We start from the raw sequence: 46,411 nt of genomic DNA, 5'->3' as shown, positions 1-46,411 counted from the left end.
GCGGGCCGACCCCCCCACCGGGACCTGCCGACGGTCCGCTGCTGCCGCTGCCCCGGCTGCCGCTGCCACTGCCGTCGATCTCCGTGTCCGGGCTGCCGCTGCCCGGGCTGCCGCTGCCCACCGGGGGCGGGCTGCTCGACTGAGCGCCGCGACGCGCCCGCGCCACGACCGTGGGCACTCCGTTACTGTGCTGCCGTGAGCAGCACAGCAGCGGCGCACGGGACCGTCACCGAGGGGCGCCGGACGCGGATGACCACGAGCCGGCGGCTGAGCGTCATGATGCTCGCCATGACCGTGCTGGTGCTCGGCGGCGGCGGGGTCGGCGCGGTGGCGCTGTCCCACACCGCCGCGGTCTCCAACCGGCTGGCCGACCAGATCTCCCCGGCCCGCACCGCGGTGAGCCGGCTGGAGAGCGGGCTGCTGGAGCAGGTGGCGGCGGTCCGCGGGTACGTCGTCACCGGCGACCCGGAGCTGCTGCGCCCGTACGAGGAGGGGGTGGCCGTCGAGCGCGCCACCGCGCAGCGGGCCCGCGACCTGCTCGCCGACGAGCCGGAGGCGCGCCGGGAGCTGGACGCGGCGCTGGCCCTGGCGGAGCGCTGGCGGGCCGAGTACCCCGCCCGGCTGATCGCCGAACGACGCGCCGGCGCGAGCGCGGCGGAGCTGGCGCCGGTGGTGCAGCGGAGCCGGGTGGCGTTCGACGACGCGCAGGCCGCGCTGACGAGCCTGGAGGCCCGGCTGGACCGGGTGCAGGCGGCCGGCCGGGCCGACCTGGACCGGGCCCGCGCGCTGCGGGACCTCCTCTTCGTGGCGATCCTGGCCACCCTGCTGCTGTCCAGCATCGTCATCTCGGTGCTGGTCCGCACCACGGTGCTGCGACCGCTGGAGCGGCTGGGCGCCTCGGTGCGGCAGGTCGCCGGCGGCGACTTCGAGCACCGCCTCGCCCCGGAGGGGCCGGCCGACATCGCCCGGCTCACCGCGGACGTGGAGACCATGCGGCAGCGGGTGGTCGACGCGCTGAACAGCAGCCACCGGGACCGGGACGCCCTCGAACAGCAGGCCGCCGAGCTGCGCCGGTCCAACGAGGACCTGGAGCAGTTCGCCTACGTGGCCTCGCACGACCTCCAGGAGCCGCTGCGCAAGGTGGCGTCGTTCTGCCAGATGCTGCAACGCCGCTACGCCGACCAGCTCGACGACCGGGCCCGGCAGTACATCGGGTACGCGGTGGACGGGGCGACCCGGATGCAGAACCTGATCAACGACCTGCTGGCGTTCTCCCGGATCGGCCGGGTCTACCGCGAAGACCGGGAGGTGGACCTGGCCGAGACGCTCGCCCAGGCCGAGTCGAACCTCTCCGACCCGATCGCCGACGCGGGCGCCGAGATCGTGGCGGACCCGCTGCCGGTGGTGCACGGGGACCCGACCCTGCTCACCATGCTCTGGCAGAACCTGCTCGGCAACGCGGTGAAGTTCCGCAGCCCCGACCGGGCGCCCCGGATCCGGGTGGCGGTCAGCGAGGACGCGGACGGCTGGGAGTTCACCGTGGCCGACAACGGCATCGGTATCGACCCCCGGTACGCCGACAAGATCTTCCTGATCTTCCAGCGGCTGCACCCCCGGGGCACCTACGACGGCACCGGGATCGGGCTGGCCATCTGCAAGAAGATCGTCGAGTACCACGGCGGCACGCTCCGGCTGGACGACGGGTACGCCGACGGCGCCCGGTTCGTCTTCACCCTCCCCAAGCCGGCCGTGCCGGCGACCGTGCCCGAGCAGGCGGGCGAGCGGGCGCCGGTGGCCCCGGCCTGAGCAGGGGCCACCGGCGGCGGCTCAGCCGGCGGGCCGTTCCCGGTCGGCGGCCCGGCCCAGCGCCACCATCCGCAGCGTCTCCTCGCGCCGGCGCACCAGCAGCACCCCGGCCAGGAAGGTGACCGGCGGCACGAGCACCAGCATCGCCCACTGGGCCGGCACCAGCGGGATGGTGCGTCCCATGTGCACGGTCGACACCGCCCAGCCGGCCAGCGCGCTGTCGATGACCAGGGCCAGCGCGGCGACCGGCGCCAGCAGGGCGGCGATCCGCCGGCGCACCGGCGCGGCGAGCGTGGCCACCGCGACCACGACGGCCAGGGCCGCGGCGGCCAGCCCGGCCACGTAGAGCCAGAGCACCAGGTCGGTGCGGGCTTCCAGCCCGTAGAAGCTCAGGTAGCTCGTCGGGCCCTCCGTCGTGTCGAACAGCGGGCTGGTCACCCGGTTCAGCTCCAGCAGGGCGAGCGCCACGAGCGGACCGGCCACCAGGGCGGCCAGCCGCCGCGGCCCGAGCCTCCTGGGCGCCCGGCGGGGCGGCGCGGGCACGGTGAGCGCGGCCGCGGCCACCACGGCGAGAGCGAACTGGGGCAGGGTGTCGACGACGTACGTCGGCTGGTCGTCGACGCCGGGCCCGACGAGCACCGCCCAGCCGGCCACCCCGGCCCAGGCCAGGCCGGCGGCCACCCGGGGCAACCCGGCCAGCGCGGTCACCGCCACCGCCGCCCAGCCCGCCACTCGCAGCCAGTCGACCAGATCGGGGGCGACGGCCCGCATCGGCGGCGGCAAGGACGGGTCCACCAGCAGGTGGTCGAGGACGCTCCTGCCGGCGGCGGCGCAGAGCACCAGCGCCACCAGGACGCCGGTGACGGCGGCGGCGTCGGCCCAGGCCGGCTCGGTGAACCCCCGTGCGCCCACCCGCAGCCGGGCCCGCAGGCCGGCGCCGACCAGGTCGACCGTGTCCCGGAACCCGGGTCGGGTCTGCCCAGGTCGCGCGTCGGCCAGGAGAACGGCGACCATCTCCTCCTCGTACCTCCGGCGGTGTTCCCAGGGGTGGACGGCGAGCAGTCGGCGGTAGCGGCGCTCCAGCCCGGCGGCGCTCACGCCACCCCTCCCTCGGGCAGCAGGCCGGCGGCGCGCAGCCGGCGGCCGGCGGTGTCGGCGTTGCGACGCAGCCGGGTCACCTCGTCGGCGAGCCGGGTGGCGCCCACCGCCGTGAGCCGGTAGTAGCGGCGCAGCCGGGACTGCACCACCTCCTCGCGGTCGACCTCGATGAGGCCGTCGGCGCGCAGCCGGTCGAGGACGGCGTAGAGGGTGCCGGCGCGCAGCCGGACCCGGCCGTCGGAGATGCGCAGCACGTCCTCGATGACCGCGTAGCCGTGCCGGGGGGTCTCGGCCAGCGCGGTGAGGACCAGGAACGTGGGTTCCCGCAGGGGGGTGTCGGTCATGCCCCGAGCATATACCGGCTATCGGTATATAGCAGTCCCGTCACATCGGCCGCTGCCCGTCCCCCTCGGCGGCGGCCGCGGCGACGTTCTCCGTGACCGGCCCGAGCACCGGGGTGGGCGGTTCCGTGGCGCCCTGCCCGCCCTGTCCCGTCGGGCCGGCCGGCTCGGCAGCGCCCGGCCCGCCGGCGGCCGCCGCCTGCTCGCCGCCCCCGGCGAGGCGGTCGAAGAAGCGCAGCAGCTCGACCGGGAACGGCATGACGAGGGTGCTGTTCTTCTCCGCCGCCACGTCCACCACGGTCTGGAGCAGCCGCAGCTGGTACGCCCCCGGCGTGTTCGCCATCGCCCGCGACGCGTCGGCGAGCCGGCGGGACGCCTGGTACTCCCCGTCCGCGGCGATCACCCGGGCCCGACGTTCCCGCTCGGCCTCGGCCTGCCGGGACATCGACCGCTTCATCCCCTCCGGCAGCGACACGTCCTTGACCTCCACCCGCTCGATGAGCAGGCCCCACGGCTTCTCGGTGGGCGCGTCGATGACCGCCTTCAGCTCGGCGTTGATCCGGTCCCGGTCGCGCAGCAGCGTGTCCAGGTCGGCCTTGCCGATCACCGACCGCAGCGCGGTCTGCGCGACCTGGAGCACGGCCGACGGGTAGTCGCGGACGTTGACCAGCACCTTCACCGGGTCGACCACCCGGTAGTAGACGACCGCGTCGACGGTGAGCGTGACGTTGTCCCGGGTGATCACGCCCTGCGCGGGCACCCCGATCACCGTGGTCTGCATGCTCACCCGCACCATCCGGTCGGCGATCGGGACGATCAGCTGGAAGCCGGGCTGCCGGATCCGCTCCAGCACCCGGCCGAAGCGGAACACCACGCCGCGCTGGTACTGCTGCACCAGCCGGATGCTCAGCGAGGCCACGAGCACCACGAGCGCGACGACGATGACCAGCGCGACGATCGCGGCGGCTGCCATTGGTCCCCTCGATCCCGGAGGCGCCCGCCTCCCGGCCGCGCGCGTACCCACTCCCCCGCGCTTCACGCCTGCCGCCTCGGCGGGTGCCGCACGTTCCGGATCTTGGCGAGTTGCGGTCAGCACCGAACGGGAACTCGCCAAGATCCGAAGAAGCGGGCGGTCAGAAGCGGCGGGCCGTCGGGATGCCGCGCGGTGGGGGCTGGCGCAGCAGCCAGACCGGGTTGCCGGCGCCGATGATCACGCCGTCCCGCCCCCGGACCTGGGTCCGCAGGTACGTGCCCGTACCGGGAGAGACCGGCAGGTCGTGCCAGCCCTGGCGGAGCTGCCGCCACGGCACCTGTCCGATGCTGATGGCCGGCGTCGGATCGGCGACGCCGGCCAGGTCGACCGTGCCGGTGACCACCTCCAGGGTCGCGCCGGCCGGCAGGTCGGTGGCGCGCAGCCGCACGGTCAGCTCGCCGGCGTCGGTGGTGAGCACGGCGCCCATCGCGCTGCGGCCGCCGATCTCCAGGTCGAGGGCACCCCGGTAGCGGGCCAGGTCGGTGAACCAGGCCTGCCCGGCCCGCAGCGCCGCCACCAGGTCGTCGCGGCCCGTGGAGGCCGCCCAGACGTACGTGACGTGCCGGTCCCGCCCGGCCCGCCAGTCCGTGCCGTCGTGGTCGTCGGTCACCCCGACCGCGGTGACCGGGATCGCGTTGCGGGCCGCCACGTCGTACGCCCAGAGGTGGTCGTCGACCGGGTTGCGACCGATCTCGATCAGGTCGACGCCGAGCGCGTTCCGCTCGACCAGCAACCGGGCCAGGGACTCGCGCCGTTCCACGTCGAGCGGGTGGTTCCAGCAGACCACCCCGCCGTGGCCGTGCAGGAACTCGACCATCCGCTCGGTCGCCCCGACGTCGTTGTCCCGGTACGGCGGGGACGGGAAGCGCGGCAGCGTCTGGTCGCCGCCGAACCAGTTGAGGTGCCGGACCATCGACACCTCGTAGGCGCGGTGGTGGGTGACGCCGGGATACCTGCCGGCGTAGCCGTCCAGCACCTCGGCGCGCAGCTCCTCGCCGGCCTGCCCGGCGCGCCGGGCCCGGTCGAAGACCAGCCGGTCGACCACGAAGGCGCCCCGGGCGCCGGCCGCGACCTGCACCCCGAGGCGTAGCCCGCGCAAAGAGTTGTCCCCGGCGACCAGGTCCGGCCAGAGCCGCCGCACGTCGGCGAGGAGGTCGAGGGTGTGCCGCCGCCAGGCGCCGGGCGGGGCGGGCAGGTCGACGGTGCCGTGCCGGCCGTCGGCGCGGTGCCGGGCGCCGGCCGAGGCGCCGAGGCGGTAGCGGAGCACGAGCTGCCCGGCGGGACGGCCGGCGTCGGCGGGGTGGTGGGACAGCGCGATCTCGACGATCAGCGCGGCGTCCGGGCCGGCGGACTCGGGCAGCACGTCGAGGTGCAGCGTGGTGTCGGAGATGTTCCCGGTGTGCGTCCAGTTCCACGCCTTCCCGGCGTACCAGAGGGTGCCGGCGCCGGCAGCGGTGAGCCGCAGCGCGCGGCCCGCGCCGTCGGCGGCGTGCGGGGCGGGCACGAAGTCGGCGGCGGAGGCGGTGAGCCGGCCCTCGGTGGACGCCTGCCAGGTCCAGGCGAGCCCGCCCTCGGGCTCCTCCGGACCGTCGAAGTGGACCACCCGGCGGTGGTCGTGGGCGGCGACGCGGAAGTCGTGGTCGGTCCACCAGAGCACGTCGACGGCGTTGCGGCGGGCCTGGTCGAGGTGGGCGGCGTAGCTGGCGACGCCTTCGCTGAACGAGGCGTGCAGGTGCATGGCCATGCTGATCGGCCGCCGTCCGCGAGCGGGCGGCGGGGCGTCGCCGGTGGCGGCCAGGCCGACCGGCACGCCGATCCCGGCGACCGCGAGACCACCGGCGGCGGCGAGCAGGCTCCGCCGGTCCAGCCGTGCCCGATCGCCCATGCCGCTCCCCCGCTCCCCGCCGGCCCGGGCCAGCGTACGGGCGGCGGCGCCGGGCCGGCATCCGGCGATCGTGCCGGTCGGCCCGGTCAGCCGGCCTGGCCCACTACCTGCGGGTCCTACGTGCGGGAGATGGCCTTCGGCGACGAGGACCCGGGCCTGGTGCTGGATCGCTACCACACCCCCGACCTCGCCTGGCACAGCGACGGGCTGCACCTCGACCGGGCGCGCCTCATGGCGCACGCCCGCCCGGTCCGCCGGAACGTGACCCGGTGCGACCTCGACGTCCACGACACCCTGGTCTGCGGCGACCGGGGCGCCGCCCGTTACACGCTGACGGCGCTGACCCGCGGCCGCACCGTCGCGACCGAGATCCACATGTTCGGCCGGCTGGCATCCGACGGCCGGCTACGCCGGATCGACCAGCTCACCCGCACCCCGCCCGCCACGGCCCAGCGGTGAGACGGTCCGGCCGGGCAGGGCGTCAGGCGGCGTAGCGGGCGGCGAGGTCGACCACCCGGCGGGCGGCGGCCACCATGGCCCGGTCGGCGAACCGCCCGTCCGGCAGCACCACCGTGCCGGAGTCCCGGGTCTGCGCCTCGGCGACCGCGGCGAGCAGCTCCCGGGCCCGGTCCACCTCCCGGTCGCCGGGGCGGAACGCGGCGGCGATCACCGGCAACTGGCGCGGGTGGATGGCGGCCCGGCCGAGGAAGCCGAGCCGCCGGCCGGCCGCGCAGGAGGCGGCCAGGCCGTCGAGGTCGGCGACGTCGGCGTACACGGACATGGCCGGCGGCGGCAGGCCGGCCGCACGGGCCGCGACCACCACCCGGCCGCGCGCCCAGAGCAGGCCCTCGTCGTCGGCGACGCCCAGGTCGGAGCGGAGGTCGGCCTCGCCGAGCCCGAGCGAGGCCACCGCCGGGTGGGCGGCCGCGATGGCGTACGCGGACTCCAGCCCGACGGCCGACTCGACCAGCGGGTGCAGCGGGCTGTCGACCCGGGCGGCCACCGCGGCCACGGTCGCCGGAGACTCCACCTTGGGCAGGCGCAACCCGGCCAGCCCGGGCCGGCCCGCGACGGCGGCCAGGTCGGCGTCGAGGTCCGGGCCGGTCAGCTCGTTGACGCGGACCTGCACGGGCAGCGGCTGCGGGTCGGCGAGGAAGTCCGCGACGGCGTCCCGGGCGTACGCCTTGCGGCCGGCCACGACGGCGTCCTCCAGGTCGAGGATGACCGCGTCGGCGCCGGCCGCGACCGCCTTGGCGAACCGGTCGGGCCGGTCGCCGGGCACGTAGAGCCAGGTGAGCAGCATCAGATCACCCCGCGCTCGCGCAGCGCGCCGAGCTCGTCGGCGGTCAGGCCGAGCGCGCCGAACACCGCGTCGGTGTCCTGGCCGTGGCGGCGGCCGGCGTGCCGGATCTCCCCCGGGCTGTCCGACATGCGGAACGGCACGTTCTGCATCCGCACCTCGCCCAGTTCCTCGTCGGGCACGGTGACCACGGTGCCGAGCGCCGCGTACTGCGGGTCGGCGAGGATGTCCCGCACGTCGTAGACGGGGGCCACGGCGGCCTGGGCCGCCTCGAACGCGGCCACCACCTCGTCGCGGTCCCGCTTCGCCACCCACGCGCCGACCGCCTCGTCGAGTTCATCGGCGTGCGCGGCCCGGCCGCTGCCCGTCGCGAACCACGGCTCGTCGACCAGCTCGGGGCGGCCGACGAGCCGGACCACCCGCTCGGCGATGCTCTGCGCGCTGGTGGACACGGCCACCCACCGACCGTCGGCGCACCGGTAGGTGTTGCGGGGCGCGTTGTTGTTGGACCGGTTGCCCAGCCGCGGCTGCACGTAGCCGAGCTGGTCGTACCAGGTGATCTGCGGGCCGAGCATCGCCATGATCGGCTCGATGATGGCCAGGTCGACCACCTGGCCCCGGCCGGTCAGGTCCCGGCCGCGCAGGGCCAGCATGACCGCGTACGCGGCGGCGAGCGCGGTGACCGAGTCGGCCAGCCCGAACGGGGGCAGGGTCGGCGGCCCGTCGGGTTCCCCGGTGGCCGCGGCGAACCCGCTCATCGCCTCGGCGAGGGTGCCGAAGCCGGGCCGGGGCGCGTACGGGCCGACCTGCCCGAAGCCGCTGATCCGGGCGATCACCAGCCGCGGGTTGACCGCGTGCAGCTCGTCCGGGCCGAGACCCCACCGTTCCAGGGTGCCGGGGCGGAAGTTCTCCACCAGCACGTCGGCGTCGGCGAGCAGCCGACGCAGCAGGTCCGCGCCCTGCGGGTCGGAGAGGTTCAGGGTGACGGTCCGCTTGTTGCGGCCGAGCACCTTCCACCACAGGCCGACGCCGTCCTTCGCGGGGCCGTGCCCCCGGGACGGGTCGGGCTTGGCCGGGTGCTCCACCTTGACCACGTCGGCGCCGAAGTCGCCGAGGAACGCGGCGGCCAGCGGGCCGGCGAAGAGGGTGGCCAGGTCGACGACCTTGACGCCGTGCAGCGGGGCGGTCGTGGTCACGGGGTCCCCTTCGCCGGGTCGACGGCGGCGAGGAACACGTCCCCGTTGCCGAGCGCGGGGCCGCCCTCGGGCGTGCCGGCGGTGCGGCCGCTGACCAGCAGCCAGCCGTCGGGTCCGACGGTGGCGTAGACGTTCTCCTCGCCGAACGGGTCGGCCGCGTCGTCGCGGGCGGTGCCGTACTGGGCGACGGCGACCTGCCGGCCCTTCGCGTCGAGGCGCAGGGTGAGCGCGTCCGCGCCGCCGGCCGGCACGCCGAGGGTGCTGCCGGTGAAGCCGACCACCGCGAGGGTGCCGTCGGCGAGGGCCAGCACGTCGGTGCCGGCGTCCGCGCCGGACCCGCCGGTGACGGTCCGCCAGCGCTGCGCGCCCGTCGCGGTGTACGCCACGGTGAGCACGTCACCGGCGGTGGCGCCGGTGGCCACCACCTGGCCGGCGCCGGTGACGGTGACGCCGCCGAGCAGGTCGTCACCCGTGCCGCCGGCCACGGTGAGCCAGTCCTGGACGCCGTCCGGGGTGAACCGGGCGAGCCAGCCGTCGGCGCCGCCGAGCGGCGTGGTCCCGGGCAGCTCGCCGGAGGTACCGCCGGCCACGTAGACGCCGTTCGCGTCGGCCGCCACGGCGTACGCCTTGTCCTCGCCGGGGCCGCCGAACTGCCGGGTCCAGGCCAGCGTGCCGTCCGGGGCGATCCGGGCGAGCACCGCGTCCTTGTCGCCGGCGCTGGTTCCGCCGAACGCCCCGCTGGTGTAGCCGGCGACGTACGCGCCGCCGTCCGGGGTGCCGGTGATCGCGTAGAACCGGTCGGCCTTGGCGGGGTCGCCGGCCTGGGTGAGCCAGGCCCGCTGCCCGGTGGCCGTCAGCTTCGCCACGAACGCGTCGTCGGCGGGGCTGGCCGGGTGCCGGCCGTCGAGGTCGCCGCGGGTGTACCCGGCGGTGAGCACGCCGCCGTCTGGCAGCGGCACGGTCCCGTAGAGCCGGTCGTTGGCGCTGGTGCCGAACTGGCTGGTCCAGCGGACCGTGCGGTGGTCGGCGGCGAGCCGGGTGACCACGGCGTCGAGGCCGCCGGCGTACGGCTGGCCGGCGACGGCGGCGGAGGCCGCGTAGCCGAGGGTGACGTCGCCGTCGGGGTGGGCGGCGACCCCGCCGGCCCAGTCGGCGCCGGCGGTGCCGTGCAGCGGGGCGGGCAGCCCCGCCGGCGGGGTGACGCTGAGCGTGGCGGCCAGGTGCTTCAGGCCGTCGACGAACGCGGGCCGCCAGACGTCCCAGTCGTGCCCGCCGTCGAGGACGCGGAACTCGGCGGCGACACCGTCGGTCCGGCGCACCGTGTTGTAGAGGGTGGCCGCCTCGTAGTCGAGGTCGTGCGCGGCGTCGGCCGGGTCCGGGTTGGCCCACTCGTCGTCGCCCACGGCGATGAACATCCGCACCGGCGACTCCGGGTCGAGGCCGGGCAGCAGGGCCGGATAGTTCAGCCGCTGGTACACCTCGTCGGAGAAGAGCTGGTCACCGTCGCCGAACGCGCCGAACTCGCGGGCCGAGGAGTCGGCCGGCGGCAGCGGCCGGTAGACGGCGGGGCTGAGCACCAGCGCGTTGGCGAAGAGGTCCTGGTGGGCGAGGGTGTAGCGCAGCGCGCCGGCCCCGCCCATCGAGTAGCCGCCGACCAGCCGGGCGTTCCGGTGCGCGGCGGTCCGGTACGTGGTGTCGACGTGCGCCACGAGGTCGCGGGTGAGGGCGGTCTCCACCGGCCGGCCCGGGCGGTCCGCGCCGGTGTACGAGGAGTCGACGTACCAGTTGCCGCGCTCGCTCCACGGCGCGTCGGGCAGCACGGCGATCACCGGCGGCACCTCGCCGTCGGCGATGAGCCGGTCCAGCTCGCTCGTCACCCGGGTCCACGCCTGCATGGTGTCGCCGCGCCCGTGCAGCAGGTAGAGCACCGGGTAGCGGGTGCCGGCGTTCGCCGCGTCGGCGTAGCCGTGCGGGAGGTAGACGGTGTAGTCGATGTCGGCGCCGAGGGCCGGCGAGGGGGCGGTGGCGGTGGTGAGGGTGCCGGACCGCTCCTTGCCGGCGACCGCGGTCTCCGGCGCGAGGCCGGCCAGCCCGACGGCGGTCAGCAGGGCGACGAGGGCGGCGCCGGGGCGCCGGGCTCTTCTCATCCGAGGGCTCCTTCGGGCAGGTCGGCGGCGCAGCGGAAGCCGATCGAGGTGGAGCGGGCGAGGCCGGCGCCGGTGAGCAGCAGCTTCACCGACACGTCCGGCGGCTGGGGGCCGCCGTCGAAATACCAGTCGGAGCCCTCCGCGCGGTAGGCGCAGCCGCCCTTGAGGATGACGAAGCGGGTCCGCCCGTCGGAGTGCTCGCTCTCGGTCAGGTTCCACACCAGCGGCTCGCGCCGGACCAGCAGGCCCGCCTCGGCGGCCACCTGCCACTCGTCCTCGGTGGGCAGCCGCAGCCCCGCCCAGTCGGCGTACGCCCGGGCGTCGGCGAGGTCGACCCCGGTGACCGGGGCGTCGGCGGGGCCCTGCCCGGCGGTGAACCGTTCCGGCCGGACCGGCCGGTAGCCGGTGGCGGCGAGGAACCGCGCGTACTGGCCGTGGGTGACCTCGTGGGTGTCGATGGCGAAGCGGCCGAGCCGGACCTGGCGGCGCAGCGTGCCGGTGTGGTGCAGGCGCGGCGGCAGCGGCTTCCACTCGTCGACGTACGGTGCCTCGCCGTAGAGGCCGGTCTCCCGGACCCGGTGGTGCACGGTCAGCTCGCGCCGGCCGCCGTCGACGGTGACCATGCCGTCGGGCAGGGCCGCGAGGGGCGACCACGGGGTGCGGGTCCGCACGGCGGCGCGGGCCGGGAAGGACGGGTCCCCGGTCGGCGGCTCGTGCCGGGGCGCCGGGCTGTCGGTGGCGACCACGGCGGCGATCGCCCCGGCCGGCAGCGGCCCGCCGACTGCCACGCGGCCGTCCTCCAGTTCGGTGACGGTCAGCTCGGCGCCGGTGACCAGGTCGACGAAGCGCCCGGGCCGGCGGTCGGTGAGCAGCCAGGGGCCGTCGTGGTCGGCCCCGCGGTTGACCACCGTCCACAGCGGCTCGTCGTCGTGGGTCCAGCGGGACGCGTACACCTGCCCGGAGCCCGGGTGGTCCGCGAGCGGGACCCAGTCCTCGGCGCGCAACCACGCGGCGTGGCTGGCCTGCACCCGGCGCATGGCCCGCAGCACGGCCCGGTCCCGCTCGTTCCAGCCGACCCAGACCCCGAAGACGCTCTCCCAGACCAGCACGCCGCAGCCGTTGAGCCAGGCGGAGTGCAGCTCGTCCAGGTGGTCCCGGTGCCAGCGGCGGGTGTGGTGCAGGACGTGCCGGCGCTCGAACCACTTGGCGCGCAGCACGCCGGGGGTGTCCGAGTCGGCGAACCACTGGGCCCACGACATGGCGTGGTCTTCGATCCGGGCCAGCGGCACCCGGCTCTCCCCCTCCAGGACCAGGCCGGGGCGCACCGCGTCGAGCGCCTTGCGCAGCTCGCCGGCGCCCTCCTTGAGGGTGTCCAGGAAGACCCCGTCGACGCCGAGCCGGGCGGCCAGCGCGGCCACCTCCTCGGCGTCGGCACCGGGCTCCCGCCGCGTGCCGGTGTCCCACGGGTTGTAGTCGACGAACACCCGGACCCCGGCGTCCTGGAACGCACGGACCACCTCGGGCAGCTCGGGCACGTCGCGGTACCAGTCGAACTGGTTGCGCTCGTCCAGCCCGATCACCGGGTACGCGTGCCAGAGCACCACCCCGTCGAAGCCGCCGAAGTCCCGCCGCGCGGCGTCGAGGAACGCCTCGACGGTGAACTCGCCCCGGTCGTGGTCGTACAGCGTCTCGTCCCACAGCCAGGCGAGGCAGACCGTGAAGCAGTCCCCGGCGATCTCGTCGTAGTGCGCCCCGGTGTAGCCGAGCCGGGTGCGGGCGTCGGCCCGCCACCGGGTGAGCTGCTCCCGCCAGGCCGGCCAGTCGGCGGGGGCGGCGGGGGCGGCGAAGATCTTCGCCTCGTCCAGGGTGGACAAGTCGGCGTGCCCGCCGAGCGGCACCTCGGTGGGCCGGTCGATCGGCCGGGGCACGTACGGGTTGAAGCTCACTCGACCTCTCCGTAGGTGGCGGCGGACAGCGCGTCGATGGCGGCCCGCTCGGGCAGGGCGGTGGACGCGCCGGGGCGCTCGGCGCAGGCCGCGCCGGCGGCGCACGCCCAGCGCAGCACGGCGGTGGCGGTGTCCCCGGTGAGGCCACCGCGCTCGGCCAGGGCGACCGCGAGCGCGCCGGTGAAGGCGTCGCCGGCGGCCGTGGTGTCCACCGCGTCGATCTTCGGGGCCGGCACCTCGATCCGGGCGCCGTCCCGGTCGGCGTAGGCGGCGCCGCGCGCGCCGAGGGTGAGCACCACCCGGGGCACCAGGCCGACCAGGGCGTCGAGCAGCGCGGCGGGCTCGTCGGTGAACACCCCCGCGACGACCGCGGCCTCGTGCTCGTTGACCACCAGCACGTCGACCAGGTCGAGCAGTTCGGTGGGGAGCGGCCGGGCCGGCGCGGCGTTGAGCACCACGGCGGCGCCGCCCGCGCGCGCCCAGCCGGCGGCCCGGGTGACCTCCGCCAGCGGCACCTCCAGCTGCAGCAGCAGCACGTCGGCGGCGGCCACCGCGCCGCGGTCGGCGACGTCGAGGGTCAGCGCGGCGTTCGCGCCGGGGGCGACCACGATGCAGTTCTCCGCCGCGTGGTCGACGGCGATCAGCGCCACCCCGGACGGCCCGTCGACGGTGCGCAGGCCGCCGAGGTCGACGCCGGCCGCGGCCAGGTTGTCCCGCAGCAGCCCGCCGAACCCGTCGCCGCCGACCGCGCCCACGAAGGCACAGGCCGCGCCGGCCCGGGCCGCGGCGACCGCCTGGTTGGCGCCCTTGCCGCCGGGCACCATCCGGAAGTCGTCGCCGAGCACCGTCTCGCCGGGCCGGGGCAGCTGCGGCGCGGTGACCACGAGGTCCAGGTTGGCGCTGCCGACCACCACCACGCGGGCGCTCATGCTGTGTTGTCGTGTTCGCGACTGCGGGGCTCGCAAACCCGGCTCACTCCTCGCGCTCACGCGGCACCCCGGTGGGCCAGGGCGAGGGTACGGTCGGCCAGCTCGTCGAAGCCGATGCCGTCGAAGCCCGCGATGCTGCTGGCCAGCCGGTTGCGCAGCGGCGCGACCCAGCGGCCGGGCAGCCGGGCGGCGCCGGTGAGCGCCCCGGTGACCGCGCCGACGGTGGCCCCGTTGGAGTCCGTGTCCCAGCCGCCGGCGACCACCGCGCAGATGGACCGTTCCAGGTCGCCGCGCCCGTACGCCAGCGCCGCCGCGACCAGGGCGGCGTTGTTGCGCACGTGCACCCAGTGCAGGTGGCCGTGCCGGGCGTAGATGGTGTCCACGATGCTCTCCCAGTCGTCGGACGCGGCGCCGAGGGCGCGGGCCTCCCGGACGGCGGCGGTGAACCGGCTGCCCGGGGGCAGCACCGACTCGCCCGCGTCGAGCACCGCGTCGACGTCGCCGGCGACCGGCGCCGCCGCGGCCATGGCGGCCACCCAGACGGCCCCGTACGCGCCGGCCCGCACGTGGCTCACGGCGGCGTCGCGCCAGGCGGCTTCGGCGGCCCGGTCGGGGCGGCCCGGGTTGGTCCAGCCGTACACGTCGGTGCGGATCTGCGCGCCGATCCATTCCCGGAACGGGTTGTGCCGGCGGGCGGTGTCCGGCGGGGTGAGCCCGAGCAGCAGGTTGCGGTAGGCGACCCGCTCGGCGGTGAAGACCCGCCCGGCGGGCAGCCAGTCCAGCCAGGCCTGCGCCACGTCGGCGCTGGTGAAGCCGGGTCCGTGGGTCTCCAGGATCCGCAGCGCCAGCAGCGCGAAGTTGAGGTCGTCGTCCTCCGGCATGCCGGCGATGTTCTCGGCCAGGCTGGTCGGGGCGCTGCGCCGGTTCCACGGCCAGCGGGCGGCCACGTCGGCCGGAAGCCCCTGGGCGGTGAACCAGTCGCGCAGCGGCCACCGGCCGGTGGCGGAGAGGATCTCCCGGATCCCGTGGCGGGGAATCTTCTCCACCGGCTTGCCGAGCAGGCAGCCGGCCGCCCGGCCGAGCCAGGCGCCGTGCAGCCGGTCCCGGTCGACGGCGGTCGGCAGGTCCCAGGCGCCCGGCCAGTTCTTGCGGACCGCGTCGAGGTCGTCGGGCTCGTCGGCGGTGTCCGGTCCGGGCAGCGCGTCGGCGGCGTCGAGCAGGTCGACGGCGAGGGCGCGCAGGTCCGGCGACGCCGGCACCGGCGAGGCCCCGCTGACCGGGGCGGCGACGTCGCCGCCGGCCACCGCCCAGCGGTCGGCCAGGGCGGTGACGTCCCGGCCCTCGTCGCGGCTCGCGGCCAGTTCGTGCGGCAGCAGGTCCTCGGGCTGCACCCACGTCAGGCGCAGCCCGCGGGCCGGTGTCCCGGCAGCGCTCATGCCAGCCCGCCGAACCGCTCGGCGCGCCGGGCGAAGCGCTCCCGGTCGCGGTCGAACACCTCGGTGGCGACGCGGGCGAGGACCCGGGCGGGCTCTACCAGGTCGGTGCGGGACGCCGAGGCGACCACCTCCGACCACTCGGCCGGCACCGCCGCCGCGCCGCCGAGCGCCCCGGCGATCGCGCCGGCCATGGTGGCGGTGGAGTCGGCGTCCCGGCCGTAGTTGACCGAGCCGAGCACGGCCGCCCGGTAGTCGCCGCCGGCCACCACCAGCATGCCCAGCGCGACCGGCAGCTCCTCGATGGCGTGCAGCCGGCTCGGGCGGCGGGCGCCCAGGCCGGGGCTGCGGTACTCCTCCCCCACCGTGTCGTAGGGGGCCACCGCGGCGCGCAGCGCCGGGATGGCGGCCTTCCAGTCGTCGTGCGCGCGGCCCTCCTTGACCACCGCGTCGATGGCGGCGCGGGTGCCGTCGCGGGCCAGGTCCAGGGTGGCGGCGACGACGTCGTCGACGCTCGCGCCGGGCGTCGCTGCCGCGGCGACCGCGGCGGCGAAGACCGCCGCGGCCTCGCGGCCGTAGCTGTGCTGGTGCGCCCCGGCGATCTCCACGGCCTCGGCGTACGCGCCGGCCGGGTCGCCGGCGTTGACGATGCCGACCGGCGCCATGTACATGGCGGCGCCGCAGTTGACGATGTTGCCCACGCCCGCCTCGCGCGGGTCGGCGTGGGCGTGGTGCAGGCGGGTGACCAACCACCGCTCGGCCGCGGCCAGGCGGTGGAAGGTCACCCCCTCCCGCTCCAGGTCCGGGATGTACACCACCCGCTCGATCAGGTCGGGGACGAGCAGTTCCACCACGTCGTACGCGTCGAGGTGGTCCCGCTTGGCCGCGTACGCCCGGACCAGGGCGTGGGTCATCAACGTGTCGTCGGTGATGTGCCCGTCGCCCTTGTGGTACGGCGCGAGTGGCCGCGCGGTGGCCCAGTCGGCGTGGTACGGGGGAACGATCCCCTCGACCCAGCCGCCGAAGCGGGCGCGGATCTGCTCCGGAAGGGCCGTCTCGGTGGCACCGCCGAGGGCGTCGCCCACCGCGGCGCCGACGAGGCAGCCGACCGACGTGTCGAGCAAGAGTGACATGGTTACCTCAGAACCTGCTTGCCACCGTCGACCAGCTGCGTGCCGAGCTGGTCCAGGGTGATCTTGTTGGCGAAGTACTGCTGGAGGGCCGGGGTGGCGTACTTGGTCTTCCACTCCGGGTAGCCGTCGGCCTTCTGGAACGGGGCGACGGTCAGGTCGGCGGCGCTGTCCGCGGCGACGTCCCAGCCCTGCTTGCCGTTCGTGAGCTTGACCAGCTCCTGGTTGGCCTGCTTGCCGGTGGGCACCAGCCAGTCACCCTTGGCCAGGGCGGCCATGTTGGTCGGGTTGAGGAACCATTCCAGGAACTGCGCGGCCTGCTTCTTGTGCTTGCTGTCCTCGGCGATGGACAGGGTCTGCGGGTTGGCCGCCTGCTTGGCGGAGAGGCCCTTGACCGGCGGGAGGGTCACCCACTCGAAGCCGGCCGGTGCCTGCTCGACCATCTGCTGGCGCAGCGAGACCGAGCCGGGGAGCATCGCGTACTTGCCGCCGAAGAAGCCGGGCAGGGTGTCCGCGCCGCTCATGCCGAGCGCCTCGGGGGAGGCCGACTTGCTGGTGTAGATCATGTCGTGGATCCGCTTCGGCACCTCCTTCTCCGCGTCGCCGACCTTGACCTCGGTCTTGCCGCCGTCGCTGTAGAAGAACTTGCCGTCGAAGTTCAGCGCCAGGTTCAGCACCCGGTTGGTGGGCGACTTGAGCGCCCAGGCCACGCCGTACTGGCCGGGCTTGGTGAGCTTCTGGGCGTTGGCCTGGAACTCGTCCCAGGTCCAGCCGCCGTCGGCGGGCGGGACGGCCACGCCGGCGGCGTCGAGCAACTTCTTGTTGGCGATGACGACCTGCGACTCCAGCAGGAACGGCACGCCGGTGACCTTGCCGTCGTAGGTGGCGGTGTCCCAGACGCCCTGGTCGATCTGGCCCTTGAAGTCGTCGCTGAGCAGCTTGGAGACGTCGGCCAGGTAGCCCTGCTTGCTGAACTCGCCGATGGCCGAGGCCTCGTAGTGCACGATGTCGGCCACGTCGCCGCCCTCGAACGAGGTGACCAGCTGGTCGTGGATCGAGTTCCAGTCACCCTGGACGTACTCGACCTGGATGTCCGGGTGCTCGGCGTTCCACTTGGCGACCAGGTCCTTGTTGGCCTGGAGCGACTCCTTCTGCCAGGCGAGGCTCAGGAAGCGCAGCTTGACCGGGCCGGACGAGGTCTCGTCCTCGCCACCGCCGTCACCGCACGCGGTGAGGGCGCCGAGCCCGACGACCGCGACCGCGGCGGCCGCGGCGAGTCGGCGGAACCTGCTACGGAGCATGGGGGATTCCTCCTTGTGGTGGTGGTTGGGGGATGTGGTCAGCCCTTGACCGCGCCGGCGAGCGACCCGGACGAGAGGCGGCGTTGCATGACCGCGAAGAAGATCAGGCTCGGCAGGGTGGCCAGCAGCGAACCGGCTGCCAGGGGACCCAGGCGGGCGGTGCCCTCGATGCCGACGAACCGGGCCAGCGCGACCGGCAGGGTCGCCAGCTCCGGCGTCTTGACCAGCACCAGGGCGAAGAAGAACTCGTTCCAGGCGGAGATGAAGGAGAACAGCGCGGTCGCCACGATGCCCGGCGCGAGCAGCGGGAAGACCACCCGGCGCAGCACCTGGAGCCGACTGGCGCCGTCGACGGCGGCGGCCTCCTCCAGGTCCCGTGGGATGTTGCGGACGAAGCCCTGCAGCATCCAGAGGGCGAACGGCAGCGCCCAGACCACGTAGATCAGCACCAGCCCGGCGTGCGTGTTGGCCAGCCCGACCTGCCGCAGGATCAGGAAGATCGGGATGATCAGCAGCACGAACGGGAAGAGCTGCGACAGCAGCACCCAGCCCAGCGCGACGGTGCCGAGCCGGGTCCGGAACCGCGCGAGCGCGTACGAGGCGGGCAACGCGACCAGCACGGTGAGCACCGCCGAGGCGAGCGACACCTGGAGGCTGTTCAGCGCGGCCCGGCCGAGCTGCTGCTCGGTGAACGCCTGCACGAAGTTCTGCACGGTGGGGTTGCTCGGGATGAGCGTGGGGTGCAGCTGCACCAGTTCCCGCGGCGGCTTGAACGCGGTGGAGAGCAGCCAGACCAGCGGGAACCCGAGGAAGATCAGGTAGCCGGTCAGCGCGACGTACTGGAGCGTCCGCCCGGTGCGGCTCGGCTTTCCGAACATGTCAGTTCGCCTCCCTCAACCGGCGGCGCAGGTAGACCGCGAGCAGCGCGACGATGATCACGACCATGACGTTGCCCAGGGCGGCGGCGTAGCCGTAGTTGCCGTAGCGGAACGCCTCCTCGTAGGCGAAGAGCATCGGCAGCATGGTCTTGCCGCCCGGCCCGCCCGCGGTGAGCACGTAGACCAGGCCGAACGAGTTGAAGTTCCAGATGAAGTCCAGCGAGGTGATCGCCACGACGACCGGCGCGATGGCGGGCAGCGTGACGTTGCGGAACCGGTGCCAGGTGGAGGCCCCGTCCACGGCGGCCGCCTCGTGCAGCTCGCGCGGCACGCCCTGCAATCCGGCGAGGAGGACGACGGTGGTCTGCGGCATGCCGGCCCAGACGCCGACGATGATGACCGCGACCAGGGCGGTGCTGAAGTCACCGAGCCAGTTGGTGCGCAGCCCGTCCGCGCCGATCCGGTGGAAGAACTCGTTCAGCAGGCCGGCGTCCGGGTGGTAGACCAGCTTCCAGAGGATGCCGACCACCACCGGGGGCATCGCCCAGGGCACCACGGCGAGCACCCGGGCCAGCCCGCGGAACCGCAGTTGCTGGTTGAGCAGCAGGGCCAGGCCGAGCGCGAGGACGAACTGGAGCACGGTCACGCCGACCGCCCAGAGCAGGCCGATCTTGAACGAGTTCCAGAACAGCTCGTCGCCGAGGAGCTCCCGGTAGTTGGCCAGCCCGGTGAAGCTGATCTCGACGTTGCGGCCGGCCCGGGCGTCGGTGAAGCCCAGGTAGATGCCGCGCACCAGCGGGAATACCGACAGCACCACGATCGGCAGCAGCGACGGGAGCAGCAGCAGGTAGATGCCGAGCCGGTCGGAGCGGGACCGGGCCCTGCGGGGCCCGTCGGCGCGGGCGAGGTCGGGCCGTTCGGCCACCGTGGTCATGCCGTCACCTCCGGGGTACGCGGCGCGGGTGCGGGGAGCGACGTCGCGGGTGCGGGGAGCGACGTCGCGGCGCTGGAGGCGCGTACGGCGAGGCTCGGGGCGACCTGCTCGCGGCGCGGCGGCAGGGCCGGGTCGGCGATCCGCTGGAGCAGCAGCTCGGCGGCGCGGCGACCGCGCTCGGCCGAGCCGAGGGAGACGCTGGAGAGCTGGGGGAACATCATCCGGGCCAGCTCGGTGTCGTCCATGCCGACAAGCGCCACGTCCTCGGGGACGCGCCGGCCGGCGGCCAGCAGGGCGTGCAGCGCGCCGACGGCGATCAGGTCGTTGGCGCAGACCAGGGCGTCGGGTTCGGCCCGGGCGAGGAGGCGCTCGGTGGCGGCCCGGCCGGCGGCGTACCGGAAGTCGCCGACCTCGACCAGGCGCTCGTCGAGCGCGATGCCGTGCCCGGCGAGCGCGGCCCGGAAGCCGGCGTCGCGGGCCGCGCCCGGCACGGTGTCCAGCGGGCCGTTGACGAAGCCGATCCGCCGCCGCCCGGCCGCGACCAGGTGATCGACGGCCAGGCCCACGCCGGTACGCGAGTCGGTGCGCACGTTGTCCACCGGCGCGTCGGCGGGGAGCTGGCCGACCACCACCACCGGCACCGGGCTGTCGACCAGCGCGGCGAGGTGGTCGTCGGTGACCCGGATCGGGGAGACGATCATCCCGTCCACGTAGCGGTGGGCCAGCCGGCGCAGCAGCGCGGTCTCGTTGTCGATCCGTCCGCCGGTGGCGTGCACCAGCAGCTGCCGGCCGGACGCGGCGACCACGGATTCGATGGCCCGCATCATCTCGACGTACACCGGGTTGCCGATGTCCTCGACGGCGAGCGCGACGAGCCCGGTGCGCTGCGACTGGAGCGAGCGGGCGATGGCGTTGGGCACGTACCCGACCTCGGCCGCGGCCTCGCGCACCTTGCGGATGGTCTCCGGGCTGCCGCCGACGCCGTTGAGCACGCGGGAGGCGGACGCGATGGAGACACCGGCGCGGGCGGCGACGGTGTGGACGGTGGGCCGGCCGTCGGCCGACTCCTGTAAACGTTTACGACCCACGCCCCGCACCTCCGCCTGTTGCTGTAAACGTTTCCGGGAGTCTGCGCCCGAGCCGACAGTCAGGTCAAGGGCTCGTTACGAAAACGTTTCCAAGCACGCTGACCTGGGTCCTCGACCCGGGCCGGCGCGGTGGCGGGCCCGGGGGCCGCCATTGCGGGGCCGGTCAGCGTGGGGGCACCGGGACCCGGGCGGTGAGCGGGTGGCCGGTGAGGCGGCGGATCGCCAGGTAGCCCTCACAGCCGAGGCAGAGCCCGAAGGCCGCGTTGAGGAAGGCGGCGGCGAGCGCCGCCGCGGTGGCCACCAGCCCGACCGGCGGCGCGCCGGCCAGCCAGCCCACCGCGCCGACCGTGGCGAAGGCGAGGCCGACGAGCTGGGCGAAGCGGACCGGGGCCACCGGCTCCAGCTCGGCGGGCGGGGCCAGCAGGGGCGCGACCAGGGCGCGGAAGAGCAGGCCGTACGGGCCGAGTCGCGGGTGGACGGCGGTCAGCGCGAAGACGACGGCCTGGGCCAGGACGAGCCAGCCGGAGCCGGTTACCAGGGCGGCGGCGAGGACGACGGTGGTGAGGGCGGCGGCGAACCGCGGCCCGCGAGGGTCGAGCAGCATGGGGGCTTCCGTTCGGCGGCGAAGGGGTCGGTCAGGCGGTGGCGACCGACGCACAGAGGCTCGCCGCGAGCCGCCCGTGGTCCACCACCCGCCGCCGGATCAGCCGTACGCCCGTCACGCCGGCGCCCCGGCGACCAGCGGCGCGAGCGCGGCGAGCAGGTCCGCCCGGTCGGGCACGCCGGCGGCCCGCCGGACGATCCGGCCGTCGCCGTCCACCAGCAGCACCGTGGGGGTACGCCAGATGTCCAGCTCGCGGGCCCGGTCGAGGTGCTCCTCGACGCCCACCTCCAGCAGGGCGACCCCGTCGAGCCGCCCCGCAACGTCCTCGAGCACCCGGCGGGCGGCCCGGCAGGGCGCGCAGACCGGGGCGGAGAACTGGACCAGGGTGACCGCGCCGGGACGGACGCCGAGAGCGGCCAGCGCGGCCCGGTGCGGCGCGTCGCCGGCCGCGGGCACGGCGTGGAGCCGACCGTCGCGACGGCGCCGCCACCAGCCGAAGGCGGTGGCCGCGACCAGCACCGCGACGAGCACCAGGACACCGGTCAGGCGGGGCGGCTGCACGGCTCCAGGCTGCCACGACGAGCCGCGCCGGCGACCCCGCCATCCCACCCACCGGACGTGACATCACCTACTCCCGCACTAGGAGAGGTCGGCCGACGATCGAGACTCGTCGCATTTGTCCTCTGGCGCACCGACCGATCCTGGCAATATTCTCCACTTCGCGCGCAGCAGTTGGAGTTCCTTTACATGCCCGCACACCCGTCGGGCCACTGAGGAGATGCCATGCACTTCGACCACCCCGAGCTGGACCGTCGTACCCTGCTGCGGGCCGGCCTCGGCGCCGCCGCGGTCGCGGTCGTCGGGAGCGAACTCGCCTTCCCGGCCGCCGCGCAGGCCGCGCCGGACGCGGACCTCGACTGGATCATCAGCTGCGACGAGTGGGGCGCCCGTCCGCCGGCGGACCCGCTGTCGATCAGCGCGATCGCGACCAACAAGATCATCGTGCACCACATGGCGTTCCCGAACAGCACGGACTACTCCGAGGAACACGCCAAGCAGCTCGCCCGCGACTGCCAGGACCTGCACATGGACGTCAACCGGTGGTCGGACACCGGGCAGCACTTCACGGTCAGCCGGGGCGGCCACGTCCTGGAGGGCCGGCACGGCAGCCTGGAGCGGTTGCAGGCCGGCGACCGGCAGATGATCTCGGCGCACTGCCCCGGCGAGAACGGCCGGGCCATCGGCATCGAGAACGAGGGCACCTACGTCACCGAGACGCCGCCGCAGGAGCTGCTCGACTCCCTGGTCAGGCTCTGCACCACCGTCTGCCAGCAGTACGGGCTGCACGCCCACGACATCTTCGGCCACTGGGACTTCCGGGCCACGCTCTGTCCGGGCGCGATGTTCTACCGGGAGTTCCCGACCCTGCGCCGCCGGGTGTTCGCCAAGCTCGGCACCGATCTGGCCGACGTGCCGGCCCGCCGCTGGCCGGACATCTGGCGCTTCGTCGGCGGTCCGGTGGTGAAGGTGGCGCAGTACCTGCTGACCTTCCGCGGCTACACCGTCCCGGTCACCGGCGTGTTCGACGCGGCCACCGTCGCGGCCGTGCAGGACTGGCAGGCCCGCAACGGCATCCCGGTCGACATCGACGCCACCCTGACCACGCCGACGTGGGAGACCCTGGCGCCCGAGCTGGAGAAGGACGCCACCGGCATCCCGGTGGAGGCGGTCCAGTTCATGCTCAACTCCAAGGGCTACGCCGACGTGGCGATCACCGGCGCGTACGACTACGCGACCAAGAAGGCCCTCCAGGACCTGCAGGAACTGCACGGGTTGGACACCAACGGCAAGGTCAGCACCACCACCTGGTGCGCCCTGGTGGGGGGTGTGGTGCGCCAGTCGTTCCAGAAGAGCTGACGGCGCACCGGCGGGGAAGGCGGTGGAGGTGGCAACGGCGCCACCTCCACCGCTGCCGTCCACATCGCTCCGCCGCGCCTCGTTGGCCACCGCCCGTCACGGTGCGACGATGCCCAGGTCACAAGACCGAGGAGGCGAGATGGCATCGAGACTGAATCCGTACCTGAGCTTCAAGGACAACGCCCGGCAGGCGATGGAGTTCTACCAGCGGGTGTTCGGCGGCGACCTGCGGGTCAACACCTTCGGCGACTTCGGCAACCCGGACCCGCAGGTGGCCGACCGGATCATGCACGCGCAACTGGAGACCCCCAGCGGTTTCACGCTGATGGCCTCCGACACCCCGCCCGGGATGGAATCCACCCCGGGCACCAACATGGCGATCAGCCTGAGCGGCGACGACGCGGACGACCTGCGCCGCTGGTGGGAGCAGCTCGCCGACGGCGGGACCGTCACCATGCCGCTGGAGAAGCAGATGTGGGGCGACGAGTTCGGCATGTGCGTGGACCGGTTCGGCACCTCCTGGATGGTGGACATCGGCCAGCCCCAGGCCTGACCGCCGGGCGGAGGTGGCCCGAACGGCGGTGTCCACGCTGGTGTGACCGGCGTTAGCGTACGCGGATCCACGGATCCCGCCGGGAAGGACGACAGCCATGGACGGCAGCCCCCGAGCACACCTCCGACGCCTGGCCAGGCTGGCCACCGCGGCCGCCCTCGCGGTGGCCAGCCTGGGGCTCGTCGCCCCGCCGGCACACGCGGAGGCCGGGCCCAAGGTCGACGTGCTGACCCGCAATCTCTACCTGGGCGGGGACCTCACGCCGTCGATCGCCGCGCCGACCCTGCCGGCGTTCCTGGCCGCGAACGCCGCCCTGCTGAGCCACGTGGACCTGGTCGACTTCCCGGCCCGGGCGGCGCTGATCGCCGACGAGATCCGCGAGCGCAAGCCCGACCTGGTCGGCCTGCAGGAGGTGGCACTCTGGCGCACCGGGCCGCTCGGCGACCCGGCCCCGGCCACCGAGGTCCGGTACGACTACCTGGCCCTGCTGATGGCGGAGCTGGCCGGGTCCGGCCACCGGTACGACGTCGTCGTGGTGCAGGACGAGGCGGACCTGGAAGCCCCGGCCGGGGCGCCGCACCTGCGGGACGTCCGGCTCACCATGCGGGACGTGATCCTGGTGCGGCACGGCGGCCGGGTCAAGGTGACCGCCACCTCGTCGGGCAACTTCGTCAACAACCTGGTCTTCCCCCTCGCCGCCACCGGCGGCACGGCCACGAGCACCCGCGGCTGGACGGCGGTGGACGCCGTGCTGGGCGGCCGCACCTTCCGGTTCGTCAACACCCACCTGGAGGCGTTCCACCCCGGCGTACGCCTGTTGCAGGCGCAGGAGCTGCTGCGCGGCCCGCTGGGCGTGCCCGGCCGGCTGATCCTCCTCGGTGACCTGAACAGCGGACCCGAGCTGCCCGACCCGAACAACCGGCTCGCGTACCTCGCCCTGGTCGCCGGCGGGATGGTCGACACCTGGCCGGTCCTGCACCCCGGCGACCCCGGCTACACCGCCGGGCTGGGCGACGACCTGACCCAGCCGGCCGACGACGTCGAGCACCGGATCGACATGGTGCTGGTGCGCGGCCCGGTGGTGCCGGTGTCCAGTGCGGTCTTCGGCGCCGAGCGGCAGACCCCGGCCGGCCGGTGGCCGTCGGACCACCTGGGTCACGAGGCCGTGCTCGCGCTGCCGTGATCGGGCGAAACGTCGGCATTCGCGGGTGGTGAACGGCACCTATCCCAAGGCATGGAACGCCATCGATCATTACCCGGAGGTAGACATGAGTCACTCTCACCTCCGGGTGTGACGCCCGGGCACGGAGGGCGAGACGTCGGCAAGCGGTAGCCGGGCGTACGACCGGCCCGGCTCCGCGTCCCGGAGGAATCGCCATGCCCCGTCCCACCACCCGTGCCCGGCTCGCGGCGCTGGCCGCCGCCGCCCTCACGGCGAGCGCCCTGACGGTCGTCCCACCGTCACCGGCCGTCGCCGCCACCACCTTCACCAACAACGACTACTGCCTCGGCCAGTGCGCCGACATCCTGCCGCCCGGGGAGAACGGCAACGCCACCCTCGCCGCGATCCTCGCGCACCAGGCGCTCGGCACCCGCCCCGCGCACTCCAGCGACCAGCTCGACGAGTACGCGAACCTGGTCTACGGCTACGCCGGGCTCACCGACGAGCAGATCGCGCAGTTCTACAACGACGCCTCGTTCGGCGTGCCCGACGGGCAGGTGGAGAGCACCGTGCGGCCCCGCGCGGACGTCACCATCGTGCGCGACAAGGCGACGGGCGTGCCGCACGTCACCGGCACCACCCGGTCGGGCACCATGTTCGGCGCCGGGTACGCCGGCGCCCAGGACCGGCTCTGGGTGATGGACCTGTTGCGGCACGCCGGCCGCGGCACGCTCACCTCCTTCGCCGGCGGCGCTCCCGGCAACCGGGAGCTGGAGCAGAGCATCTGGGCCAACTCGCCCTACACCGAGGCGGACCTGCAGGCCCAGGTCGACGCGCTGCGCCAGAAGGGCGCCCGCGGCCAGCAGCTCTACACCGACGTCACCGACTACATCGCCGGCGTCAACGCCTACATCGACAAGTCCATCGCCGAGGACAACTACCCCGGCGAGTACGTGCTGGCCGGCGCCGGCAAGCCCCAGCACTTCACCATGACCGACCTGATCGCCACGGCCGGCGTCATCGGCGGGCTGTTCGGCGGGGGCGGCGGCTCGGAGATCCAGTCCGCCCTGGTCCGGGTGGCCGCCCGGGCGAAGTTCGGCGCCACCGAGGGCGACCGGGTCTGGCAGGCGTTCCGGTCCCAGAACGACCCGGAGACGGTGCTCACCCTGCACGACGGGCAGAGCTTCCCCTACGGCGCGACCCCGCCCGGCGCGACCGGGGCGGTCCTCCCCGACGCCGGCACCGTCGTCGCCGAGCCCCTCGCCTACGACCAGAGCGGCGGCGCCACCACCGTGCGGACCAGCAGCGGGGTCACCACGGCGAAGACCGCCGGCAGCGCCAGCACGCAGGGGCTGCTCAGCGGCCTCGCCGGGCTGCGGTCGCACGGCATGTCCAACGCCGTGGTGGTCTCCGGCCGGCACACCACCACCGGCAACCCGATCGCCGTGTTCGGCCCGCAGACCGGCTACTTCGCCCCGCAACTGCTCATGCTGCAGGAACTCCAGGGGCCGGGGGTGAGCGCCCGCGGCGCCGCCTTCGCCGGGTTGAACCTCTACGTGCTGCTCGGCCGGGGCCAGGACTACGCCTGGAGCGCCACCTCCGCCGCCCAGGACCTCACCGACACCTACGCGGTGCCGCTGTGCACCACCGACGGCAGCGCCCCCACCCTCGGCTCGAACCGCTACCTGTGGCACGGGCAGTGCGTGGCCATGGAGGTCCTCGAACACCGGAACTCCTGGTCGCCGACCCTGGCCGACTCCACCCCGGCCGGCTCCTACACCCTGCGCGCGCTGCGCACGAGGTACGGGCTCGTCGCGTACCGGGGGCTGGTGAACGGGCAGCCGACCGCCTTCACCAAGCTGCGCTCGACCTACCGGCACGAGGCCGACTCGGCCATCGGCTTCCAGGCGTACAACGACCCGGCCGCGATGGGCTCGGCGGCCGCGTTCCAGCAGTCCGCCGCGGACGTCGGCTACGCCTTCAACTGGTTCTACGTCAACTCGACGGAGGCGGCGTACTTCAACTCCGGGTCGAACCCGGTCCGGCCGTCCACCGCCGACCCCAACCTGCCCACCCGCGCCGAGGCGGCCAACGAGTGGGTCGGCTGGAACCCGGACACCAACACCGCCACCTACACCCCGGCCGCCGCCCACCCGCAGTCGGTCAACCAGGACTACTACGTCAGCTGGAACAACAAGCAGGCGAGGGACTTCGGCGCGGCCGACGGCAACTTCAGCTTCGGCTCGGTGCACCGGGGTCAACTGCTCGACGGTCCGGTGCGCGCCGCGATCGGCCAGCGCAAGCTGGGCCGGGCCGACGTCGTCCGGATCATGGCCGACGCCGCGGTCACCGACCTGCGCGGCCAGCAGGTGCTGGGCGACCTGCTGCGGGTGCTCGGCACCGCCCCGGTCACCGACCCGGCGCTGGCCGACGCGGTGAACAAGCTGCGGGCCTGGCAGCAGGCCGGCGCCCGCCGGGTGGAGACCGCCGCCGGGTCCAAGGTCTACCAGCACGCCGACGCCATCCGGATCTTCGACGCCTGGTGGCCGCTGCTGGCCGCCGCGGAGTTCCGCCCCGGCCTCGGCCCCGACCTCTACGCCGCCCTGGTGGACGCCATCGAGGTGAACGAGGCGCCGTCCGGCGGCCAGAACGGCGGGCGCGACGGCGGCGCCGTCTGGGCCGCGCAGGGCCAGCCGCACAAGGGCTCCTCCTTCCAGTACGGCTGGTGGGGCTACGTCGACAAGGACATCCGGACCGTGCTCGGCGACCCGGTGGCCGGCGGGCTCGGCCGCGCGTACTGCGGCAGCGGCAACCTCGGCGCCTGCCGGCAGAGCCTGCTCGACACCCTCGGCCAGGCGGCCGCGCTGCCGGCGACCACCGTCTACCCCGGCGACACGTCCTGCGGGGCGGGCGACCAGTGGTGCGCCGACGCCATCGCCCAGTCCGGGCTCGGCGGCATCACCCAGCCGCTGATCGCGTGGCAGAACCGCCCCACCTACCAGCAGGTCGTGTCCTTCCCCGCGCGCCGCGGCGACGACCTCACCAACCTGGCCCAGGGGCGCCCGGCGACCGCCTCCAGCACCCAGTTCCTCACCAGCCACACCCCGGACAAGGCCGTCGACGGCAGCCTCGGCACCCGGTGGGCCAGCAGCTACAACGACAACCAGTGGATCCGGGTGGACCTCGGGGCCGCCCGCACGGTGGGCCGGGTGGTGCTGCGCTGGGAGGCCGCGTACGGCAGCGCGTACCGGATCGAGGTCTCCGCGGACGGCGGCACCTGGCAGCCGGTGTTCAGCACGACCGCCGGCAACGGCGGGACGGACAACGTGACACTCACGCCGGTCACCGCGCGCTACGTGCGGATGTACGGGGTCAAGCGGGCCACCTCGTACGGCTTCTCGCTGCACGAGTTCGAGGTCTACGGCCGGTGACACCGGCGGGCGGCCGGCCGGCGGGACCCCACCCACCGGCCGGCCGCCCCGCGTAAGGTCACCGCGTGAGCGGCGGCACGGTACCGATCGGCCCGGCACTGGTCGTGGCGCTCACCGCGCTCACCCTGGCCGGCGCCGCCGTGCTGCGGCTCAGCGGGCTCGGCCGGGCCCGCACCGTGCTCACCGCGGCGGCCCGGGCCACCGTCCAGCTCGGCGCGGTCTCCCTGGTCATCGTCGCGGTGCTCCGCGCCTGGTGGAGCACCGCCGCGTTCGTGCTGGTCATGTACGTCGTCGCCGCGGTCACCGCGCACCGGCGGATCGGGACGGAGGCGCCGTCCCGGGTCGCCCCGCTGGCCATCGCGGCCGGGGTGGCGCCCAGCCTCGCCGTGCTCCTGGCCAGCCGGGCCCTGCCCGCGACGCCCCTGGTGGTGCTGCCCACCGCCGGCATCCTCATCGGCGGGGCCATGACGGCCACCAGCCTGGCCGGCCGGCGTACTCTCGACGAGCTGCGGACCCGGTACGGCGAGTACGAGGCCGGCCTGGCCCTCGGTCTGCTCCCCCGCGACGCCGCGCTGGAGGTCTGCCGCCCGGTCGCCGGGCAGGCCCTCGTCCCGGCGCTCGACCAGACCCGCACGGTCGGGCTGGTCACCCTGCCCGGCGCGTTCGTCGGGGTGCTGCTCGGCGGGGCCGGGCCGGTCCGCGCCGGGGCCACCCAGCTGCTGATCCTGCTCACCCTGCTGGCCGTGGAGGCGGTGGCCATCGCGGTGGTCGTCGAGCTGCTCGTCCGGGACCGGGCCCGCACCGCGCCCTGAGCCGGGTGTGGCCGGGACGGGAAGGGGTAACGGCGGGCGGTGACCGCCTGGGTCCGCAACCTGCGCGTCCGACCCGACCTGCTCTACGTCGCGAGCGGGTGGAGCACCCTGGTCACCGACGTCCGTGGGCGGATCGCCGGGACCGACCCGCAGGGCTTCTTCGCCCGCAACACGCGGGTGGTCAGCCGGGAGCGGATCACCGTGGACGGCCGCGAGCCGGTGCCGTTCGCCACCGGCAACGTGCGGGGGCACGCCCAGCTCTCCTACGCCGAGCTGGGCGACGGGGAGGCGCTGCCGTCGCGGGCCGCGTACCTGACCGTCGAGCGGTTCGTCGGCCCCGGGCTGCGCACCCGGTTGACCGTGGTCAGCTACGCGGCGCGGCCGCTGCGGTTCCGGCTGGGCGTGACGGTCGAGGCGGACTTCGCCGACACCAGCGAGGCGGAGGCGGGCCGCCGGCTCCAGGTGGGCGAGGTGCACGCCGGCTGGGATCCGGCCGCGGCGGAGCTGCACCTCACCTACCGGCACGAGGGCCTGGACCGGGCGGTGGCGGTCCGGCTGCGCGCCGACGCCCCGGTGGCGTACGCCGACGGCGGGTTCACCGTCGACCTGGCGGTGCCGCCGGGCGGCAGCGCCGACGCGGACCTGCTCGTGGAGCCCGTCTTCGACGGGACCCGGCTGCCGGCGCCCCCGGCCACCTTCGCCGAGCCGGACGACCCGGCCGCCCGGGCCCGGCACCGGCTGGACGCCGAGCTGGCCCGCCTGTCCAGCAGCACCTTCGACGTCACCGCGGCCTGGCGCTGCGCCGTGCGCGACCTGGCCGTGCTGCCGCTCGGCGAGCCGGCCGGCCCGGCGGCGCCGATCGCCGGGCTTCCCATCTACCAGGAGATCTTCGGCCGGGACACGATGACCGCCTCCTGGCAGGCGCTGCTGGCCGGCCCCACCATGCTGGCCGACAGCCTCCGGCTCAACGCCGGGCACCTGGGCCGGCGGCTGGACGACTGGCGGGACGAGGAACCCGGCAAGCCGCTGCACGAGGCCCGGCAGGGGCCGGTCTCCCTGCTCGGGCTGAACCCCTTCACGGCCTACTACGGCGACTGGTCCACGGCGCCGGACTTCCTGGTCTTCCTCGGCCAGTACCTGGCCTGGACCGGCGACCTGGACACGGTGCGGGACCTGCTGCCGACGGCGGGCCGGGCGCTGGAGTGGATCGAGCGGTACGGCGACCCGGACGGGGACGGTTTCCTCGACTACCACTGCCGCTCCCCCGGCGGCCTGAAGAACCAGGGCTGGAAGGACTCGGACACGGCGATCGTCGACGAGCGGGGCGAGGTGGTGCCGAACCCGATCGCCAGCAGCGAGCTGCAGGGCTACTGGTACGCCGCCCTGCGGCACGCCGCCGTGGTGTTCACCGTCACCGGGCACCCGGTCCGGGGCGCCGCCCTGCTGGCCCGGGCCCGGGCGCTGCGCCGGCGGTTCCACCGGGCGTTCTGGCTGCCCGAGCGGGGCTGCTACGCGATGGCGCTCGGGCCGGACCGGCGGCCGGTCCGCTCGACCAACTCCAACGACGGCCACCTGCTCGCCACGGGCATAGTGCCCGCCCGGGTCGCCGGGACGGTGGCCGACCGGCTGCTCGCCCCGGACATGTTCAGCGGTTGGGGGGTGCGGACCCTCTCGGCGGCGCACCCGGCCTACAACCCGTTCAGCTATCACCGCGGCAGCGTGTGGCCGGTGGAGGCGGGCACCATCGGCCTGGGCCTGGCCCGCTACGGCTGCTGGCCGCACCTGCACCGCCTGGCCGAGGGCATGTTCGACGCCGCCGCCCTCTTCGCCGAGCACCGGCTGCCGGAGGTGCTCAGCGGCCTGCCCCGGGACGCGGCCCACCCGCACCCCGGCGTCTACCCGGACTCGTGCTCCCCGCAGGCCTGGTCGGCCAGCGCGGTGGTCGCCCTGGTCCAGGCCCTGCTGGCGCTGCGCCCGGCCGCGCCGCTGCACGCGGTCCTCATCGACCCGCACCTGCCCGAGTGGCTGCCCGACCTGCGGCTGGAGGGGGTACGCGTGGGCGGCGCGACGGTGGACCTGACGGTGCGGCGCCGACGCGGCGGGCGGACCTCGGTGCGGGTGCGCGGCGATCGGCTGGCGGTGGTCCGCCGCCCGCCCCGGCAGGCGATCGTCCTCGCCCGCCGGGAGGTGTAGCCGGCACCTGATGGGGAAACCGGCCGCGCCTGGGGCCGACAAGGAAGGACCGGCATGGAGAGTCGCGCGAAGGCGATGGGGCACGGAATCCACCCCATCCTGATCGTGTTCCCGCTCGGACTGCTCGCCACTTCGGTGATCTTCGACATCCTGTACCTGATCACCGATCGGCCGGGCTTTCAGATCTCCGCCGCGTACACCATCGCCGCCGGCGTGGTCGGCGGCCTGGTCGCGGCGGTGTTCGGCCTGATCGACTGGTCGGCCATCCCGGCCGGCACCCGCGCCAAGCGGGTCGGTGCGGCGCACGGCCTCGGCAACGTCGTCGTACTGGTGCTGTTCGCGGTCAGCTGGCTGCTGCGCCGGGGCGAGGAGAACTGGGACCCGAACGCCGGTGCGCTGGTCTGCAGCTTCGCCGGCCTCGTCCTCGCCGGGTTCACCGGTTGGCTGGGCGGCGAACTGGTCGAGCGGCTGGGGATGAGCGTGAGTGACGACGCGGGCGTGAACGCGCCGAGTTCGCTGTCCCGCCGGCCACGCGCCCGCCGCGCCTGACCGCCGGTCCCGATCCCGGCGGGGTGTAGCCCGTCCCCCGCCGGGAAACCCGCCCCGGCCCGGGCGGCCGACGGGCGCCGCCGGGCGCGGGAGAAGGGACGAGCGGATGCGGGCGATCACTCTCGACCGGGACGGGGCGGAGCCGACCGCCCGCGACGACCTGGCCCGGCCCAGCCCCGGCCCGGACGAGGTGCTCGTCCGGGTGCGGGCGTCCTCGGTCAACGCCTTCGACCGGAAGGCGGCGGCCGGGATGATGCGGGGGGCGATGGACTACCGGTACCCGGTGGTGCTCGGCAAGGACTTCGCCGGCGAGGTCGAGGCGATCGGCAGCACCAGCCCGTTCCGGGTGGGCGATCCGGTGTTCGGGGTGCTCATGCGCCCCTACCTGGGCGACGGCACGTGGGCCGAGTACGTCACCGTCGGCGGCGGGGACGGCATCACCCGCGTCCCGGACGGGATCGAGCTGTCCACCGCGGGCGTGCTCGGGCTGGCCGGCGCCACCGCCCTCGACACGCTCGACGCGCTCGCCGTCCGGCCGGACGACACGGTGCTGGTGGCCGGGGCGACCGGTGGCGTCGGCGCGCTGGCCGTGCAGTACGCCCGGCTGGCCGGCGCCCGGGTCATCGCCACCGCCCGCCCCGGCCCCGCGACCGACTTCGTCCGGGACCTGGGCGCCGCCGAGGTGGTCGACTACACCGCCGACCTGACCGGGCAGGTACGCGCGCTCGCCCCGGACGGCGTCTCGGCGGTGGTGCACCTGGCCGGGGACGGCGCGCCGCTGGCCGGGCTGCTCGCGGCCGACGGGCGGCTGGCCTCCACCATCGGCTTCGGCCCGGACCAGCACCCGGCGGCCGTCTCGATCCTCGGCAAGCCGGAGCGGGGCACGCTGGACCGGCTCGCCGACGACGTGCTGGCCGGCCGCGTCCGGGTGCCGGTCCACCGCCGTTACGAGCTGGCCGAGGTGCCCCAAGCCCTGGCGGAGTTCTCCGGCGCTCTGGGAAAACTCGCGGTCAGCATGCCCTGACCGGCCCGGCGTTCGAACATCTGTGCGAACATGTGCTGGTGTCGAGCGAGGCCACCATCCTGCACGCCGACCTGGACGCGTTCTACGCCTCGGTCGAGCAGCGCGACGACCCCCGGCTGCGCGGCCGGCCGGTGATCGTCGGCGGCGGAGTGGTCCTCGCCGCCAGCTACGAGGCGAAGGCGCGCGGGGTGCGCAGCGCCATGGGCGGCCGGCAGGCCCGGCGGCTCTGCCCGGACGCCGTCGTGGTGCCGCCCCGGATGGCGGCCTACACGGCGGCCAGCCGGGCCGTGTTCGAGATCTTCCGCAGGACCACCCCGCTGGTCGAGGGGCTCAGCATCGACGAGGCGTTCCTCGACGTGGGCGGGCTGCGCCGGCTGGTCGGCCCGCCCGTCGACATCGCGGCGGGGCTGCGCCGGGAGGTCCGCCGGCAGGTGGGCCTGCCGATCACCGTCGGGGTGGCCCGCACCAAGTTCCTCGCCAAGGTCGCCAGCGGGGTGGCCAAGCCGGACGGGCTGCTGGTCGTCGCGCCGGAGGGCGAGCTGGCCTTCCTGCACCCGCTGCCGGTGGAGCGGCTCTGGGGCGTCGGCCCCGTCACCGCCACGAAGCTGCGCGAGCGGGGCATCCGGACCGTCGGGCAGGTGGCCCGGCTCGACGAGCCGACCCTGGTGTCGCTGCTCGGCGCGGGCGCCGGCCGCCACCTGCACGCTCTCGCCCACAACCGGGACCCACGCGCCGTGCAGGTCGGGCGGCGGCGCTCCTCGATGGGCGCCCAGCACGCCCTGGGCCGCGCGCCGCACTCCCCCGCCGAGCTGGACGCCGTGCTGGCCGGGCTGGTCGACCGGGTCACCGGGCGGATGCGGGCGGCCCGGCGCACCGGCCGCACGGTCACCCTGCGGCTGCGCTTCGCCGACTACACCCGGGCCACCCGCGCGCACACCCTGGACAAGCCGACCGCGCAGACCGGGCCGCTGCGGGCCGCCGCCCGCTCGCTGCTGCGCGCCGCGCTGCCGGAGATCGAGACCCGGGGAGTCACGCTCATCGGGGTCGCCGTCGGCAACCTCGACGACGGGCACGTGCAGCTCACCCTGCCGTTCACCCCCGACCCGGGGCCGGCGCTGGACGCCGCCGTGGACGCGGTGCGGGACCGGTTCGGGTCGCGGGCGCTCACCCGCGGGGTGCTGCTCGGCCGGGAGCCCGGATTCGAGATGCCCATGCTGCCCGACTGAGGGTAGGGTCCACCGGTGTCGATGTTCCGCACCCCGCAGGTGATCCTGTTCAGCGAGGACGTGCCCCGGGCCGCCGCCTTCTACGCCGGGCTCGGCTTCACCGAGACCTTCCGGGTGCCCGCCGAGGGCCCGCCGATCCACGTCGACCTGACGCTGGACGGCTACCGGATCGGCATCGCCTCGGTGGCGTCCACCCGCGACGACCACGGGCTCGACCCGGTGCCGAGCGGGCAGCGCGCCGCCGTGGTGCTCTGGACCGACGACACCGCGGCCGCGTACGCGACGCTGACCGCCGCGGGCGCGCCCGCGCTCGCCGCCCCGCACGTCTGGCTGGACCGGCTGCTCATCGCCTGGACGGCCGACCCGGACGGCAACCCGGTCCAGCTCGTCCAGCCCTGGGCGGGCGAGTCGTGAGCGTGCACGATCGGGACTGGCGGGAGAAGACCGGCGGTCGATGACCACCTGGACGAACGGCCCGGACCCCGCGAGGGTCCGGGCCGTTTCAGCACTCGTCCGGGTCAGTGCCTCCTCCCTGGGTAGGAGACGGCGGCTCGGACCTGCGGCCGGCATCGGGGCTCGCGGTCGGACGCTATCGGGCCGCCCGCCCACCAGCATCTACAGGCATGACTACCGTGCTGAACCGGGCGGCGCGCTGGCACCGCCCCCTCATGCTCTTCGTCGCGGCGATGGCGGTGCTCACCGTCGTCGCGGCGGTCGGCGTCGTGGCCGACCCCCGGGTGCTCACCGGCGCGCCGATCTGGCTCAAGCCGCTGAAGTTCGCCATCTCCTTCGTGCTCTACGGCACGACCCTCGCCTGGATGCTCACCCTGCTGCCGCGCCGGAGCCGGGTCGCCGAGTGGGCGGCCACGGTGATCGTCGCCATGTCGGTGGTGGAGATGGCGATCATCGTCACGCAGGTGCTGCGCGGCACCACCAGCCACTACAACGGCACCACCCCGCTGAACGCCGCGCTGTTCTCGGCGATGGGCGCGGCGATCATGGTGCTCTTCGTCGCCCAGCTGGTCATCGGGATCGTGGCGCTGCTGCGGCCGGGCGCGGACCGGGTCGCCGGGTACGCCGTCCGGCTGGGCCTCGGCCTGTCCCTGCTCGGCATGCTGGTCGCCATCCCGATGGTGACCCGCACGCCCGAGTCGGCTTCCGAGGAGATCAGCGGGGCGCACAGCGTCGGCGTGGCGGACGGCGGGCCGGGGCTCCCCCTGGTCGGCTGGAGCACCACCGGCGGCGACCTGCGGATCGGGCACTTCGTCGGGCTGCACGCCCTCCAGGCGCTGCCGCTGCTCGCGATCCTGCTCAACCGCTTCCTCGGCGCCCGGCTGGACGAGCGGACCCGGGCCCGCCTGGTGCTCGTCGCCGGCGCGGCGTACGGCGCGGCCACGCTGCTGCTCACCTGGCAGGCGTTGCGCGGGCAGCCGCTGCTGCGCCCGGACGCGCTCACCCTCGCCGTCGCGGCGGCCCTGGTGGTGGCGACCGCGACCGCCGCCGGAACGGTCCTGGCACACGGGCGGCGTCGCGCGGACCTGGTGCTGGCCGCATGACCGGGACGCTGTTCACCCTGACGTTCGCGCTGGCCGCGCCGTTCTGGGCGCTGATGATCCTGGCGCCCCGCTGGTCGTGGACGGCCCGGATCGTCGGCTCGCCGCTGATCGTCCTCCCGGTCCTGCTGATCTACGCGATCCTGGTGCTCCCGGCGCTCGGCCGGGTGCTGCCGGTGGTCACCGCACCGACCCTGGCCGGCGTCCGCGACCTGCTGGGCAGTGTGGACGGTGCGGCGGCGGCCTGGGCGCACATGATCGGGTTCGACCTGTTCGTGGGCCGGTGGATCTGGCGGGACAGCCGGGAGCGGGGCATGCCGGCCCTGCTCCTGGCACCGGTGCTGGTGCTGACCATCCTGCTCGGGCCGCTCGGGCTGGCCGTTCACCTCGGACTGCGGACCCGGTGGGCGGTCCCCCCGGCTCCCCGTCGCACCGCCTAGGCTGGCGTCGTGGGCTGGGTGGGGCGCCTGTTCGACGCGCGGGACACGCTCGCGCGGATGCTGCTGCTGGATCTCAGCGGCCTCGGCTACCTGGTCTTCGGCGCCCGGGCCCACCACACGCCGACGGCCGCCCAGTGGGCACTCGCCCTGGTCGCGTTCGCCGCCGCGCTGGTGTGGCACCGCCGGCCGCTGGTGAACCTGCTGGCCCAGGCCGCGCTGCTGGCGGCCGCCTTCCCGCTGGTCGACGACACGACGATCAACCAGGTCGGGGCCAGCTGGGCGCTGCTGGAGCTGACCATGTGGGCCGAGCGGCCCCGCACCATCTGGCTGGCCGCCGGCCTGCTGATCGCGGTCGACCTGACCGACTCGATCGGCGACCCGGTCCGGCGGCTGCTCTCCGGGATCTTCGGGCTGACCATCGAGGTCGGCCTGCCGCTCCTGCTCGGCCTGGTCATCCGCACCACCCGCGAGCTGGCCCGGCAGGCCGGGGAGCGCGCCGCCGAGGAACAGCGCCGGCGGGAGTCGGAGAGCCGCGCCGCCCGCGCCGACGAACGCAGCGCCATCGCCCGCGAACTGCACGACGTGGTCGCGCACCACGTCGCGTCGATGGTGCTGCGCGTCGGGGTGGCCCGGCACGTCCTGCCGGACCTGGACCCCCGGGTCAGCGAGGTCTTCGACGACGTGCACGGCACCGGGACGGCCGCCCTGAACGACCTGCGCCGCCTGGTCGCCGTGCTGCGCGACCCCGACGGGGTACGCGGGGACGCCGCGCTGACCGCGATCGAACCGTCGGCGCTCCCGGCGGCGCTGGACACGGCGGTGGACCGGGCCCGCCAGGCCGGCGTCACGGTGGAGGCCGACGTCGACCCGGCGGTCGGGTCGCTGGACGCGGTGCGCGGCCAGGCGGTCCTGCGGCTGACCCAGGAGGCGCTGACCAACGTGGCGAAGCACGCCGGCGCCGCGGCGCGGGCCCGGCTGTCCGTGGCGGTGGTCGACGGATCCGTGCACTGGGAGGTGTCGGACGACGGGCGCGGGTCGGTGCCGGCCGCGGTGCCGGCCGGCGGCGGCCACGGCCTCACCGGGATGCGGGAGCGGGTCGAGGTGCTCGGCGGTCGGCTGGAGGCCGGGCCGACCGGCGCCGGCTGGCGGGTCCGCACGGTCCTGCCGGCCGGGGGCGACGCCACCGCCGGGCCGCCCGGCTCCGCGACCCGCCCGCCGGAGCCGGCGGCGCCCCGCCCGCGCCCGGCCGGCCCGCACGCGCCGGAGCCGGCGTGATCCGCGTCCTGCTGGTCGACGACCAGCACCTCATCCGGGCCGGCCTGCGCATGCTCTGCGACGCCCAGCCCGACCTGGAAGTGGTCGGCGAGGCCGACAACGGTCGCGAGGCGATCGCCCTCGCCGCACGGCTACGGCCCGACGTGGTCGTCATGGACCTGCGGATGCCCGGCGTCGACGGGATCACCGCGACCAGCCGGATCCTCGCCGACCGCCCCGCCACCCGGGTGCTGGTGCTCACCACGTTCGGCGACGACGACCACCTCTACCCGGCGCTGACCGCCGGCGCCTGCGGCTTCCTGCTCAAGGACGCGCCCCCCACCGACCTGCTCGACGGCGTACGCCGGGCGGCCGCCGGGGACAGCCCGTTCAGCCCGGAGGTGCTGCGGCGGCTGGTCCAGCGGGCGGTGCACGCGCGCGCCGAGGCGCCACGGCCGGTGCCCGGCCTCACCACGCGCGAGCGGGACGTGCTGAACCTGGTGGCCGAGGGCCTGTCCAACACCGAGATCGCCGACCGGCTGCACATCGGCGTCACCACGGTCAAGACCCACATCACCAGCCTCATGGCCAAGACCGACAGCCCCAACCGGGTGCGCCTGGCCCTGTGGGCCCGCGGCGCCTGAGCCGGCCGGCCTCACTCCTCGATCGCGCCGCCCACCGCGCGCAGGTGCTCCCGGAAGGTCAGCGCCGGGTTCTCCGCCCGGCCCGCCAGGTACGCCCCGAACCCGACCTGTGCCCGCAGCGGCTCGCCGGCCCGGATCCGGTCGGCCTGCCGTCGCTCGGTGTCCCGGATGGACTCCGCCAGGTCGAACAGGTCGCCGACCCGGCCGGCCGGCACGAAGAGCACCCCGTCCTCGTCGGCAAGGGCCACGTCGCCGGGGTCGACCGTCCACTGCCCCACCCGCGCCGAGGCCAGCGCCTCGGCCGGCCTCGGGTCCAACCGCTGCGGCCCGGTGGGCGTGGCGCCCAGGCTGAACACCGGCAACCCGACCGCCCGGATGTCGCCGGTGTCCCGGTGCAGGCCCCAGACCACCAGGCCGGCCAGCCCGGCCGCCCGCGCCTCCAGCAGCACGAGGTCGCCGACGCACGCCTCGTCGACCCGCCCGTCGTTGTCCACCACCAGCACGTCGCCGGGATCGGCCCGGTCGATCGCCTCCAGGAAGATGTCGACGCTGCCGACGTGCCGGGCCGGCAGCACCCGACCGGCCAGCCGCCCGCCGGCCAGCACCGGCCGTACGCCGGCCGGGGCGCAGCGCACCGGGACGGCGGCCCGCAGGCAGGCGTCGGCGACGTGGGCGGTGGTCAGCGCGGCGAACCGCCCGGTCAGCTCTGCGCGGTCGATGCTCATGGGCCCGACGCTAGCCAGCCGGCGCGGCCGTGGGAGGTGCCAGTTCCCGGCTCGTGGCTCCGGTTCGGCACCCGACCGGCGGCTCAGCTCGGGCCGGACGGGCGCGCCGGCGGGCGGAACGGTTCGGGACGGGCCCGGGTGCGCCCGGCCACCCGGTTCCACCGCCGCGCGCGCGGGGTGTGCCGGGCCGGCCGGGGCAGGTGCGCCCGCAGCGGCGGGCGCCGTTCCGCCTCGCCCGCGCCGGCCGCCGTGCGCACGGTCCGGTTGGCGTCGTCCGGCTCGTACCCGATGGCGCGCAGCACCTCGCTGTCCGCCGTGCGGAGGTCGGTGATCACGCCGTCGCCGTAGGACCGGACGCCCTCCGCCCAGGCCCGGCCGGCCAGCTCGGCGCTCTCCCGCACCAGCCGGCGGGTGTCGGTCAGGTCGTCGCCGTCCCGGCACTCCCGGCTCATCGCCCGGACGGCGTCGCCGAGGCGGGTCACGGCGTCGGCCAGGGTCGGCGGGATCGGCTCGCCGTACTGGAGGGCGGTGGCCGAGCGGCGGGCCACCGAGCGGGCGTACAGGATCACCCGCTCCAGGTGCGCCGCGGCGTTCGCGTACCGGTGGAACTGGGCCCGCCGGCGCCAGCGGACGGGCGCGAGGGTGACCACCTCCTCGGCCCCGCTGAGCGCCTCGTTGAGCCGCCCCACGTCGGCGTCGAGCCCCCGCATCCGCTCCAGGGCACGGACCGCCGCGTCGGCGTCCCGGGTGGTCAGTGCCCGGGCGACGGCGTCGAGCTCGCGGGTGAGTGCGGTGACGATCGGTTCCGTCGCCCGGTCCAGCACGCGCAGCGGGTTGACCGGCAGCAGCAGCGCCACCACGCCGAGGCCGACCAGGCCGCCGACCAGCGCGTCGAAGATCCGGGGCAGCTCCAGGCCGGGCTCGACCGGGGCCAGGGTGGCGATCAGCACGGCCGTACCGCCGGCCTGGCCGACCAGGGCGCCGCCGCGCCCGGCGACCAGCAGCGCGGTCGCGATGGCCAGGGCGACCACCAGGCCGGTCTGCCAGGACCCGGAACCGAGCAGGTCGCGCAGCACGTCACCGACCACGATGCCGAGCCCCACCCCGATCAGCAGTTCGAACGTACGCCGGGCCCGCTGGCCGATGGCGGTGGCGATGGTGCCGACCGCGGCGGCCGGCGCGAAGACGTGCGCGCCGGGCCCGAGCAGGCGCTGGGCCAGCAGCGCGGCGAGCGCGGCGGCCAGCCCCGCCTGCACGGCGATCACGACGGTGATCTCGAGCTGGCGCAGCCGCAACCGGCCGGCCTTACGCCCCTCGGCGCGGGCGTGGGCCAGCGCCCGCCCGGTCCGCTCGGCGGCCCGGTCCAGGGGCGAGCGGACGGTGTCCGGGCGGTCGTCGGCCATGGCGGCGGTTACCCGGCGCGGCGCGGGTGAATCGTCCGGTTGCGGGGCCGGCCCGGCGGCCGGGTCAGCGCCGGAAGGTGCGGTCGAGCAGGTCGAACAGGGCGGCCCAGTGCCGCTCGGTGGCCTGCTCGTCGTACATCGGGGTGTCGGCCTGGGTGTAGCCGTGGCGGGCGCCCGGGTAGACCTCCGAGCGGTAGGTGACGCCGGCCGCGTCCAGCGCCTTCTCCAGGGTGGCGATCTGCTCGGCGGTCATCGACGGGTCCTGGTCGGCGTGGCCGAAGTACAGCTCGCCGCGGACCGCGCCGACGCCCAGGTGCGGGCTGTCCGGGGCGTCGGTGACCACCCGCCCGGCGTGGAAGGCGGCCGCCGCGACGATCCGGTCCGGGTGCGCCTCGATGGCCCGCAGCGCGTTCGTGCCGCCCATGCAGTAGCCGGTGACTGCCGCGCCGCCGGGCGCGACGCCCGGCTGCGCGGCCAGGAAGTCCAGGTAGGCGGCGGTGTCCCGGGCGACCACGTCCGGGGTCAGCGAGCCGATCATCGGGGAGATCTTCTCGAACAGCTGGCCGCGCCGGTGCTCGTCGCCGAGGCCGGAGAGGTCGACCAGCGGGGCGCGGCCGAAGCGGTGGAACAGGTTCGGCACCAGCACGACGTACCCCCGGGCGGCGATCGTGCCGGCCATCTCGGCCAGCCGCGGGCGCAGCCCGAACGCGTCCATGAAGAGCAGGACCGCTGGGAAGGGCCCGTCCCCGTCGGGCCGGACGAGAAGGGCGTCCGCCATCCCGTCGCCGGTCGGCACGTCCACGGTCGTCGTCTGCATCCCCGGACCTCCCTGTGCGGCGCGTTCCGCGGTGCACGCTACCCCGCCGCGGGCGCCCGGCGCGGTGAGGCCTTCCGGTCGGCACGGCGACGGGGCATCCTGGATGGATGGGAGAGGTGCGACCGATGCCCAGCTTCGGGGACCTGTTCACCGACCTGCGCGGCGAGGACCGGACGCTGCGGGTCAGCTACCACCCCGACCGCGGCGCCGTGGTGCTGTCGCTGTGGAGCGGCACGCTGTGCCGAGGCTCGTTCCGGATGCCCGCCGACGACGTGGACCGGCTCCTCGCGCTGCTCACCGCCGTCCGGACCGCCGCCGACGGGGAGGACGGGGCCGGGCCCGGGAGGGTCGCCGCCGAGAGCGCGGCCCCCGTCCCCGAGCCGTCCGTGGAGCGCACCGGCGACGTCTCGGGTACGGCCCGGCGTGTCGCCCTGCCGACCCCCCGGGTCGCCTGAAAGCTGAAACCGGACGAAGGAGCAGCTTTTTCTTCTTCCGCGCACTACCGTTTCGGTAGGAGTTCGGAAGGGAGGGACGATGCGTCCCGTCTCACCACACGTCAGTCGCCACCGCCACCCCGCCGCGCACGCCGCGCTCGGGATGGCCCTCCTCGTCGCCGGCCTGGCCGTCCCGGCCACCCCCGCCGCGGCCGCCGGCCCGACCACCGGCACCACGTTCACGCTCGCCGCCACCAGCCAGCCGACCCTGCGGCAGGGCTCCCGGGGCGCCGCCGTGACCCAGCTCCAGACGCGGCTCACCGCCCTGCGCTACGACGTGGGCGGGGTGGACGGCATCTTCGGGCCGTCGACGCACCACGCGGTCGTCGCCTTCCAGAAGGTCAACGGCCTGGCCCGTGACGGCATCGTCGGGCCGCGCACCTGGGCGGCCCTCGACCGTCCGGTCGTCCCGAAGCCGAAGTACCGGCACCCCGGCTACTCGATCGAGGTGGACCTCACCCGGCAGGTGCTCTACCTCGGCAGGAACGGGGTGGTGTTCCGCATCCTGGACGCCTCCAGCGGCAAGGCGAGCACCCCCACGCCGACCGGCAACTGGACGATGCAACGACGCATCGACGGCTGGCGGCAGAGCGAGCTCGGCCTGCTGTGGCGGCCGTACTACTTCTACCGCGGCTACGCGGTGCACGGCGCGACCTCCGTGCCCACCTACCCGGCCAGCCACGGCTGCGTCCGGGTGCCCATTCCGGCGATGAACCGGCTGTGGGCCACCATCCGCATCGGCACCCCGGTGCACATCTACCGCTGACCGTCGTCACGGTGCGGCGGGCCACCGGGTCGTTTGCGGCGGCGGAGCGCGGGAAGACGCCTTCTCCCAGCCGAGAGGGAGGCGTCGAGGTGGACCAGGACGAGTTCATCGGCTCGGTGGCGAAACGCTGCGGCATGTCGTCGGAGCAGGCCACGGCCGTCACGCGGGCCACGTTGACCACACTGGCGGAACGGATCGACGGCGGGGAGGCCCGGGATCTGTCCGCCCGCCTCCCCGAGGCGCTGCGGGCGTACGCGTTCGGCGGCAGCGAGACCGGCGAGCGGTTCGGGCTCGACATCTTCGTGCAGCGGGTCAGCGAGCGCGCCGACGTGGACGTGGGCCGGGCCAAGGACGGGGCGACCGCCGTGTTCGACGTGCTCCGCGACGCCGTCGACCCGGCCGCCTACGCGCAGGCGGTGGGCCAGCTCCCGGCCGAGTACGGCGAGGTGGCCGACCAGACCGCGCCGTTCGTCCAGCGCAGCCGGTGACGGGCGTCGGACGATGAGCGTCGGCGGCGAGAACCCGCTGCGCCGGCCACCGGAGGCCGACGCGCAGGAGCAGCGGCAGGACGAGACGGTGGTCGGCCCGCCGGACACGATCGGGGACGCGGTGCCCGAGGCCACCGAGGCGGACCTGGCCGAGCAGGGCGTGCTCATCCCGCCGAGCGACGGCACCGGCCTGCCCGACGCGGTGCGCGGTGACCTCACGGCGGCTGACGCGCTGGAGCAGAACCAGGAGATCCCGACCCCCGACGAGGACCGCCGGGACTGACCGCTCAGCGGTCCGGGCTGTCCGCGGCGGCCATCAGGCGGAGCGCGTTCGGGTCCAGGCCGATGCGCACCGGCGTCTCCCCGTAGGGCTCGCCGTCGACCTCGATGCGCGCGGGCCGGTCCGTCTCCAGCCAGAGCTGGCGGACGGCCAGGAACGGCTTGTCCCCGAGGGTGCGGCGCTGCCCGGCCGCCGCGTTGCGCGCCGTCTCACGCAGCAGGCCGCGCCGGGTCGGCCCGCCGACCGGGTACGCGACCAGCAGCCGGTCGTCGGCGTTGGCGTCCGCCGTGATCGGCCGGCCGGCGTGGAAGCCGCCGTTGGCCACGTACACCTGGTGGGTGTCGAAGCCGTGCTCCCGCCCCTCCGCGCGCACCGTGACCCGCAGCGGCCGGTGCCGGGCCAGCAGCCCGAGCGCGGTCAGCGGGTACGCGAGCCGGCCGACCACCCGCTTCAACCGCGGCGGCGCGGTCAGCATGATGTCGGCGGACAGCCCGATCCCGACGTGGTTGGTGAACCGGGTGTCGCCGATCAGCCCCAGGTCGACGTCGATCACCTTGCCGTCGGTGAGCAGGCCGACGGCGGCGTCGAGGTCGAGCGGGACGCCGACGGTGCGGGCGAAGTTGTTGGTGGTGCCCAGCGGCAGCAGGCCCAGCGCCATGTCCCGGTGGGCGAGCAGCCGCGCCGCCGCGCCGATCGTGCCGTCGCCGCCGCCGGCGACCAGCAGGTCCGGCCCGAGGTCGGCGGCCTCGGCGAGCACCCGGTCCAGTGAGCCGGGCCGCTCGACCGGATACGCGCCGAGCAGCGTGAAACCGGCCGCGCGCAGTCGGGAGTGGACGGTGTCGTAGAGCCGGCGGCCGCGGCGGGAGTGGGCGTTGACGACCAGCGCCGCCCGCCGCTCGCCCCGGATGGCCGCCCCGAGCTCCTGCTTGGTCCGCACGGTTCCCGACCCTATCCGCCGGCCCGCCGCTCAGGGTGGCAACGGAGGGCCGGGGTTCGGGGTCAGTGCACGGCGACGGCGACCGCGGCCGGCTCGACCGGGGCCAACCGCGCCGGCCGGACCACGGTGAGCAGCACGACCAGGGCCACCGCCATGCCGCCGGCCACCACGGAGGCCATCGCCACGCTGCCGGTGCCGAGCACGCCGACCAGCGGCGCGGCGAGCGCGCCGACGCCGAACTGGACCGCACCCAGCAGCGCGGCGGCGGTGCCGGCCGCCTCCCCGTGGCGGGACAGCGCCAGGGCGGGCGCGTTCGGCATGGCGAGCCCGGCCGCGGCGAGCACCACCCAGAGCGAGGCCAGCACGGCCGCCAGGCCGCCGACGCCGGTGGCCGCGAAGCCCACCAGCACCAGGCCGGCCGCGGTGCCGACGGCGAGCGCGCTGACCAGGATCCGCTGCGGGGTGTAGCGCCGCAGCAGCCGCACGTTGAGCTGGGTGGCGGTGATCAGGCCGACCGCCCCGGCGCCGAACGCCAGCCCGAACTGCTGCTCGTCCAGCCCGTACCGCTGCTGGAAGACGAACGACGACCCGGCCACGTACGCGAAGAGCGCCGCCATGGCGAGCCCGGCGACCAGCACGAGCCCGACGAAGGTCCGGTCGCGCAGCAGAGCCCGGTAGTCCCGCCCGACGGCGGCGAGGCCGCCGCGGCGGCGGCGCTCCGGCGGCAGGGTCTCCCGGAGCCCGACCGCCGCGACCACCACGAGCAGGAGCCCGAAGACGGCGAGGGCCACGAACACGCCCCGCCAGTCCGACCAGCGCAGCAGCCCGGAGCCGAGGGTGGGCGCCAGGATCGGCGCCGCGCCCATCACCAGCATGAGCCGGGAGAAGAGCCGGGCGAAGGCGGCGCCGCTGAACAGGTCACGGACCACGGCCATGGCGACCACCGAGGTGGCCGCGACACCGAGCCCCTGGAGCACCCGGAGCACGCCGACCACCTGGACGGTCGGCGCGACCACGCACAGCAGCGAGGCCAGGATGTGCAGCGCGATACCGGCGAGCAGCGGCAGCCGCCGGCCCACCGCGTCGGAGAGCGGGCCGATCAGCAGCTGGCCGAGGGCGAGCCCGGCGAGGGTGCCGGTGAGGGTGAGCTGCACGGCCGCCGAGGTGGTCGCCAGATCGGCGGTGATGGCCGGCAGCGCGGGCAGGTACATGTCGATGGTCAGCGGCCCGATCGCGATCAGCGAGCCGAGCACCAGCACGAGGCGCAGCTGCTGCCCGCGACTCATCAGGTCACCGGGCGTCTCGGCGGTCGGTGCGGGAGAGGACTGCGCAGTGGTCACACCTGGCAGCAAATCCCCGACGGCCGATCTCATTCCCGCCACCGGCGAAGGTGCCCCAGGTCACATCGGCTCGTTGAACCGTCCGCCGCACGTTTTCACCGGAAGGAGACACCGTGCCCGACTACCCGCAGCCGGCCGCCGAGGTCGGTCGGATCGAGCCGGCGCCCCGCCGGATCCGCGCCTTCCTGGCCGGCGAGCTGGTGCTGGACACCACCCGCGCCCGGTACGTCTGGGAGTGGCCGCCCTACCCGCAGTACTACGTCCCGGTCGCCGACGTGCGGCGGGAGTTGCTGGTCGACGAGGGACGCGCCGAGGAGACCGGCCGCGGCACCGCGCGGCTGCACGGGTTGCGGGTCGGCGAGTTCGCCCGGGCCGGCTGCGCCCGGTGGTACGGCGACGACGCGCCGCCCGGGCTGGCGGACACCGTCCGGTTCGACTGGGCCGCGCTGGACGCCTGGTTCGAGGAGGACGAGGAGGTCTTCGTCCACCCCCGCAGTCCGTACTCCCGGGTGGACGCGCTGCGCTCCACCCGGCACGTCCGGGTGGAACTGGACGGGACGGTGCTGGCCGAGTCGACCTCGCCGGTGCTGGTCTTCGAGACCGGGCTGCCGACCCGCTACTACCTCAACCGCACGGACGTGCGCTTCCAGCACCTCGTGCCGTCGCGGACCCGGACCGCCTGCCCGTACAAGGGCCGCACCAGCGGGTACTGGTCGGTGCGGGCCGGCGACCGGGTCCATCCGGACCTGGCCTGGTCGTACAGCTTCCCCACCGCGGCCCTGCTGCCGATCGCCGGGCTGGTCACCTTCTACAACGAGAAGGTCGACCTGGTGGTGGACGGCCAACGCCTCGCGCGGCCGCGGACGCAGTTCTCCTGACCCGGCGCGGCGGGCAGCGGGCGACGCTCCCGGCTGCGTAGGGTGGGGCGGCAGTCCGTGACCTCACGGCCGGCGCCGTCGGGGTCCACGCCGCCATCGCCGAACGCGCACGGGAGGAGCGTCAGCGTGACCGCCACTGACTGGACCAGAGATGTCGAGGGCGTCGGCCGATACGCCGATGTCAACGGCATCAACCTCTACTACGAGACGCACGGCACCGGGCACCCGCTGATCCTGTTGCACGGCGGGCTCGGGTCGGGCGAGATGTTCGGGCCGGTGCTGCCCGCGCTGGCCGCGCGGCACCAGGTCATCGCCGTCGACCTGCAGGGCCACGGCCGCACCGCCGACGTCGACCGCCCGCTGGACCTGCGGACGATGGCCGACGACATCGCCGCGCTCGTCGACCACCTCGGGCTGGACCGGCCCGACCTGGTGGGCTACTCGCTCGGCGGCGGCGTGGCGCTGCGCGCCGCGGT

General features: G+C 75.3%; 43 protein-coding genes and 1 pseudogene. 22 read left to right on the top strand and 22 right to left on the bottom strand.

Annotation, left to right across the window (positions count from 1 at the left end; translation table 11 throughout):
• Positions 1-195 precede the first annotated feature (195 nt).
• Positions 196-1,806, top strand: coding sequence for a sensor histidine kinase (locus ACW0Q9_RS07425; RefSeq protein WP_456179194.1), 1,611 nt, complete (start codon positions 196-198; stop codon positions 1,804-1,806).
• A gap of 21 nt (positions 1,807-1,827) precedes the next feature.
• On the opposite strand, the gene ACW0Q9_RS07420 is transcribed toward ACW0Q9_RS07425, so the two are convergent.
• From ACW0Q9_RS07420 to ACW0Q9_RS07405, 4 genes and pseudogenes are all read right to left on the bottom strand, one after another.
• Positions 1,828-2,904 carry a hypothetical protein gene (locus ACW0Q9_RS07420; RefSeq protein WP_456179193.1) on the bottom strand — a complete coding sequence of 359 codons (1,077 nt, stop codon included), beginning with the start codon at positions 2,902-2,904 and terminating at the stop codon, positions 1,828-1,830.
• Positions 2,901-3,248: a PadR family transcriptional regulator gene (locus ACW0Q9_RS07415; RefSeq protein WP_456179191.1), complete on the bottom strand. Its 348-nt coding sequence runs from the start codon at positions 3,246-3,248 to the stop codon at positions 2,901-2,903. The genes ACW0Q9_RS07420 and ACW0Q9_RS07415 overlap by 4 nt, the downstream gene beginning before the upstream one ends.
• A gap of 151 nt (positions 3,249-3,399) precedes the next feature.
• Positions 3,400-4,218 (bottom strand): annotated as a pseudogene (locus ACW0Q9_RS07410) (SPFH domain-containing protein); the annotation flags it as partial.
• 160 nt (positions 4,219-4,378) lie between these two features.
• A complete protein-coding gene (locus tag ACW0Q9_RS07405; RefSeq protein WP_456179189.1) occupies positions 4,379-6,163 on the bottom strand; it encodes a hypothetical protein in 1,785 nt (594 codons plus the stop codon).
• A 129-nt stretch (positions 6,164-6,292) separates the two neighbouring features.
• Here ACW0Q9_RS07405 and ACW0Q9_RS07400 point away from each other — a divergent pair, with 129 nt between their 5' ends.
• Positions 6,293-6,622 carry a nuclear transport factor 2 family protein gene (locus ACW0Q9_RS07400; protein WP_456179187.1) on the top strand — a complete coding sequence of 110 codons (330 nt, stop codon included), beginning with the start codon at positions 6,293-6,295 and terminating at the stop codon, positions 6,620-6,622.
• A gap of 22 nt (positions 6,623-6,644) precedes the next feature.
• Here ACW0Q9_RS07400 and ACW0Q9_RS07395 read toward each other — a convergent pair whose 3' ends face one another.
• The 13 genes from ACW0Q9_RS07395 to ACW0Q9_RS07335 form a co-directional block, all read right to left on the bottom strand.
• Complete coding sequence (locus ACW0Q9_RS07395) at positions 6,645-7,466, bottom strand: HpcH/HpaI aldolase/citrate lyase family protein (RefSeq protein WP_456179186.1); 822 nt, start codon at positions 7,464-7,466, stop codon at positions 6,645-6,647.
• Positions 7,466-8,659 (bottom strand): CaiB/BaiF CoA transferase family protein, encoded by a 1,194-nt coding sequence (locus ACW0Q9_RS07390; protein WP_456179184.1) that lies wholly within the window; start codon positions 8,657-8,659, stop codon positions 7,466-7,468. Before ACW0Q9_RS07390 ends, ACW0Q9_RS07395 begins: the two co-directional genes overlap by 1 nt.
• Positions 8,656-10,806, bottom strand: a complete 2,151-nt coding sequence (locus ACW0Q9_RS07385; RefSeq protein ID WP_456179183.1) for an alpha/beta hydrolase-fold protein — start codon at positions 10,804-10,806, stop codon at positions 8,656-8,658. Before ACW0Q9_RS07385 ends, ACW0Q9_RS07390 begins: the two co-directional genes overlap by 4 nt.
• Positions 10,803-12,752, bottom strand: a complete 1,950-nt coding sequence (locus tag ACW0Q9_RS07380) for a formylglycine-generating enzyme family protein (RefSeq protein ID WP_456179181.1) — start codon at positions 12,750-12,752, stop codon at positions 10,803-10,805. Before ACW0Q9_RS07380 ends, ACW0Q9_RS07385 begins: the two co-directional genes overlap by 4 nt.
• The gene (locus tag ACW0Q9_RS07375) at positions 12,749-13,681 is read right to left on the bottom strand and encodes a PfkB family carbohydrate kinase (protein ID WP_456179179.1); all 933 of its coding nucleotides are present in this window, start codon (positions 13,679-13,681) and stop codon (positions 12,749-12,751) included. The genes ACW0Q9_RS07380 and ACW0Q9_RS07375 overlap by 4 nt, the downstream gene beginning before the upstream one ends.
• Positions 13,682-13,737: 56 nt before the next feature.
• Entirely contained in the window at positions 13,738-15,117 is a 1,380-nt protein-coding gene (locus ACW0Q9_RS07370) for an ADP-ribosylglycohydrolase family protein (RefSeq protein WP_456179177.1), read from the bottom strand.
• On the bottom strand, positions 15,114-16,247 hold the full coding sequence (locus ACW0Q9_RS07365) for an ADP-ribosylglycohydrolase family protein (RefSeq protein ID WP_456179175.1): 1,134 nt from the start codon (positions 16,245-16,247) through the stop codon (positions 15,114-15,116). Before ACW0Q9_RS07365 ends, ACW0Q9_RS07370 begins: the two co-directional genes overlap by 4 nt.
• 2 nt (positions 16,248-16,249) lie before the next feature.
• A complete protein-coding gene (locus ACW0Q9_RS07360; RefSeq protein WP_456179174.1) occupies positions 16,250-17,545 on the bottom strand; it encodes an ABC transporter substrate-binding protein in 1,296 nt (431 codons plus the stop codon).
• A 38-nt stretch (positions 17,546-17,583) separates the two neighbouring features.
• A complete protein-coding gene (locus ACW0Q9_RS07355; protein ID WP_355641161.1) occupies positions 17,584-18,423 on the bottom strand; it encodes a carbohydrate ABC transporter permease in 840 nt (279 codons plus the stop codon).
• Position 18,424: 1 nt separating this feature from the next.
• The gene (locus tag ACW0Q9_RS07350; protein WP_456179173.1) at positions 18,425-19,357 is read right to left on the bottom strand and encodes a carbohydrate ABC transporter permease; all 933 of its coding nucleotides are present in this window, start codon (positions 19,355-19,357) and stop codon (positions 18,425-18,427) included.
• Positions 19,354-20,445: a LacI family DNA-binding transcriptional regulator gene (locus ACW0Q9_RS07345; RefSeq protein ID WP_456179171.1), complete on the bottom strand. Its 1,092-nt coding sequence runs from the start codon at positions 20,443-20,445 to the stop codon at positions 19,354-19,356. Before ACW0Q9_RS07345 ends, ACW0Q9_RS07350 begins: the two co-directional genes overlap by 4 nt.
• A 163-nt stretch (positions 20,446-20,608) precedes the next feature.
• Complete coding sequence (locus ACW0Q9_RS07340) at positions 20,609-21,049, bottom strand: DUF4395 domain-containing protein (protein ID WP_456179170.1); 441 nt, start codon at positions 21,047-21,049, stop codon at positions 20,609-20,611.
• A 114-nt stretch (positions 21,050-21,163) separates the two neighbouring features.
• Positions 21,164-21,610 carry a thioredoxin family protein gene (locus tag ACW0Q9_RS07335; protein ID WP_456179169.1) on the bottom strand — a complete coding sequence of 149 codons (447 nt, stop codon included), beginning with the start codon at positions 21,608-21,610 and terminating at the stop codon, positions 21,164-21,166.
• A 222-nt stretch (positions 21,611-21,832) separates the two neighbouring features.
• Between ACW0Q9_RS07335 and ACW0Q9_RS07330 the strand changes: the two genes are divergently transcribed.
• From ACW0Q9_RS07330 to ACW0Q9_RS07265, 14 genes are all read left to right on the top strand, one after another.
• The gene (locus ACW0Q9_RS07330; protein ID WP_456179168.1) at positions 21,833-22,966 is read left to right on the top strand and encodes a peptidoglycan recognition protein family protein; all 1,134 of its coding nucleotides are present in this window, start codon (positions 21,833-21,835) and stop codon (positions 22,964-22,966) included.
• Between the two features lie 139 nt (positions 22,967-23,105).
• Entirely contained in the window at positions 23,106-23,519 is a 414-nt protein-coding gene (locus ACW0Q9_RS07325; protein ID WP_456179167.1) for a VOC family protein, read from the top strand.
• Positions 23,520-23,616: 97 nt separating this feature from the next.
• Positions 23,617-24,702 carry an endonuclease/exonuclease/phosphatase family protein gene (locus ACW0Q9_RS07320; protein ID WP_456179166.1) on the top strand — a complete coding sequence of 362 codons (1,086 nt, stop codon included), beginning with the start codon at positions 23,617-23,619 and terminating at the stop codon, positions 24,700-24,702.
• Positions 24,703-24,896: 194 nt separating this feature from the next.
• Positions 24,897-28,112 carry a penicillin acylase family protein gene (locus ACW0Q9_RS07315; protein WP_456179165.1) on the top strand — a complete coding sequence of 1,072 codons (3,216 nt, stop codon included), beginning with the start codon at positions 24,897-24,899 and terminating at the stop codon, positions 28,110-28,112.
• Positions 28,113-28,177: 65 nt separating this feature from the next.
• Positions 28,178-28,924 (top strand): ABC transporter permease, encoded by a 747-nt coding sequence (locus tag ACW0Q9_RS07310; RefSeq protein ID WP_456179164.1) that lies wholly within the window; start codon positions 28,178-28,180, stop codon positions 28,922-28,924.
• Positions 28,925-28,963: 39 nt separating this feature from the next.
• Positions 28,964-31,117, top strand: a complete 2,154-nt coding sequence (locus tag ACW0Q9_RS07305) for an amylo-alpha-1,6-glucosidase (protein ID WP_456179163.1) — start codon at positions 28,964-28,966, stop codon at positions 31,115-31,117.
• A gap of 54 nt (positions 31,118-31,171) precedes the next feature.
• Positions 31,172-31,666, top strand: coding sequence for a DUF2231 domain-containing protein (locus ACW0Q9_RS07300; RefSeq protein ID WP_456179162.1), 495 nt, complete (start codon positions 31,172-31,174; stop codon positions 31,664-31,666).
• A gap of 106 nt (positions 31,667-31,772) precedes the next feature.
• Positions 31,773-32,690, top strand: a complete 918-nt coding sequence (locus ACW0Q9_RS07295; protein WP_456179161.1) for an NADP-dependent oxidoreductase — start codon at positions 31,773-31,775, stop codon at positions 32,688-32,690.
• A 38-nt stretch (positions 32,691-32,728) separates the two neighbouring features.
• The gene (dinB, locus tag ACW0Q9_RS07290) at positions 32,729-33,916 is read left to right on the top strand and encodes a DNA polymerase IV (protein ID WP_456179160.1); all 1,188 of its coding nucleotides are present in this window, start codon (positions 32,729-32,731) and stop codon (positions 33,914-33,916) included.
• Positions 33,917-33,937: 21 nt separating this feature from the next.
• Positions 33,938-34,330, top strand: coding sequence for a VOC family protein (locus tag ACW0Q9_RS07285; RefSeq protein ID WP_456179198.1), 393 nt, complete (start codon positions 33,938-33,940; stop codon positions 34,328-34,330).
• Positions 34,331-34,539: 209 nt separating this feature from the next.
• Positions 34,540-35,472, top strand: coding sequence for a hypothetical protein (locus tag ACW0Q9_RS07280; RefSeq protein ID WP_456179159.1), 933 nt, complete (start codon positions 34,540-34,542; stop codon positions 35,470-35,472).
• A complete protein-coding gene (locus ACW0Q9_RS07275; protein ID WP_456179158.1) occupies positions 35,469-35,909 on the top strand; it encodes an ABA4-like family protein in 441 nt (146 codons plus the stop codon). Before ACW0Q9_RS07280 ends, ACW0Q9_RS07275 begins: the two co-directional genes overlap by 4 nt.
• Positions 35,910-35,918: 9 nt before the next feature.
• Positions 35,919-37,184, top strand: coding sequence for a sensor histidine kinase (locus ACW0Q9_RS07270; RefSeq protein ID WP_456179157.1), 1,266 nt, complete (start codon positions 35,919-35,921; stop codon positions 37,182-37,184).
• The gene (locus tag ACW0Q9_RS07265) at positions 37,181-37,807 is read left to right on the top strand and encodes a response regulator (protein ID WP_456179156.1); all 627 of its coding nucleotides are present in this window, start codon (positions 37,181-37,183) and stop codon (positions 37,805-37,807) included. The genes ACW0Q9_RS07270 and ACW0Q9_RS07265 overlap by 4 nt, the downstream gene beginning before the upstream one ends.
• A gap of 11 nt (positions 37,808-37,818) precedes the next feature.
• Here the strand turns inward: ACW0Q9_RS07265 and ACW0Q9_RS07260 are convergent, their stop codons facing one another.
• The 3 genes from ACW0Q9_RS07260 to ACW0Q9_RS07250 form a co-directional block, all read right to left on the bottom strand.
• Positions 37,819-38,532, bottom strand: a complete 714-nt coding sequence (locus ACW0Q9_RS07260; RefSeq protein WP_456179155.1) for an RraA family protein — start codon at positions 38,530-38,532, stop codon at positions 37,819-37,821.
• 83 nt (positions 38,533-38,615) lie between these two features.
• Positions 38,616-39,935 carry an FUSC family protein gene (locus ACW0Q9_RS07255; protein WP_456179154.1) on the bottom strand — a complete coding sequence of 440 codons (1,320 nt, stop codon included), beginning with the start codon at positions 39,933-39,935 and terminating at the stop codon, positions 38,616-38,618.
• Positions 39,936-39,999: 64 nt separating this feature from the next.
• Positions 40,000-40,752 carry a dienelactone hydrolase family protein gene (locus ACW0Q9_RS07250; RefSeq protein WP_456179153.1) on the bottom strand — a complete coding sequence of 251 codons (753 nt, stop codon included), beginning with the start codon at positions 40,750-40,752 and terminating at the stop codon, positions 40,000-40,002.
• Positions 40,753-40,877: 125 nt separating this feature from the next.
• On the opposite strand from ACW0Q9_RS07250, the gene ACW0Q9_RS07245 reads away from it, so the two are divergent.
• The 4 genes from ACW0Q9_RS07245 to ACW0Q9_RS07230 all read left to right on the top strand — a co-directional run bounded on the left by ACW0Q9_RS07245 (position 40,878) and on the right by ACW0Q9_RS07230 (position 42,783).
• Positions 40,878-41,207, top strand: a complete 330-nt coding sequence (locus ACW0Q9_RS07245) for a hypothetical protein (protein WP_456179152.1) — start codon at positions 40,878-40,880, stop codon at positions 41,205-41,207.
• 79 nt (positions 41,208-41,286) lie between these two features.
• Positions 41,287-42,012 (top strand): L,D-transpeptidase family protein, encoded by a 726-nt coding sequence (locus ACW0Q9_RS07240; protein ID WP_456179151.1) that lies wholly within the window; start codon positions 41,287-41,289, stop codon positions 42,010-42,012.
• Between the two features lie 89 nt (positions 42,013-42,101).
• Positions 42,102-42,500: a DUF2267 domain-containing protein gene (locus ACW0Q9_RS07235; protein WP_456179150.1), complete on the top strand. Its 399-nt coding sequence runs from the start codon at positions 42,102-42,104 to the stop codon at positions 42,498-42,500.
• A gap of 13 nt (positions 42,501-42,513) precedes the next feature.
• Positions 42,514-42,783 carry a hypothetical protein gene (locus ACW0Q9_RS07230; protein WP_456179149.1) on the top strand — a complete coding sequence of 90 codons (270 nt, stop codon included), beginning with the start codon at positions 42,514-42,516 and terminating at the stop codon, positions 42,781-42,783.
• Between the two features lie 4 nt (positions 42,784-42,787).
• On the opposite strand, the gene ACW0Q9_RS07225 is transcribed toward ACW0Q9_RS07230, so the two are convergent.
• The gene (locus tag ACW0Q9_RS07225; protein WP_456179148.1) at positions 42,788-43,717 is read right to left on the bottom strand and encodes a diacylglycerol/lipid kinase family protein; all 930 of its coding nucleotides are present in this window, start codon (positions 43,715-43,717) and stop codon (positions 42,788-42,790) included.
• Between the two features lie 62 nt (positions 43,718-43,779).
• Positions 43,780-45,003, bottom strand: a complete 1,224-nt coding sequence (locus tag ACW0Q9_RS07220) for a multidrug effflux MFS transporter (RefSeq protein WP_456179197.1) — start codon at positions 45,001-45,003, stop codon at positions 43,780-43,782.
• A 167-nt stretch (positions 45,004-45,170) separates the two neighbouring features.
• Between ACW0Q9_RS07220 and ACW0Q9_RS07215 the strand changes: the two genes are divergently transcribed.
• Both ACW0Q9_RS07215 and ACW0Q9_RS07210 read left to right on the top strand, forming a co-directional pair.
• Entirely contained in the window at positions 45,171-45,935 is a 765-nt protein-coding gene (locus ACW0Q9_RS07215) for a DUF427 domain-containing protein (protein WP_456179147.1), read from the top strand.
• 189 nt (positions 45,936-46,124) lie between these two features.
• The coding region (locus ACW0Q9_RS07210) for an alpha/beta fold hydrolase (RefSeq protein WP_456179195.1) at positions 46,125-46,411 on the top strand (287 nt) is incomplete at its 3' end.

It is taken from the genome of Micromonospora sp. I033 (assembly GCF_053890995.1).
Note: the sequence above shows the minus strand (reverse complement) of the source record. Positions and strands in the feature narration are given on the sequence as shown.

Bases quoted from the DNA above. Each gene is read 5' to 3' on its own strand.
- ACW0Q9_RS07375 (WP_456179179.1), bottom strand. From the start codon at position 13,681: ATGAGCGCCCGCGTGGTGGTGGTCGGCAGCGCCAACCTGGACCTCGTG.
- ACW0Q9_RS07355 (WP_355641161.1), bottom strand. From the start codon at position 18,423: ATGTTCGGAAAGCCGAGCCGCACCGGGCGGACGCTCCAGTACGTCGCG.
- ACW0Q9_RS07320 (WP_456179166.1), top strand. From the start codon at position 23,617: ATGGACGGCAGCCCCCGAGCACACCTCCGACGCCTGGCCAGGCTGGCC.
- ACW0Q9_RS07325 (WP_456179167.1), top strand. From the start codon at position 23,106: ATGGCATCGAGACTGAATCCGTACCTGAGCTTCAAGGACAACGCCCGG.
- ACW0Q9_RS07360 (WP_456179174.1), bottom strand. From the start codon at position 17,545: ATGCTCCGTAGCAGGTTCCGCCGACTCGCCGCGGCCGCCGCGGTCGCG.
- ACW0Q9_RS07230 (WP_456179149.1), top strand. From the start codon at position 42,514: ATGAGCGTCGGCGGCGAGAACCCGCTGCGCCGGCCACCGGAGGCCGAC.
- ACW0Q9_RS07350 (WP_456179173.1), bottom strand. From the start codon at position 19,357: ATGACCACGGTGGCCGAACGGCCCGACCTCGCCCGCGCCGACGGGCCC.
- ACW0Q9_RS07260 (WP_456179155.1), bottom strand. From the start codon at position 38,532: ATGAGCATCGACCGCGCAGAGCTGACCGGGCGGTTCGCCGCGCTGACC.
- ACW0Q9_RS07340 (WP_456179170.1), bottom strand. From the start codon at position 21,049: ATGCTGCTCGACCCTCGCGGGCCGCGGTTCGCCGCCGCCCTCACCACC.
- ACW0Q9_RS07405 (WP_456179189.1), bottom strand. From the start codon at position 6,163: ATGGGCGATCGGGCACGGCTGGACCGGCGGAGCCTGCTCGCCGCCGCC.
- ACW0Q9_RS07330 (WP_456179168.1), top strand. From the start codon at position 21,833: ATGCACTTCGACCACCCCGAGCTGGACCGTCGTACCCTGCTGCGGGCC.
- ACW0Q9_RS07365 (WP_456179175.1), bottom strand. From the start codon at position 16,247: ATGTCACTCTTGCTCGACACGTCGGTCGGCTGCCTCGTCGGCGCCGCG.
- ACW0Q9_RS07315 (WP_456179165.1), top strand. From the start codon at position 24,897: ATGCCCCGTCCCACCACCCGTGCCCGGCTCGCGGCGCTGGCCGCCGCC.
- ACW0Q9_RS07240 (WP_456179151.1), top strand. From the start codon at position 41,287: ATGCGTCCCGTCTCACCACACGTCAGTCGCCACCGCCACCCCGCCGCG.
- ACW0Q9_RS07400 (WP_456179187.1), top strand. From the start codon at position 6,293: ATGGCCTTCGGCGACGAGGACCCGGGCCTGGTGCTGGATCGCTACCAC.
- ACW0Q9_RS07385 (WP_456179183.1), bottom strand. From the start codon at position 10,806: ATGAGAAGAGCCCGGCGCCCCGGCGCCGCCCTCGTCGCCCTGCTGACC.
- ACW0Q9_RS07415 (WP_456179191.1), bottom strand. From the start codon at position 3,248: ATGACCGACACCCCCCTGCGGGAACCCACGTTCCTGGTCCTCACCGCG.
- ACW0Q9_RS07245 (WP_456179152.1), top strand. From the start codon at position 40,878: ATGCCCAGCTTCGGGGACCTGTTCACCGACCTGCGCGGCGAGGACCGG.
- ACW0Q9_RS07300 (WP_456179162.1), top strand. From the start codon at position 31,172: ATGGAGAGTCGCGCGAAGGCGATGGGGCACGGAATCCACCCCATCCTG.
- ACW0Q9_RS07250 (WP_456179153.1), bottom strand. From the start codon at position 40,752: ATGCAGACGACGACCGTGGACGTGCCGACCGGCGACGGGATGGCGGAC.
- ACW0Q9_RS07370 (WP_456179177.1), bottom strand. From the start codon at position 15,117: ATGAGCGCTGCCGGGACACCGGCCCGCGGGCTGCGCCTGACGTGGGTG.
- ACW0Q9_RS07395 (WP_456179186.1), bottom strand. From the start codon at position 7,466: ATGCTGCTCACCTGGCTCTACGTGCCCGGCGACCGGCCCGACCGGTTC.
- ACW0Q9_RS07285 (WP_456179198.1), top strand. From the start codon at position 33,938: ATGTTCCGCACCCCGCAGGTGATCCTGTTCAGCGAGGACGTGCCCCGG.
- ACW0Q9_RS07220 (WP_456179197.1), bottom strand. From the start codon at position 45,003: ATGAGTCGCGGGCAGCAGCTGCGCCTCGTGCTGGTGCTCGGCTCGCTG.
- ACW0Q9_RS07295 (WP_456179161.1), top strand. From the start codon at position 31,773: ATGCGGGCGATCACTCTCGACCGGGACGGGGCGGAGCCGACCGCCCGC.
- ACW0Q9_RS07280 (WP_456179159.1), top strand. From the start codon at position 34,540: ATGACTACCGTGCTGAACCGGGCGGCGCGCTGGCACCGCCCCCTCATG.
- ACW0Q9_RS07275 (WP_456179158.1), top strand. From the start codon at position 35,469: ATGACCGGGACGCTGTTCACCCTGACGTTCGCGCTGGCCGCGCCGTTC.
- ACW0Q9_RS07255 (WP_456179154.1), bottom strand. From the start codon at position 39,935: ATGGCCGACGACCGCCCGGACACCGTCCGCTCGCCCCTGGACCGGGCC.